We start from the raw sequence: 40428 nt of genomic DNA on the forward strand, positions 1-40428 counted from the left end.
AATAAAGTCTTCGAGTAAAAGGAAACCGAAAAACGATTTTACCCCCGATATAATACGCGCCACCGTGCGAGGGCTTATACCCACATCGTAGAGCTGAGCCAAAAACTGCTGCAAATAGTTGAGAGTGACCGATTCGAAGGAGATTCCCTCCGACTTCATAAACACGAGCAGTTTGTTCAAATCGTCGGTATAAGCTTCTATCGAATTGGGCGATAATCCTTTTTCGAGTAAAAGGTATGTTTTATATTTGGCTGTTATATCAACCATTTACTTTAGTTTTCAGTTTAACATTTTCTTTATAGCTATAATCAACACATTTATCCTTATATTTGTATCATTAAAACAGTTGCCCGCGATGAAAAAAATAATCAATTATATAACCAAGCGATTCTCAAAGGTACAAATAGCCTTTGTTGTAGCCTTAATTATTTTTGCTTTTTTCATTGGCGACAGTAATATTATCTCACGTTTACAGTACGACTCCGAAATAAGGGATTTGAATAAACAAATAGAATACTATCGGGGGAAAAAGGATGACGATTCGCGTAAACTCAACGAATTGAAATCGAACAAAGACAATGTCGAAAAATTTGCCCGTGAGAATTATCTGATGAAAAAACCTAACGAAGACATTTTTGTTATAGAAGACACCCCAAAGGATGAATAAACAAAAAACAAAAAATATAATCTATCAAATAGCGGCTATCATTATTCTGGCTTCTGCCGTTATATATCCCCATTATCAGGATATTGCAAAATTTTCGATGCTGGCGGGTGTAGCTGCATTCGGAGCAATCACTTTCACTACCCCCTATCCGGGAAAATCTATCCGGGGCAAACGGCTGTACAATATGCAGATTTTTGCCGTTATACTGATGGTAGTAGCTACATTTCTCATGTTCAAACAAATGGGCGAATGGCTCTATGCCCTGCTCGTTGCAGCTATCCTTATTCTGTACAGTTCTTTCCTCCTGCCCCGAATATTACGAAAGGAAGAAGAGGGGAAGTAATAAGGAACTGTAATACACATATTTTTTCTTGCCGTATTGACTACAAGAGCGAAACATCTTTATTTCTTATGCCTCACAGATGCCTGTATAACGTGAGTGTCTGTGTTGAGCGGATTTAAAACCTTTATGCTTTGCCCTTCGGAATACTCGCTTTGCAGAAGCAATACATCGCCTCTTTCTACGCTAAACTCTTCATTTACATTGGGTAATTTTACTTTAGTTGGTGATAAAAAGTAAAAGACTTCCGAAAAACATTCTCCGTCTATTCCCTCATTGTTTCCTATCGAAAAAACGGGTATCTCTTTTTCTGAAAAAGGATGTAATTCCATGGCATTGAGTGTGGCACGGCCTTGCGTTGTCATCAGATTGAAATCTGTAACTTTTCCATAACACCGTGTTTGCCAATCGCCCATAAACGAATCCTGTTCAAATGGTTTTAACGATGCCCGGTGATGTCCTTCGTGAATCAAGTCCATCTCGCCCTCTATTGGCATAATTATACGAGCGATGCCCGGCAGAGGCGTAAATGTAGATTCCTCAATCGCTACCTTTGCCGAACTAACTCTCCACACAAAGTTCCTTTCGCCGTAAACCGCATCGGGTGGGTATATGGCAAGCTGTGTTGTTGTACCTCCGCTCCAAACGGATGTTGTCAGTTCTTCTCTCCTGATTATTTTATATTCGAATGTTCTCATAGGTAAATTGTAATAGGAAATATCCATTGGCAAAAGTAGTTATTTAAGCACAAATTTAGAACTTGTTTTAAATTTTGACAGCCAAACTATTGTTTTTCACTCCTCAAATTCTTTCCTTTAAAATTTAAACAACCGCTTATTGTTTAACGAACAAAAAAACTTATCCGATGCTCGAAATACCCGAAACCAGAACAATAGCCCATCAAGCTGAAAGTATGCTGACGGGCAAAACCATATCGAAGGTTATTGAAGCCACAAGCCCACACCGTTTCACATGGTATAACGGCGATCCTAAAGAATATACCGGAATGCTTGTGGGGCGGCGCATAGAATCGGTTCGTGGACATGGTGCGTTCGTAACCCTGTATTGTAACGATGATATCCGGCTATCCATCAGCGATGGAGTGAATATGAAGTACTACCCTGCTTTTGAGGCACATCCTCAGAAACATCAGTTATTGATAGAATTTACTGATGGAAGTTTTCTTGCTTTTACGGTTTCGATGTATGGAAGTATTTATGCTTTTCGGGGCAAATTCGATAATCCATATTATAAAGGAAGCTTAGAAAAACTATCACCCCTCGAAGATGATTTTGACGAACAGGCGTTCAATGAACTTTTCCGGAGTGTAAACAAGGATATATCAATAAAAGCATTGCTTGCAACCGAACAACGCATTCCGGGGCTTGGCAACGGCGTTTTGCAAGATATTCTGTTCAAGGCGGGGTTAAACCCTAGACGGAAAATATCGACTATCACCGAACTACAACGAAGCGACCTGTTTCATTGTCTGAAGTTTACCCTGCAAAGCATGACAAACAAAGGCGGACGCGATACCGAAAAAGATTTTTATGGAAACAAGGGCGGATACAAATGCTTGCTGTCTAAAAACACATACAAGAATCCATGCCCTAATTGTGGAGACGCGATTGTTAAAGAGGCTTATCTGGGCGGCACGGTTTATTATTGTGCCAGTTGCCAAAAGTTGTAAAGGTAAGGCGAACGTAAAAAAACAAAAGGATGCGCCAATAAATTTCTGACGCATCCTTTTATTTAGTTTATAAGCTGAATTGTACTGTTAAGCCAAAAGCCCTTCTATTTTTTTCACAAAGTCGGCTTTTTGTGCTGCTCCTACTTGTTTGTCGGCAAGTTCTCCGTTCTTGAAGAATAGTACCGTAGGAATGTTGCGGATACCGTATTTTGAGGTGATCTCGTCATTATTATCAACATCTACTTTACCAATTATCACTTTCCCGTCATATTCGGTAGCCAATTCGTCGATGATTGGACCAATCAGGCGGCAAGGGCCGCACCATTCTGCCCAAAAGTCAATAACTACCGGTTTGCCTGATGCTATTAGTTCTTCGAATGTTGCATCTGTAATTTCTAATGCCATAACGTTTTATCTTTATAAATGTGTTTAAAATATATTTTTAGTTTCTAATTTCTGTAAGAGGTTCAAAAATAATAAAAGAAAGCGATAGTATAAAATTATGGGTTTACTTTAAAAACAATACTTTCGTTTTCTTCCAGAAAATCTATTAGTTCTTTCTTTACATTAATCTTAAAGTTCCGCGCGAAGAGTTCAATTTTCATATTGCGTTCACCATCAACAACCTCAAAATATAACAACGTATTCCCCAAATTGTTTTTGGTGAGGATAGCAAGTTCTTCAATCATCTGATTGTTAAGCTCGTGCAGAGGCAGGGTTATTACAATCTTCTCAATGAGATGGTCTTTAACATCTGGCAAAAGCTGTATGGAATTGATTTTCAACTCATACTGGTTGGCATCGAATCTACGGCTCTGTATGCGCCCTTTTACAAACACATACAACCCGGGACGGCCATATTTGCCAAAGTTTATATAATCATCACCAAACAGAGCTATTTCGCCACTTCCGGAAAAATCTTCCACTTTTATTATCATATACGGCTTACCGTTTTTCGTAAAGCCCTCGCGCATGTCTGTAACAAGTCCGCCAAAAGTCACCTCCCTGTTTTTCAGGGCATCTTTGTCTTCCAGCTCCGGCATAGTTACATTGCAGGCATATTTTAGTGCGATGGCATATTCGTCCAAAGGGTGAGCCGACAGATAGATACCTATCAGTTCGCGTTCCTTGTTGAGACGTTCCAGATCGGACCATGCCTCGGCCTTAGGTATTTCCGGGCGGGCAATCTCGAAAGAAACATCATCGCCAAACAGAGAATTGACGGCCAGCGACTTATCGTTCTGATAACGGTTGCCGTAACGGATAAGCTGGTCTATGAAAGTTTCGCCCTTGGTGTTGGTTGCAAAAAACTGTTCACGTTTTATTTCTTGAAATTCATCAAAGGCTCCTGCCAATGCCAGCGATTCTATATTCTTCTTGTTGCACGAACTGAGGTTTACACGTTCCACAAAATCGAATATATCGCCGAAACGGCCATTCTTGGCACGTTCTTCAATAATATTATTAACCGCACCTTCGCCCACGCCTTTCACGGCTGCCATTCCGAAACGGATATCGCCTTTCGAGTTGACCGAGAATTTCAGGAACGATTCATTCACATCAGGCCCAAGCACATTCATGCCCATGGCCTTGCACTCGTCCATAAATTTGGTGATTTCCGTAATATTAGACAAGTTTCGTGAAAGTACGGCTGCCATATATTCGGACGGATAATTGGCTTTCAGCCATGCCGTTTGATAAGCCACCCACGAATAGCAAGTCGCATGCGATTTATTGAATGCGTAGGAGGCAAATTTTTCCCAATCGGCCCATATTTTATTCAGCGTTTTTTCGTCATGCCCGTTATTCTTTCCTCCTGTAAGGAATTTTTCTTTCAGGGCATTCATCTTATCTATGAGCTTCTTGCCCATCGCTTTTCGCAATTCGTCCGATTGTCCCCGGGTGAAGTCGGCCAAGAGGCGCGAAAGGAGCATGACCTGTTCTTGATAGACCGTAATCCCATACGTATCGTTCAGGTATCGTTCCATGATGGGGATATCGTACTTGATTTCCTCACGTCCGTGCTTACGGGCAATAAAGGAAGGGATGTAATCCATAGGCCCCGGGCGATAAAGGGCATTCATGGCGATAAGGTCTTCGAACTTGGTGGGCTGCAATTCCTTCAGATATTTTTGCATACCTGCCGACTCGAACTGGAATGTGCCTGTTGTCTTCCCTGTGCTATATAGCTCGTAGGTTTTTTCGTCTTCGAGCGAAATTTCGTTGATATCTATATCCTTGCCCGTTGTATGCTTTATGTTTTCGATGGCTTCTTTTATAATGGAAAGGGTTTTCAAGCCCAAGAAGTCCATTTTTATGAGTCCTGTTTCTTCAATAACAGAGCCCTCGTATTGTGTCACCAATATTGATTCGCCGGTTTCTTTGTCTTCGGCCGTACTTACGGGTACAATATCCGATATATCTTGCCGCCCGATGATAATTCCACAGGCATGTACACCTGTGTTACGGACATTACCTTCGAGCATTTGAGCGTATTTCAACGTATCGCGGGCAATGGGATCGTGTCCTGTTGCCGCTGTTTTCAGTTCGGGAACATAGTCGATAGCATCCTTGAGAGTTACTTTTTTCTTATCGGGAATTTTATCGGGAACGAGCTTTGCCAAGCGGTTCGATTCGGCAAGCGGTAGTTTTTGCACGCGTGCCACATCTTTAATGGCCGATTTTGTAGCCATCGTTCCGTACGTAATGATGTGCGCAACACGGTCGTAACCGTATTTGTCGGTTACCCAGCGTAGTACTTCGCCCCGTCCGTCGTCGTCGAAGTCGATATCAATATCGGGCATCGATATACGGTCGGGATTAAGAAAACGCTCAAACAGCAAGTCATATTTTATGGGGTCTATATCGGTTATTCCCAAACAATATGCAACAGCCGATCCCGCAGCCGATCCACGGCCCGGCCCCACGGCCACGCCCATTGTACGGGCGGCGGTAATAAAGTCTTGCACAATAAGGAAGTATCCGGGATAGCCCATCGTTTTCATGGTTTCCAATTCGAAGTCGATACGCTCCTTTATTTCGTCGGTCATGTCGGGGTAACGCTTCTGGGCTCCTATCCGTGTGAGGTGCGCCAGGTAATCGGCTTCGAGCTTTACACGAATCACCTTATCGTATCCGCCTAAACGTTGATAGGCCGAATCGCCAAATTCGGCAATAAGGCTTTCGGGCGTATGCTTTTCTTTGTATCCTTCTTCTGTACCGAAAGAGGGGTCGATATCGAAGTAGGGCATAAGTGCATCCGAGTCGATAGAGTAAGTCTCAACCTTATCGGCTATTTCGAGTGTATTGGATAAAGCTTCGGGTATATCTGCGAAAAGGGTGTTCATTTCGGCAGTGGTTTTCATCCACTCCTGTTTGGTATAGCGCATGCGGTTGGGGTCGTCGAGGTCGCGCCCCGTGCTTAGGCAAATCAAACGGTCGTGCGCATCGGCATCTTCTTCGTTCACAAAATGGACGTCGTTTGTTGCAATCAGTTTTACCCCATGTTTTTGCGCAAAGCGGATAAGTGCGGTGTTTACCTTTTCCTGCAAAGGATAAACCTCGGAATTGGCATCCGCTCGGTTTGTTTTGTGGCGTTGGAGTTCCAGATAATAATCGCTGCCCCAAATTCCTTTAAACCATTCAATAGCCTCGTCTACTTCTTGCTCGCTACCGTTCGCTATCTTTTTAGGGATTTCTCCCCCCAAACAGGCCGAGCAGATAATCAAGCCTTCGTGATGTTTTTCGAGCAATTCCTTGTCGATACGGGGACGCATATAAAAACCTTCCGTCCAACTTTTTGATACCATCTTTATCAGATTTTTGTATCCCGTCAGGTTCTTTGCCAGAATAAGCAAGTGCCAACCGCTCATATCGGGTTTGCCTTCTTTCAGATGCCGCCCACGGCGAGCCACATAACACTCACAGCCCAGAATAGGCTTGAACAGATGTGATTTTTCGTCCACCAGTTTTGCTTGCAGTTCGTCTACCAAGGCATTGTTGCCTGCCTGTTCGGCTTCGTTGATTTCCCGCACCAGTTGCTTGATATTGTTATGTAGGGGAGCGTTTTTTTTATTTACATAATTGTAAAACTCCTTTATCCCGAACATCGAACCATGATCGGTCAAGGCGATAGCCTTCATTCCGTCGGCCGAGGCTTTGTCTACAAGCCGCTGAACGCTGGCTTGCCCATCGAGCAACGAATATTGAGAGTGAACGTGTAAATGTACGAATGGATGCATAAATTCTGTCCTATATTTTGGATGTATAAAGGTACAAAATAGATATGTTGTTTATTCATTAAATATCATAAATAGTTTTTAACTACGATAGATGAGAATTGTTTCCGTTTCACTATCACCACAATTTATTATCTTTGAAAACAAAAACAAACGTAGATTATGAAACGCTTCGCCTTAATTTGTTCTTTGCTCCTATTGTTTGCATATTGCCTGCAAGCGCAAGCATCCGACGTTTTGATAAAAGCCAATGCCCTCTTCGAGGGTAAAAACTACAAAGAGGCTACCCGTTTGTACGAACAAGCATATCAGGAGAAGCCCGACGAGGCCACAGCATTCAAATACGGAGTAAGCCTCTTTGAGGCACGAATAGATGTGAACAAAGCAATCGTATTACTGCAAAGCGCAGCAAAGAAAAATAAAGAGGCATACCTCTACCTTGGCGATGCTTATACCGACCTGTACCGTTTTGCGGAAGCAGGTAAAGAATACGACCAATATCTGAAATTGAGCCGGAGGGAAAAGAATGCCCCGGCATTGATTTCTGAGCGAAAAGAGAAGATGAATGATTTGCGCAAATTGGTGAATCGTGCGGAAAACATCCGGATAGTTGACAGCGTGGTGGTAAACAAACGAAATCTGCTGTCGGCCTATCACCTGAGTCATAGTGGCGGAAAACTGGATTACTTCAATAACGTATTTGATGCTAACCAATCTGTAACATCTACCGTATATTACAACGAAAAAGGAAGTAAAATATATTTTGCACAACCCGGTGAGGCACATTACAGTTTGTTTTCGATGGACAAGCTGATAGACGGCTTTGGCAATGAGAAAAAGCTGGATGCACAGAACTTTGGTATACAGGGCAATGTAAATTATGTATTTGTTATGCCCGATGGTGTAACAACCTACTTTTCGGCCGAAAGCACAGAGGGTATAGGAGGCTACGACCTGTATGTGACCCGCTACAATATGAATAACGATACGTACCTGACACCCGAACGTATGAACATGCCTTTCAACTCGCGCTACAACGACTATCTGATGGTGATTGATGAAGAAAAGGGCGTTGGCTGGTTTGCATCCGATAGGTTTCAACCCGAAGGAATGGTGTGTGTGTATACTTTTATACCAAACAAGGAGGTAGAGATTGTGGAGTCGGAAGACGACCTGTACAAAGCAAACCGTGCGCGCATCGGCTCTATCAAAGATTCGTGGGAGCGAGGAGCAGATTATAGCAAACTTATTGCACTGGCCAGGAAAGCCCCTGCCGTGAAAACCGAGGAGAAAAAGGACTTTGAGTTTATTGTCAACGACAAATACACATACTATACCCTTAAAGACTTCCGAAACCCATCGGCCCGTAGTACATATCAAAAAGTGAATAGCTTACAGAAAGAATTGGCAAAGTTGGAAGACGCTTTGACGAAACAAAGAAACATTTATGCCAATGCTTCAGCAAACGATAAGCGTAGTCTTTCGACCGAAATCCTGCGTATGGAAAAAGAACAGGAGCGTATTTACACAGAGACACAAAAGCTTGAAACGACTGCTCGTAACGAAGAAATCAAAGCTTTAAAATAAAGGGTATCAAGGAAAATAACTTAACTTTGCACAAAAAATATAATGTAATATATTAACGAAAATAATCTCAAAAAAAATGAAAAAAATCACATTAACCTTTTTTCTATTTGCATTGATTGCCGCGATGCCTTTATCGGCACAGAAAAAAGCGGTAAAAAAAACCGCAGGTACTTCTGTCAAGAGCCTTAATAATGAAATAGACTCCCTGTCGTACGCGATGGGAGCAGCTATAACTCAAGGCTTGGATGACCATCTGAAACAAATAGGAGTTTTAAATGCAACAGATAGCATCGCTAACAAGAAAAACTTGAGCCTTTTTATGGATGGGTTTAAAGAATACTTCGCCCAAGCAGCTGCTAAGGAAGCATACTATAAGGGAATTGGCGTTGCCGGACAAGTGTCGCAAACGATAGAAAACTTCGATAAACTGATCGGGGAAGAAGGCGTTAAGGTAAACAACGCGGCTTTTCTTTCAGGATTTGAAGCATCTTTAAAGAAAAAGCCCTTATTACTACCAAATGCCAATGAGCTGATACAAAATAAAGCAATGCAAGCTCAACAGAAAGAGCAAGTAAAACAAGATGCCGATTTAAAAGTAAAATATGCTAATAATATTGCCGAAGGCGAAAAGTTCCTTAACGAAAATAAAGCGAAAAGCGGTGTTGTAACTTTGCCCGACGGACTTCAATATAAAATACTGCAAGAAGGAAACGGACCTAAACCTACATCGGCCGACAAAGTGAAAGTGCATTACCACGGAACTCTGATTGATGGAACAGTTTTTGATAGCAGTGTAGATCGTGGCGAACCAATTACTTTTGGTGTTACTCAGGTTATCCCCGGGTGGACCGAAGCTTTGAAATTAATGCCACAGGGTTCAAAATGGACTGTTTATATCCCTGCCGAATTAGCATATGGTTCGCGCGATATGGGTAAGATTAAACCTTATTCAACCCTTATTTTTGATATCGAACTATTGGAAGTTATCGGTGCTGAATCCGGAAATTAACTTCAGAACAAAATAGCTTAAAAACGAGGTCGGATATTTTTTGAAATATCCGACCTCGTTAAGTATTAACAGCATACGGATGTGTCGCAAACCTTTATTGGAAAGACTCACGCAGCGGAGAGTATGATTAAATCATAATAAGGCATCGTTTATTCAGATTTTGTCCGGCAGGGCCTATAAATTTAAGCGGATTGTTTGCGCAATTTCGATATATTTATTACTCCAAAGGTCTGAATTAATTAGGTTCAAGATTAATTAAATACTTTTTGAATGCACTTAACTAATCTTGAACCTAATTATAAATCCAGTCAATCTATTTTAGAATGAGATAAAATTATTGAAATAATTCTTCAGTCTTTTTCTCTTTACCTAATTCTTGTTTTAATTTATCTATATCTATCAAATTAATAAATGCATCAATTTCTTGAGGGGAAGAAAATATCCAATAAATAGTTTCATCAATATATTTATTTGATGATGCAGTTACTTTTTTTACAATTGAAACAATATGTCTGTTCCCTTCTAAAATCATAAATGTAGGTTTTAATTCTTGATTAAATGCGAAAAACCACTTAGAGCTATACCAACAGATGGTAGATTTGGGCAGACTGAAATCCATCTCTTTAGTCATATCGGTAACATTATTTTCTTTAGCGATTTTAGACCATTCCGAAAATTTGTTTTTAATTTGCTCTAAAGTATTTTTCAGTTCTTTTAATTCTTTTTCTTCAAATTTAACCGTTGTGGTTTTAGCCTTTCCTTCTACTCCGATATAAACAGAAAGCATTCCATCTTTGTCTAGCAACCCTTCGATGTCATATTTCTTGTCAGAGAAATAGCTCATTTCGTATGTAGCAACTTTTTTTTGGGCATAAATACTAACACAGGGAACTAAAAATAAGACACACAGCCCGATGATAATTTTTCTCATAATTAAATTAATTTGTATTTTATTAAAAGTTTATTATAAAAGCATGCAAATATAACACTTCCTTTATAAAAAGTACAATGACATGAAAGTAATAATGGTAAAAGTTTAAGAATACGCAATCCTTAAACAGGTAAATATGTTAATGAATAAATTTTATTATAAACTAGGAGAGATTGTGTACAATTATCCTTAATAACTAAAAGTTATAATTGAATTTCGTCCAACGGGTTCCAAAAAGCCGTTTTCCAGTTCTGTATCTTGTTGTTGATGATAGTGTGTCCTTCGGCTTCGAGCAATTGTTGCATCTCTCCGTTGCTGCCAAAGGCTTCCCGTGCCGAAAGTATGCCTTGACTATTAACAACACGGTGTGCCGGAACTCCTGTTGCCTCAGAGTCGCACTGGCTCATTATCTTTCCTACCATTCTCGGCATGTTTGCATATCCGGTAGCTTTGGCTATTGCTCCATAGCTTGTAGCCCTACCACAAGGGACAAGCCTTGCGATGGTATATACGGCTTCGGCAAAAGCTTGTTTTTCGGCTTTATCCATTCTGCTCATGAAAATGGCTGGCTTTATCCAACAGGATGACGAGTGCCGGAAACTTTTTTAAGAATGACACGTATAGCGCCTACTTTAAGTCCAGTATCTATCCTTACAGGCAATCGGTTGGCATCGTTACTGATATAGATGGTCATGGCTTCCGATTGATTTTTGAAGGCATCGTCGCTGGTGATAAGGACAAGTTTATAGCATTTGTACTTTCGCCCATCGTTGGCTTTTATTGTTTCTGCTCCTTTGTAAACGATTTCCATATTCTGCCGGGTTTTTCCTGACAGGAAATTGATACGCGAGCGGGTTCCTTTTGCCATTTTACTGTAATCGAGCGAACGGGCGTAGAACACCACCGACAGCATATCGTAGGTACATTGGTTTGCGTTGAACGATTTTGTGAATCGCAGTTTTCCGTTTTTGTACCGTGTGGAAGTAATTGAAACAGTGTTTCCCGAATATTTGTAAGTCATTCTCTCGTCCGTGAAGTCGTCGTCCTCGTGAGCACGTTTGTAGTATGCCAGCGGGGAGAGGTCTTTGCTCATATAGCTTGTCAGGGTATCGTTGAGCGAGAATATTTTGCGTGCAAAGCCTGTTGAAGCTGTTATCAGATCCATCTTGTAGGCGTTTTGCCCGTTATAGGTTGTATTTACAGTACGGAGGGTTCCCCAACCTGCTTTGGGCGAGAGCCCCAATTTATAATAAAGGTCGTATTGGAGGGTTTCGCCTGCCAACAGGAACGTATTGTCTATCTTGCACTGCCCCATAATCTGAGAACCGGTCGCAATCAGCATTACGGTTAGCAATACGATATGGTTAATAAGCTTTTTCATAATGTAACTGTGCGTTAAGTTGATTTGTTGTAGGTCAATTGAGCTGAGGGTTATAGTTGCGGAACTCATTACCCTTTACTCTTTTGTTCGAATCGGGTGTTGCAGATTGTTTATTTTTCTTTGCATCCCGTTCCTCAAGTTCTTGTCTTTTGGTTTTCTTTTCTGTGGGTTTATTTTTTAGTATTTCGGTTGGCTTCTGTTGGTCTAACGGCAGGCTTTGGATGTTCCAAGGCTCTTCCATTCCGTGTTTCCAGTTGGCTTTTATCTCGAACGGTTTATTGTAATAATATACCATTTCGGGTTGCAGGCCTTTCTCAAAATTTCCGGTATCCCACATCCCATTGTTGTTTTCGTCTATTATGATACGGGCATAATATGTACCGGGCAAAAGATTCTTAAAGAGCGCTCCTCCATCGCGTACATTCCGTTTACGGACAGGGGCATCGCTTTTGTCTAATAGTTCGATAAATGCCGGAGCATCTTTGTCTAACCCTGTTACGTCGATATATAATTGCCCATACTGGCTTAGTGGACGGACAGTAAACTCATAACTTTCGGGTTTATTCCAAAATCCGTCGTACGACCAAATATTGGCCGAATCGGCAACCAACTTGAATTTGTTTCCCGCTTCCAGTTTGGCTATTAATAAATATTTACGTGGGTTTAACGAGTCGGCCTCAATGTTGTAATCTATCTGTGTTTCAACCGAATCGACAACCGAGTATAATCTCATATTTTTATCGTCTGCAAAACCGGGGACAGGTTTCTCGAACTCTACCGATATATTTTTATCAACATCGAATATCCCCGAAATGTTCGTTTTTATATTTAAGAAGGTGATTTCTTTATCCTTATCGTCATTCTCTTTTTTAGGTTTCCGGGTTTTATCCACAAAGTGCAGGGTGTCGGTCGTTGGGACGAGCTGGTTTAAGGAATCGGTTTTCGGGTATGTTATTTTGAACGACAGTGTGTCTATACCGGCTACCGAAGCATCGGTTATCCAATAGGTAAGCGTATCGTTTTGTGGTGTTTTTTCCAAGAGAGCCCATTCTTTGTTTTTATCGAAGTTAAGAGGTTCTATCTGAGGCATAGCGGTTGGCGCACCAAAATATATTTTCAGTATGCTAGCCGATGGGCGTTCGTATTTTTGCAGGTATTGTCGTTTTATTCCTGAAGAGAAAGAACGTAGAAGTATGTCGTCGGGCAGGAAGCGGGTGTAAGATACTTCCCGTATTTCCTCTATAAGTTTGGCTGAGTCGGTTATAGCTTTTACGTCTTGATTGTATATTGTATCTAAACGGGTGGCGGGAGCAGTAAATGGAATGATGGTTGTGCCCAGAAAGGCGATATCCTCACTTGGGTTGTCGTACTTGTAATCGCGGTTTAAATCGTTCAAAGCATAAATCCTATATTCGCCTTCTGCAATTCCTCTGATTGCAAATTCTCCTTTATCGTTGGTGCGCGATATGCGGAGGAAACGGTTTTTCGTGAAAGCCGAGTCGTTCAGATTGGAGTGCAAACCAACATAAAATCCTTTTACCGGCTCTAAGTTTTCGGCCGCCAGAACTTTGCCCGAAACAACGAGCGAGTCCAATTTATCTCCCGTTGAGAATGAAAGGGAGAAGCTTTCCAGAGGATTACCTTCGTTATAATCGACTATGGCATCCGTAAAATCTATCGTATAAGTTGTATTAGGCAGCAGGGAGTCCCTGAGTTCTACCTTTACTTTGTTGCTGATGGCCTGTATTACAGGCATCTTGCTTTGTGGGGGAGTTATTATAACCTTTTCGTTGGGGTTTTCTACTTGCACCAGTTCGTCGAACTCGATAGTTATTTTCCCATTCGCAACATTTAGCGCATTAAACTGAGGGGAGCAACTTATAACTTTGGGTGGGTCCAAATCGTAATCACCACCCGAAGGCGAGCCTATACTGGCACAAGAATAGAATGCCAGAAAAACAGATAGAAGGGAAGCGGTTTTCCCTAAAACATTAAAATACCAACTACGGGATAGGCTCATAGCTATTCAGTTCGTTACTTGAGGCAAAAGTACGATGTTTTGCTACATATGCAGAATATGGATTCAAAAAATTAGTTAATCCTTTCTGTGCATCAAAAAAAGAATACACAGAAAGGATTAGTTGTATATTATTCCCAGTGGGGGGGGTTACTCTTTCAGTATCACATCGTGAGCACCGCCTTCAACGATACTTGTGGCCGAAACCAATGTGATTTTTGAGTTTTTCTGCAAATCGGGAATCGTGATTGTTCCGCAGCTGCACATGGTTGACCGTATTTTGCTCAAGGTACTGTTCAGGTTGTCTTTCATCTTTCCGGCATAAGGCACGTAACTGTCAACACCTTCTTCAAACTTCAGCGAATCGTTGCCTCCCGTGTCGTAGCGTTGCCAGTTTTTGGCACGGTTAGAACCCTCGCCCCAATATTCTTTCACGTAATTGTTGCCTACACGCAGCACCTTTGTGGGCGACTCGTCGAAGCGGGCAAAATAACGTCCCATCATCATAAAATCGGCTCCCATAGCCAGCGATAGCACCATATGGTAATCGTGAACCAATCCGCCATCGCTACAAATAGGGATATAATAACCTGTCTGGCGGGCATACTCGTCGCGGGCTTCGGCTACGTCAATCAGAGCGGTTGCCTGTCCGCGACCTATTCCTTTTTGTTCGCGAGTGATACAGATGGAACCACCGCCAATACCAACTTTTATGAAGTCGGCTCCGGCTTCGGCAAGGTAATCGAACCCGTCTTTGTCTACGATGTTGCCTGCTCCTACCAAAACACTGTTGCCGTATTGTTCTTTAATCCATTTTATGGTGTCGTATTGCCATTCCGAGAATCCATCCGAAGAGTCGATGCAAAGCACGTCTACCCCGGCTTCTACAAGGGCGGGCACACGCTCTTTATAGTCGCGGGTGTTGATACCTGCCCCTACAAGCAGTTTTTTGTCGCTGCCAAGCATTTCGAGGGGATTTTCGCGATGGCCTTCGTGGTCTTTACGGAAAACAAAATATGCAAGGTTGCCTTCGTCGTCAACGATGGGCAGGGTGTTTAGTTTTTCTTTCCAGATAATCTGGTTGGCCTCCGAGAGGCTGATACCCAACTTGCCAACAATGAGTTTAGACTGTGGAGTCATAAAGTCCCGTATTTTTGTATCAAGAGGGTCTTTGTCGGCACGGTAATCGCGGCTGGTAACTATTCCTAACAGTTTTCCGTTCTGCTGCCCGTTATCGGTAATGCCTATCGTGGAATGGCCTGTTTTTCGTTTCAGTTCCACAACGTCGGCCAATGTGTGTTCGGGGGTCAGGTTAGAATCGCTCACCACGAATCCGGCTTTGAACTTTTTAACTTTGAGCACCATTTCCGCTTGGCTGGCAATAGGTTGCGAGCCAAAAATAAAAGACAAACCTCCGTTGCGAGCCAGTTCTATTGCCAATTCGGGCCCCGACACCGATTGCATGATAGCCGAAACGAAAGGGATATTGAGCGATATTTTAGGTTCTTCGCCGACTTTGTGTTTTACCAAAGGAGTTTTCAGATTTACATTTGCAGGTAAACACTCTCTGGTTGTTAAGCCAGGTATAAGGAGGTATTCTCCAAAAGTTCTGGAAACGTTATCTAAGTAGATTGCCATAAGCTAAAAAGTCTTTTATCGTTGAGAAATAGGAATAATTGAGCAAAATTAGTAATTTCATTCCGTATTCTGTTTGCCTGCGTTCAAATTTTAACAAGATTATAGGCTAATATTTATGTTATGGGAAATAATCCTAATTTTGAATTCGCCTAAATTGTCTTTTCATTTTATAAAATACGATAACCAACAAAGCCGAAATTGAATTTCGGCTTTGTTAGTTGATTCATTATAGTTATCTAACTAAATAGATATATGATTTTATTCGGGTCTTGATATTGGTATTTGTCGTTTAACACCTTGGCTCAACGAAATCATTGTTTCGGTTGCAACAACTCCGGGTATTTCCTGAATTTTGTTATTCAACAAATCCATAAGATGCTCGTTGTCGCGAGCATACAGCTTAACCAAAATAGTGTACGGACCTGTTGTAAAGTGCGATTCAACTATCTCCGGTATTTTATCCAACTCCGGAATCACAGTTTTATACATCGACCCTTTTTCAAGCTTAACCCCTATGTATGTGCATGTATTATACCCCAAAACCTTAGGGTTGATAATATAACCCGAGCCCACTATTACGTTCATCTCGATCATTCTCTGCACACGTTGATGAATAGCCGCCCTAGATACCCCGCACTCCAACGCCACGTCCTTAAATGGGATACGGGCATTCTGAGATATTATTTCAAGGATTTTCTTATCTAGTTTATCTATTTTATCCATAATTTTTGCTTTTTAATATTATTTTGAAACCAAAAATAATACTTTTTTTGTAACAATCTTTCTTTTTGACAAAAAAAGAAATCATTTAAATCATTTATATCTCTATAAATACTTTTTCAGGTATAGGTGTCCATTAAAAAAACAGACCGGAGTAGTTCCCCGATCTGTTTATATGCCAATCTTTTTTATTTATTGTTCTATGTTCAACAGCTCTATTTCAAAAATAAGTGTCGAAAATGGCTTAATCATCTCTCCGGCTCCACCACTGCCATAGGCAAGGTTTTGTGGAATGAAAACCATCCATTTTGACCCTACGGGCATTTGTTGCAAGATTTCCGTCCAGCCCGGGATTACCTGATTTACAGGGAATATTGCAGGTTTTCCGGATTCAAAACTACTTTCAAAAACAGTACCATCGATCAATGATCCTTTATAATTAACTTTCACGACATTCGTAGCGGTTGGTTTTTCGCCCTTGCCGGCAGTAATAACTTTATATTGTACTCCGCTGGGAAGGGTTTTAACACCGTCTTTCGTTTTATTTTCTTCCAAGAATTTTTCTCCGGCAGCTTTATTTTCTCCATACTGGGCAAGCAACGCTTCTTCTTGTTGCTGTTGAGATGCTTTTTCAGACTCTTTTGCCTTATCTTGCAAATCGTTCATTTTAGCTTGGAAAATAGCTTGAGGATTTTCCATTGCCAATTTTTTACCGTCTACAGATGCAAAGAAACCCGAAAGGAAAGCTTTTTTATTCAACTTTTGCTTATCGTCATCGGCAAATAGTTGTTTTTCTGTTCCCTCCATCATTTGGGCAATCTGTATACCGACAGACAAGCCTGCCTTATAAGAATTGTTATCTGATTTACTAAATACTTCGCTCAAACCTTTTTTGAAGTCGGCAAGGTTCTTTTTGTTGGCAGAAACTACCGAGTCGAGTCTGAATTTAAAGTCTTTTTCGAGTTCCGCTTTTTTAGTAGCGTCCTTCTCAGCTTCAATCATTGACTGATGAATCATTTTCAGCATGGCTGTATCGGCCAAAACTCCCAATTGCTGAAGATATTCGGTCAATCCTTGAGTTACGCTAACACCCATCGCGTAAGAAAGGGTATCTACGTCTGTTTTCAAAGATGCGTTTCCTGCACTTGAACCATCTGAATTACATGAAGTAAATGCCGCACCAAGCGCAACAACGGCACTTAATGCTAATACTTGAATTTTTTTCATGGATTTTTATATGTTTTAAGTTATTCTATCCCTAACAATTCTACATCAAAAATAAGAGTTGAGTTCGGTTCTATGGCTTGCCCTGCTCCCGACTCTCCGTAAGCCAGGTTAGAAGGAATAAACAATCTCCATTTAGAGCCAACAGGCATCAACTGTAAAGCCTCAACCCATCCGGGTATAACCTGATTGACGCCGAATGTGGCAGGTGTACCACGTTGAACACTACTGTCGAAAACTGTTCCGTTAATCAGCGTTCCGTGATAGTGGCATTTTACCTGGTCGGTTGCCGTTGGAATCTTTCCATCGCCTTTCACCAATATCTCATATTGGAGTCCGCTTGGCAGAGTCACTACACCGGCTTTATTTTTATTTATTTCTAAAAATTCTTTTCCGGCTTTCAGATTATTTTCGAGCTTTTCTTCCTGAAGTTTTGTAAAGAATTCGTTCATTATGTTCTTTGCTTCGTCGTACGACATATCAAGAGTTTTTTCGCCCATAACATCTTCTATCGCTTTCGAGAATGATGCTACGTCCAAATCCTTGATACCTGTGTTAAGAAAATTATTGGCGATACTCAATCCCAATGCGTAACTAATTTTATCCATAAAATAATCTAAATAATTTGGTTTTCTTTATTTTGGCTTGCACATAAGGTATGTGCAAAACGCACAAAAGTAATTCTTTTAAAAGAAACTTCTTACTTTTTTATTTATAAAAATGCCTATTTCGTTTCAATTAGCTTGTATAAACTGTAAAGGCTATTGTCTTCGTGGAAAGTTGCCACTTCTCTGTATTTTTCATTAAACTCTGGAAGTGCCAAAAAATAGTCGGAATAAATGAACTGACTGCACATCACTATATAACGGGGCTTACCTTCTTGCACATACCGAACTTGTGAATCGCATATAAGAGGAAAAGCCTCATATCTTATATTAGGATAGAAAAAATACTTTACATCGGGCACAACGTTCGCTTTGGTAAACACGCCCATCCCCCGGTCTAAGCCCAACGAAAGTAAAGTGGACTGAGAGTCTTTTTTCAGTATATCTGAAAATTTGGTTTCCACAGTTTGGGGTTCTGTCTGTCGGGTTAACACCTCAATCGATTCGCCAAAAAACTGTTTTTGAGCGCAGCCTATGCCTAAGCCAAGCAATGCAAAAAGCCCATAGTATATTTTCTGTTTTGCCTGCCCCAGATAGTGCTGCAAAAAATAAAGTAAAATCACATAGCCAAGAAACGGAAAAACAGCCAGCGATATGTAGTAATACTCCATTATGACAGGTGTCATAAAAACCACGGCCGAAAATACCAGATAAGTAAGCCCCACCCCTAAGCGGGCATAAATATTCCTCACGAAAAACGGCGTCAGGCAAAACACCAACATTCCAAGCAAGGCAACACCAAAGAAAAGAGGCGCATGGGCAATGCTCTTAGCAAAACGGGCAGCAACTCCCAATACGAAATCTATATCAAGCAAATTTACATCCTTTCCCGAATATCGCATATTAAACGTAAAGTAGCCATCCATAAAATCATTCAACGCCGAATTAATATGGAAGTAAGCAACAAACGGCAAAGCCACCACACAGAAACCGCATAAAAATACAGCGATACTTTTCAGTATATCGGCATATTGTTTTTTCTGTAACTGGCTAAAGAATATGGCAAGTAAAAGAAAGAATAGAAAAACCGCCAGATTGAACTTTATGAAGAATATAAAGGCAAATATTACACCTTGCGCCAACATGTGCCACAAGGAAGGTTTTGCCGAGTCTTTCTGTATGAAATAGCGGAAAAACAGGTATAGGCCAAGCATCTGCGCCATCAGAACGAATTCTTCGGCTGCACCTCCCCATCCACTATACCATAAGGTTAGTAATGAAAATATGACAGATGCCCCAAACGCCCATGTTTTTTTCAGAAAAAACAATGCTATCAGATAAGTCGAGGCTCCACCTATAAAAAAGAATAGGACTTCTATTATATAAACACCCCAAAAAGCAGTATTACTTATCAGATAACCAATACCATAAATCAGAAAGATGAGAGGTCCTTTATGATCGAACAAATCGCGGTATGGCAACAACCCATTCATCCATCCTTTACCTATTGTGAAATATACATTTATGTCCGACCACGCATTAAAATCGTAAAGTGGCGACATCCGCGAACACAAAAAGAGCAGCAGGGCGTTATACACAAACAGACACAAAAAAATGCCTTTTTCCGATAATATCTGTTCCCTGAACGAAATACCCTTTTGTGCCATTATGCAATAATATTATCTTGTGTATTTATATTTATTCAAAAAATCTAATAACCTTTGTGTTGTTCGCATCAATTTAGTTTTTCACATAAAACAATCACAAAGGTATAAAATAAACTGGTTCATAAACCGAGATAACCTGATCAAAATTGCAAGGCAATTACACTATTGTTTATCTTTAATTTTAAAATACACTACAAGTATAATTTATTACCTTTGTCCGGTATCAACGAAAAAGGATAAAACGTTTATGTCAACATACACAGAGGATACAAGAAAAGTTACTACCCATCGGTTGGGTGAGATGAAACAACGAGGCGAAAAAATCAGTATGCTTACCGCATACGATTATTCTATGGCTTCTATCATAGACCAAGCAGGAATGGATGCCATTCTGGTTGGCGATTCAGCCTCGAATGTCATGGTGGGCAATACCACCACGTTACCGATGACCGTAGACCAAATGATTTATCACGGCCGATCGGTAGTGAATGCCGTTAAACGGGCACTTGTAATAGTTGATATGCCTTTCGGTTCGTGTTCGGGAGATCCGTTGAAATCGCTCGAAGCTGCTATCCGCATAATGAAAGAAACAGGTGCGGATGCCTTAAAAATTGAAGGGGGAGAAGAAATAATTGAAGATATCCGCAAAATTATCGGTGCAGGTATTCCCGTGATGGGACATTTAGGGTTGATGCCACAATCTATCAATAAATATGGCACCTACAATGTGCGGGGCAAAGACGAAGGCGAAGCAAAAAAGCTGGCCAACGACGCCCGCCTTCTTCAAGAAGTTGGCTGTTTCGGTATAGTATTGGAAAAAATCCCCGCCCAACTTGCCGAAAGCATCGCAAAGGACTTGTATATCCCCATAATCGGAATAGGTGCGGGAGGCGGTGTTGACGGGCAAGTACTTGTTGTTCACGACATGTTGGGTATCAATAAAGACTTCTCGCCAAAGTTCTTGCGCCGTTACGCAGACTTGCACACAGTCATTACGGGTGCTGTACAGAAGTATATAGATGACGTTAAGACACAAGATTTTCCGAGTAAAAAAGAAAGTTATTAAACCCCAGTTTTACCCTATCTAATCCTTATGGTAAAACAGGATTTTATTCTATTTTTGCGAACAAATCAAAATCATGTTCCCAAATAAAGTTGTATGGTAAAGGTATACCGTTTATCGAAAGTAGGACTCAGAGTTGTATACAAAATACGCCACAGAGGAGGACATGGCGTTCACTCTCCTTTTGCATATTCTCTGATAACCAATGCCATAAACGAAAAAAAATGGTTCTATGCTTACGAAGACGTACCTCTTTATTTACAGGAATGCAAAGCTACAATAAAAAACAAAGGAATAAAGTATAACCGTCTGGTTTTTCGGCTCATCAATTATTTTAATGCAAAAAATATTTTGGAGATAGGCTCTGGTACCGGTCTCACCACATTGTATGCAACAGCCCCTTCAAGTCTGATTAAATGTACCTGTGTTGAATCGTCCAAGAAAAGATACACCAAGGCTCAGCAATTGTACAGCGGTTGGAACAGAGATATTAATTTGCACACATCTCAATTACCAAAAATAGATGAAAAACAAGATTGTGTGATTATAGACTTAAAGAATAATCCTCTCACTTTCGATGCCTTTGTTTTACATTTGTTTCCACTGTGTCACGAAAAATCTTTCATAATTATCAAGAATATCCGAACAAAGAAGCAGTATCAAGCGTTATGGAAGAAATTAAAGCAGACTGAAGACGTAAGGGTATCGTTCGATTTGTTCAACATTGGAATCTTATTCTTCGACAAAAAATTTTATAAACGAAATTATCGCCTTAATTTTTAATCTGATATGAAAAAAAGTTCTATTTATACAAAAACAGGGGACGCCGGTAGCACTTCGTTGGTTGGTGGGATGCGTGTGCCCAAATCTCATATACGCTTGGAGTCGTACGGTACTATCGACGAACTGAATTCGTTTGTTGGTCTTCTTATCTGCCAGATACAGGACGAAGACACGCTGAAAATATTATCTTTCATACAGCATAAGCTCTTTACCGTAGGTTCGTATCTTGCCACCGAAACCGAGACGATGGACGCACGAGCAGCCAGCATCATAAAAGACGAAGATATAGCACTCCTTGAACAGGAAATGGACAAAATAGATAGCGAACTACCAAAGCTTAAACAATTTGTCTTGCCGGGAGGCTCAGAGTCGGCAGCCAGAGCACATGTATGCCGTTCTGTATGCCGTCGTGCCGAGCGGCGAATTTATCAGGTGAAAGAAGAATATCCTGTCGATAATAATATACTGAAATTTGTAAACCGGCTTTCCGATTATTTCTTTCTGTTGGCACGAAAAGAATGTTACAAAACAGGGCGCGAAATATTCTGGGATACCATGTTGTAAAAAATAAATATTATCTTACTTTTGCGGAATTAAAAAATACATAGACGAAACTAAACAAATAACAAAAATATAAGATTATGTACTGGACACTTGAATTAGCATCGAAACTGGAAGACGCTCCATGGCCCGCAAGCAAAGAAGAGCTAATTGATTATGCCCAACGTTCGGGCGCCCCTCTTGAGGTTATAGAAAACCTTCAGGAACTGGAAGACGAAGGTGAAATATATGATACTATAGAAGATATTTGGCCTGACTATCCAAGCAAAGAAGACTTTTTCTTTAACGAAGACGAATACTAACTCTAAAAGGTACTAAAACGCTTTAAAAAGAAGCATATAAAAAAGAGATTAGGGTAACAAAAATTACCCTAATCTCTTTTTATACTATTATGAAAGATGGTTTAAGCCTCCTCCGTTTGAGTGGCTTCGTATTCTTTCAGCAGTTTGTCTTGAACATCCGAGGGGACTAATTCGTAGCTGGAGAACTTCATGGTAAACGAAGCCCTTCCCCCTGTAAGCGAACTCAGTGAAATAGAGTAGCTCGACATTTCCTTGAGTGGCACCTTAGCTTTGAGCACATCAATGTCCTTGTCGCTTTCCATACCCATAATCATGGCACGGCGGTTTTGCAGGTCGCTCATCACATCGCCCATTTTGTCGGACGGAACAAATACCGTAACGTCGTATATAGGCTCCAGAATCTTTGGAGCAGCATCTTTAAAAGCGGTGCTGAAAGCATTACGTCCGGCAAGCATGAACGAAATTTCGTTAGAGTCTACAGGGTGCATCTTACCGTCGTAAACAACAACACGAACATCACGGGCATACGACCCCGTGAGTGGTCCTTGCTCCAAACGCGACATGATTCCTTTCAATATAGCCGGCAAGAAACGGGCATCAATAGCTCCCCCCACGATACTATTCACAAAAACAAGCTTTCCGCCCCATTCCAAATCGTAAGTCTGCACATCGCGCGACTGTACTTTAAACTCTTGCCCTCCAAAACGGTATGTTTCGGCCGGAGGCATTCCTTCGTAGTAGGGTTCAACAATAAGGTGAACTTCGCCAAACTGCCCTGCTCCTCCCGATTGTTTCTTGTGGCGATAATCGGCACGGGCTGCTTTGGTAATAGTTTCGCGATAAGGAATTTTAGGTTCGGAGAATGTTATCTGAATCTTATCATTATTTTCGAGTCGCCACTTCAAGGTTTTCAGATGAAACTCACCTTGTCCCGATACGATAAGCTGTTTCAGCTCCTTCGAGTTCTCGACAACCCACGTAGGGTCTTCTCCATGCATACGCATCAGAGCCTCGTTCATCTTTTCCGTGTCTTTTTCGTTCACGGCCTTGATAGCCCGGCGGAACTTAGGATCCGGATATTTAATGAAGTCGAATTTGTTTTCCGCACCTTTACCGTTTAGGGTATTTCCTGTGCGTACATCTTTCAGTTTTACGGTAGCCCCGATATCTCCGGCAGCAAGGTCGTCTACCTTGGTACGTTGTTGTCCGGCAACAGAAAATATTTGCCCAATACGCTCTTTCGATCCCCTGTCTGCATTAACAAGGTCGTCTCCTTCTCGTATTGTTCCACTCATCACTTTGAAGTAAGAAACTTCGCCCACATGAGGCTCAACGGTTGTTTTAAAGAAAAACAGGCTGGTAGGTCCGTTGGCGTCGGGCTTTACTACCTCGCCATTTGTATTTATAGGGGGTTCCATGTCGGCAACATAAGGCACAACATTTCCGAGGAATTCGAGGGTGCGTCTCACACACATGTCGCGTCCTGCCGATACGCAGAACACAGGGTAAATATCATTATGCACCAAACCGAAGCGTATTCCCATGCGCATTTCGTCTTGGGTAAGCGTTCCTTGCTCGAAGTATTTTTCCATCAACGATTCGTCGTTTTCGGCGGCGGCCTCAACCAAACGTTTATGCAATTCTTCGGCTCTGTCTTTTTCGCTGTCGGGGATATCCAATACCTCAGGCACTCCGCCTTCGGGTTTCCAGCGATACATTTTTCCTGTCAATACATCCACCACCGAGTTGAAGCCTTCACCTACGTTTATCGGATATTGTACCAAAACGACCTTCTCGCCAACATTGCTTTTAAGCTGCGAGATAACGTTGTCGAAATCGGCTTTAGGGTGGTCAAGCTGGTTTACGATAAATATAACGGGTTTTTTGAGGTTACGTGTGTAGCGCAATTGGTTCATCGTTGCCACTTCCATCCCGTATTGGGCATTAAGAACCATTAAGGCTGTGTCGGTTACATTAAGCGAGGTAACGATGTTACCGATAAAATCGTCCGATCCGGGACAGTCAATAAAGTTAAGCTTTCGGTCTTTCCATTCAACAGAAAAAATACTGGAAAAAACAGAATAGCCATATTCTTTTTCCACCGGGAAATAGTCGCTCACAGTGTTTCCTGCTTCAACTGTTCCCCGGCGTTGTATGACACCGGCTTCATATAGCATCGATTCGGCGAGAGTGGTTTTGCCGGATCCCGAACTACCAAGAATAGCTATATTCCTGATCTGATTGGTTGGGTACATTTTCATGGCTTAATGGTTTTATAAGATTAATACTTGCGGTTAAAAAAAGATAACCTTGTTGCAGTAAAACCGATGTTTATAGACGATATAAATTTTATCGATTTTCTCAAAATTAAATAATTAGTTTTTGCTTGGATACATATTATTTTATGTTGTAAAGCAATAAACCAAATTCCGCCGATTTTCGGTTTTTAAGATAAAAATTTATTTTGCAGCATTAACGTGTAAATAAACAGTTTGTTATGTAAAGCTTACATAAATACGAATAGATGTTTTTATATATTTATGATTGATATTTATTTGTTGCCAAAATTCACACATCAGGTATTTTTTTGTAACTTTCATTAGGGTGATTTATTTTTGTCTCTTTTTATTGTTTATTATCAATTTTAAGAGAACTTTGTTCATCGCTTGGATGTTCTTCAATTCAGCCCTTATCTTGTAAAATTTAAATACTGTAAGAAATAATATAAAACAAAAAAATTATGAATAACTTTTCATTTGCGAATCCTGTAAAAATTATATTCGGGAAAGAAACAATCAAAGAAATATCGAAAGAAATACCCGCCGCGGCCAAAGTGCTGGTTATATATGGAGGAGGCAGCATTAAACGAAACGGGGTTTACAATCAGGTAACAGATGCTTTGAAAGAACATACGTTTTTCGAATTTTCGGGTATCGAAGCCAATCCACACTACGAAACCTGCATGCAAGCCGTAGCCCTGATTAAGGAAAAGAAATGCGATTTTTTGCTTGCCGTGGGTGGTGGTTCGGTAGTAGACGCAACCAAATTTATTGCTGCGGCAGCATGTTTTGACGGCCCTGACCCTTGGACTATGGTAGCAGGCAAAGGTAAGATAGAAAAAGCTATGCCTTTTGGTGTTGTTCTGACATTATCGGCAACAGGCTCCGAAATGAATTGCGGGGCAGTGATAACAAAAGCCGAAACACAAGATAAACTGGCTTTTCATTCGTCATTGGTTTATCCCAAATTTTCTGTTTTAGACCCCACAACAACCTTTACACTTCCGCCCAAACAAACCAGTAATGGCGTGATTGATACCTTTGTGCATGTAGTGGAGCAATACGTAACTTATCCGGTGAACGCAATGCTTCAGGATATGTTTGCCGAATCTATACTGAAAGTATTGGTAAAGGAAGGCCCCAAAGCCCTCAAACAACCCAAGGATTACGATGTACGTGCCAACCTGATGTGGGCTTCCACTTGGGGACTGAACGAATGGATTGCCCAGGGAGTACCTCAAGATTGGGCTACGCATATGATAGGTCATGAGTTGACAGCCCTTTACGGATTAGACCATGCCCAAACGCTGGCTATTGTCTTGCCGGGCTTATTGAAAGTAAAAAAAGAGCAAAAGGGAGATAAGATACTTCAGATGGGAGAGCAGGTGTTTGGCATAAATGACAACAAACCCCAGGCTGTGCTTATAGAAAATACGATACAGGCCGTTGAAGACTTTTTTGAAGAAATGCAGGTAAAAACATACCTATCCGACTATGGCTTGGGGCAAGAAGCCGTAGATGCCGTTGCCAACCGTATATCGGCAAGAGGCTGGATGCTGGGCGAACATCAGGATATTTCGGGCGAAGTAGTCCGCGAAATATTGAAATTGCGGTTGTAAGCATCGAACATTATACGAAAGGAAGCTCCTCAAAAGAAAAAAAAGCACTATTAAAGTGCTGCTCTTTTTGTCATTCTGAACGTCGGTGAAGAATCTTAACTCTGAAACAGAAGATGTTTCACTGACGTTCAATATGTAAACTGAAACGAAAGAATGCTTTTGAGGCAATCTTTTTTTATTTATAATCTTCGGGAGTGATGATATTGTCGAAAAGTGTTTCACCTTGACTGTTCCGATAGATGTATTCTACGGTTACGCCATGGTCTTTCATAGTCTGCATTTCTTTACTTTGCTTGATAAATGCTGCAGAATTTTTTTTCGATTCGCCGCTGAGCTCCTCCATCTTTTCTCTTTCTACACTCAAGTTTGTTAATGTTACATAATACTTGCATATCTTACCTTTGGCAATATACGCACAACTATCCAAACGGGTGTTGCTGTTCAGCACCATAGGCATTTGCGAATTCATTGCTTCTACCTCATGTTCTATTTCCTTATCCACAGCCTGAGCGTTGCTACAAGCGGAAAAAGATATACCTAAAAATAGGACAATGCCAAAAAATGTAAGTCTCTTTTTCATTTTCTAAATAATCTATTGAATTTAAGCCTTTAAATGCAAATTTAATGGATACTGAAAGATAAACAGTCTAAAAATAAAAAAAATATATAATAATTTAACATTCTGTACTTGTAATATGTTAGTTGTTGCCAATTTTTTCCAAATTATTTTGGCAAAACGATTGAAATTCTGTATTTTTGTGTCCGAAATCAGAAGGGAAAGAGGAGGCGTCGGCTTCCTCTTTCTCATTATTCTAATGTTTTTTATGATAGACAAACAACAAATAATTGATATAACTACCCAGCATTTGCAAAATACGGCAATGTTTTTGGTCGATGTACAGGTACGCCCCGGCAACATCATTGTTGTTGAGATTGACAGCGAAGACGGCATCAGCATAGAAGACTGCGTACTGCTGAACAAAAATATAGAATCGCACTTCGACCGCGAGGTGGAAGATTTTGAACTTGAAGTAGGCTCTGCCGGAATAACGTCTCCTTTCAAGATAGTGCGCCAGTATCAGAAAAATATAGGCAACGAAGTGGAGGTACTCACCAAAGACGGACGTAAACTATCAGGGGTGCTTAAAGACTGCAACGAGCAGCAATTTGTTGTTACAATAACAAGAATGGAAAAACCCGAAGGTGCTAAACGCAAAGTAGCTGTAGAAGAAGACCTGACCTTTGGGTACGATGAGGTAAAATATACAAAATATCAAATAAGATTTAAATAAATCATTATGGCTAAGAAAGAAGTTATAAGCATGATCGATACTTTTTCGGAATTTAAGGAACTGAAAAACATAGATCGATCGACCATGATCAGTGTTTTGGAAGATTCTTTCCGCAATGTTATTGCTAAGATGTTCGGCACAGACGAAAATTACGACGTTATTATCAACCCCGACAAGGGCGACTTGGAAATATGGCGTAACCGTACTGTTGTAGAAGACGATCAGCTGGAAGATCCAAATATCGAAATATCTCTTTCGGATGCAAAAAAAATAGATTCCGATTTTGAAGTTGGCGAAGATGTTACCGACGAAGTGTTTTTCGAGGACTTCGGCCGCCGCGCTATATTGAATCTGCGCCAAACGCTTTCTTCAAAAATATTGGAACTGCAAAAAGACAGTTTGTACAACAAATATAGCGAAAAGGTAGGCGAAATCGTTTCGGGCGAGGTTTACCAAATCTGGAAAAAAGAAATCCTTCTGTTAGACGACGAGAAAGAAGAGTTGCTTTTGCCTAAAACAGAACAGATTCCGAGCGACTTTTTCCGTAAAGGCGAGCATGTGAGAGCTGTTGTTGCCCGTGTTGAAAACAAGAACAACAATCCTAAGATTATTCTTTCAAGAACATCGCCCGTTTTCTTGGAACGTTTGTTCGAACTTGAAGTACCTGAAATAAACGACGGGCTGATTACCATAAAAAGCATTGCCCGTATCCCAGGCGAAAGAGCAAAAGTTGCAGTAGAATCGTACGACGACCGTATCGACCCCGTAGGTGCTTGCGTGGGGATGAAAGGCTCGCGTATACACGGCATCGTACGTGAGTTGCGCAACGAAAATATCGACATCATCAACTATACCTCTAACATGAACCTGTACATACAGCGTGCATTGAGTCCGGCCAAGATCAACAATATAAAGTTGGACGAAGAGGCAAAGCGTGCGGAAGTATTTCTCCGTCCCGAAGAAGTATCGCTTGCCATCGGTAAAGGCGGGTTGAATATAAAACTGGCCAGCATGCTTACAGGCTATGTGATAGACGTGTATAGGGATATAGACGACTTTGACGAGGAAGATATCTATTTGGATGAATTCCGTGACGAAATAGACGGTTGGGTTATCGACCAGCTGAAAAGTATTGGCTGCGTTACCGCCAAAAACGTATTGGCTACCGACCGCGATAAATTAATAAACGAAGCAGACCTCGAAGAAAGCACTGTTGACGAAATACTTGCCATATTCCGTGCAGAGTTTGAGGATGAAGAGTAACATGTTTGCTTATTTTGTGTTTTCTTAATACTTTTGTAAGAGTTAGGCGCAAATTTTTAAAAGCAAATAGTTTCTGTCATCGTTACCGAGAGGATACTGTTCATTTTTTCATGATTTAAAATTTATATATGTCTATAAGATTAATAAAAATATCCAAAGATTTGAATGTAGGAATCAGCAGCCTTGTTGAATTCCTGCAGAACAAAGGATTCGACGTTGAGTCAAACCCAAACACTAAGATTAACGATGAACAGTACGATTTGCTTATTGCCGAATTTGGAAAAGACAAAAAGCTGAAACAAGACTCTGATCGCAATAAAGAGCTGAAAAAAGACAAAAAGTCCGAAACAGTTGTTGCCTTAGAGGGCTATGAGGATAAAGAACCGGAGGCTCCTGTGGTTGAAGAAATTAAAACGGAGATACCTGATGACATCAAACCTCATGTGCAAATAGTGGACAAGATAGACCTCGACAGCCTGAACAAGCCTAAAAAAGCAGCCGCACCTGTGGAAGAAAAGGTAGAAGCCGAGGTAGAAAAACCCGTTGCCGAAACTCCCGCTCCGCAGGACAATGAACCACCTATGGAAGAAGCCGCTCCGGTAAAAGAAGAAACAACGGAAACGGTCGAAGATACTCAGCCAAGCACCGTGGAGGTTCCTACCGAAGCTGTTGCTGAGGCCGATGGGAATGAAAACGAAGTTTTCAGACTGAACAATCCTTCCATAAAATCGAACATTGTTGTTAAAGGTTCTATCGACCTAAGCGCAATCAACGATAAAACTCGTCCGGCAAAAAAGACAAAAGCCGAGAAGAAGAAAGAACGCCTCGAAAAAGAGCTTTCAGACCCCAAAAAGGTAAAAGAAAATACCGTTAAGCTTCTGAAAAAGGAAACAGGCGAAGAGGCAAAGAAGAAAACTTCGGCCGAAGACGATGATGACGTTAAAAAGAAAAAACGTAACCGTATAAAGAAAGGTAAAGTCGATATCGAAAAAGGTGTTTCGGGTGGAGCAGCAGGTCAGGGACAGCGCGACAAACAACGTCCCGGTGGACACCAGCGTAAACCGCTCATAACAAAAGCCGCCGTTACCGAAGAAGACGTACAAAAACAGATAAAGGAAACCTTAGCGCGACTTACCAGCAAAGGTAACAAGGGCAAAGGAGCAAAATATCGGAAGGATAAACGTGATGCTATTTCGCAACGTTACCAAGAGGAGCTTGAGCAACAAGAACAAGAAAGCAAGATATTGAAAATTACGGAGTTCGTAACAGCCAACGATCTTGCGAACATGATGAATGTACCTGTTGTTCAGGTTATATCCACCTGTATGAGTATAGGCATGATGGTGTCTATAAACCAACGTCTGGATGCCGAAACAATCAACATTGTTGCCGAAGAATTCGGATTCGAAACTCAATATGTGAGCGCGGAGGTTGTTGAGGCCATTGCCGAAGAAGAAGACTTGGAGGAAGATTTGGAAGCACGCGCGCCTATCGTTACAGTGATGGGGCACGTTGACCACGGTAAAACTTCCTTGCTCGACAATATACGCCAAACAAACGTTATCGCAGGCGAGGCCGGGGGTATCACCCAGCATATCGGAGCCTATAACGTGAAACTGAAATCGGGCCGTCGCATCACCTTCCTCGATACACCGGGTCACGAGGCTTTTACAGCCATGCGTGCTCGTGGAGCAAAGGTGACAGACATCGCCATCATTATTGTTGCTGCCGACGATAACGTCATGCCGCAAACAACCGAAGCCATAAACCATGCTTCAGCGGCAGGTGTGCCTATCGTTTTTGCAATCAATAAAATAGATAAACCGGGAGCGAATCCCGAAAAGATAAAAGAAACGCTTGCCAGCATGAACTATCTTGTTGAAGAATGGGGTGGAAAATACCAATCGCAAGACATTTCTGCAAAACAAGGTCTCGGTGTAGACGAGTTGCTCGAAAAAGTATTGCTCGAAGCCGATTTGCTGGAGCTGAAAGCCAATCCTAATAAACGGGCAACAGGCTCTATTATAGAATCGTCGCTCGACAAAGGACGCGGATATATTTCGACCATACTCGTACAGAACGGAACGCTCAAACAGGGCGATATAGTTTTGGCGGGAACATACTTTGGCCGTGTAAAAGCCATGTTCAACGAGCGTAACCAACGTATAGACGAAGCAGCTCCGGCAGCTCCGGCACTGATACTTGGTCTGAATGGCGCACCGCAAGCCGGAGATATGTTTCACGTACTGGAAACAGAACAAGAGGCACGCGAGATAGCCAACAAGCGCGAGCAGTTGCAACGCGAACAAGGTTTGCGTACACAGAAAATACTTACGCTCGACGATATAGGCCGCCGTATTGCTATCGGTAACTTCCAACAGTTGAACGTTATTGTTAAGGGAGACGTGGACGGTTCTGTCGAAGCCCTATCCGACTCTTTGATACGCCTATCGACCGAAGAGATACAAGTAAATGTTATCCACAAAGCTGTGGGGCAGATTTCGGAATCGGACATCACGCTGGCTGCAGCCTCGGATGCTATCGTTATCGGTTTCCAAGTACGGCCTTCAGCCGCAGCACGCCGCTCGGCAGAGAACGAAGGTGTTGAGATTCGTCTTTACTCAATCATTTACGATGCCATCGAAGAGGTTAAATCGGCAATGGAAGGAATGTTGTCGCCCGAAATCAAAGAAGAAATTACGGCTAATGTTGAAGTCCGCGAAGTATTTAAGATTACCAAAGTGGGAACAGTGGCCGGATGTATGGTTAAAGAAGGTAAGATTAAGCGGTCGAACAAGATTCGCCTCATACGCGACGGTATTGTTGTTTACTCGGGCGAGCTTGGTTCTCTGAAACGTTTCAAAGACGATGTGAAAGAAGTTGCATCGGGATACGAATGCGGGCTTAATATACACAACTACAACGACATAAAAGTTGGCGATATTGTAGAAGCATTTGAAGAAATAGAAGTTAAGAAAACATTATAAAGAACAATATTTTTTTGACAAAAGCATGTTACTATATTTGTCAATAGTGATATGCTTTTGTTGTATTCAGTTATAGATATTATATACTTTCGTTTATGGCAAAAAGAATATTTTTATTGGCGGTTACTTTTAGTTTAGCATCTGTCTTTATGGGGCTACTCCATGCGCAAACAGAAAGTCACAGTAAAGCTGCTACCCCTGCGCTTACAGCTATGTATGGTGAAGTTGCCTATGTAAACTCTATTGAACTATTGGAGGCTATTCCGGAAAAAGTAGCAGCCACAAAAGCAATAGCAGAGCTTAACCAAAAATACAAAGATGAATTAGGGGTGATGCAAAGCGATTACAACAAAAAATATTCCGACTTTATGACTTATCAGGAGTCGATGTCCGAAAGCATCAAACTACGTCGTATGCAAGAGCTTTTTGAACTTGAAAAAAATATCAACGCCTTTATGGTGGTTGCCCAAGAAGATATAGAGAGCCAAGAACAGCAACAGATAGAACCGCTTCGGCAAAAAGTGAAAGAAGCTATCGAAGCAGTAGGAATAGAAAACAATTTTGTTTGTATCTACGACCTTGCCAACCCTGCAATCGCTTTTGTTACACCCAAAGCTGTAAATGCCACAGCCTTGGTTAAAGCAAAGTTGGGTGTTAGAAGATAACTAAAAAAACAGATAGCGATGCCATTGCAAAAAGCCGGCCCGATAGGAGTGTTCGATTCCGGATACGGTGGACTCACCATCTTATCTGAAATAAAAAAACGCTTACCGGGATACGATTACATTTATCTGGGCGATAATTCGCGTGCGCCTTACGGTTCACGATCGTTCGATGTAGTGTACGAGTTCACCCGTCAGGCTGTTGAGACTCTCTTCGACGAAGGGTGCAACCTCGTTATACTTGCTTGCAATACAGCTTCGGCAAAGGCCTTGCGTACTATCCAACAAAACGATTTACCGAAGATGAATCCCGACAAAAGGGTGCTGGGCATAATCCGCCCCACGGCCGAGGTTATAGGCTCTTTGTCGCAAAGCCGCCATGTTGGGGTTTTAGGTACTTTAGGCACTATACAATCGGGGTCGTATCGGATAGAGATCGAAAAACTGCACCCCGATATGGTTGTTACAGGCGAAGCTTGCCCTATGTGGGTTCCTTTGGTCGAAAATAACGAATACCGGAACGAAGGAGCCGATTATTTTGTGAAGAAAAATCTGGATAATCTTTTCAATAAAGACGCTCTTATCGATTCCATAATTCTGGGCTGTACACACTATCCCCTTCTTTTGGACAAAATAAGAACTTACATTCCGCAGGGAGTTAATATCATATCGCAGGGAGAGTATGTGGCCGCAAGCCTCGAAAACTATCTGATAAGGCATCCCGAAATAGAACAGTTCTGCACAAAAAACGGCCAAACCCAATACTTCACCACCGAAGCCCCCGAAAGGTTTACGGGCAATGCTTCTATCTTCCTCGACGAAAATATCGAAGCCAAAAGAATAAATCTGGGTTAGAAATGATCTTAAAAGATAAAATATTATTCATTCTCTGTATTACTTATTGGATATTGATAGGGGTTGGAGTTTTTACTGTTACCGGATTTGGTTTATTCCCCATTTTTATGGGGCTGACAGTGTTGATTTCGTTGATATTTATTGTTTTTTTCACGAATAGAAACCTCAATATAATGGGGCTATGTGGATTGTATTTTTCTTCGATACTATAGTTAAATCATAATAAAGCGTCATATATTTGCACAAATAAAAAGTTCTTGAATTGAGTATCCAAACTTCCGTCTGATACTTTTGGCTTGTGCCCATTTTCCTGTTTTCGACAATGTCTTTAATTATTTTTTCAATCTTCTGATTTTCAGTTAATTATTTTTTTTTGAATTTGCTTGTTTGGGTGTCCCGCCTTAAATTTGCACATGTTTATTCGTCAAAAGCGTAACAAATCCGGCAGTATCAGCATCCAGATCATCAGTAAATCCGAAGGTCGTTATAAGGTTGTTCAGAGTATCGGTTCAGGAAAGAGCGAGCAGGAGCTTTCCGTTTTGATGCTCAAGGCTCGTTCTGCCTTAAAACAGTTAGAGGGAAATTTGGAATTGTTTACCGACGAGGAAGAGTCCAACTATGAACATATTCTTTCTTCCATTAGCAACAATCAAATACAAGTGATAGGTCCAGAGCTAATTTACGGCCGGCTATTTGATAAAATTGGTTATAACCGAATAGAAGCCAAGTTGTTCCGTCATCTGGTCATTACCCGTTTGTATAATCCCGGTAGCAAGCTGAAAACGATTGATTATCTTAGCAACTATCTGGGCGAGAATCACTAGATACAAGAAATATACCGTTTTCTGGATAAGCTAAGCGATCGGTTCAAACAAGAAGTTGAAGATATTACTTTTACCTACACCAAAGGCATTCTGGGTGGCAAGGTCGGTGTAGTATTCTACGATATGACTACTCTTTATTTTGAATCAAGCGATGAAGATGATCTTCGCAAGACAGGTTTTTCTAAATATGGAAAGCACCAGTGCCCTCAGATATTTCTGGGGTTGTTGGTTGGTTACGGAGGTAATCCCATAGGCTACGACTTATTTGAGGGTAATATCTTTGAGGGGCATACGCTCATTCCTGTATTAGAGAAATTTCAGCATCGCTTCGAATTGAATAAACCCATTGTCATTGCAGACTCCGGCCTTCTTTCTAAAAAGAACATAGACCTCTTATCGGAGAACAACTACGAATATATTTTGGGAGGTAGACCTAAAAACGAATCGAAAGAAATTCAAGCCCAAATACTAAAGTTGTCGCTTCAAAACGGACAAAGCGCTGTTATTCAAAGAACAGAATCTCAGCGTATAATTGTTTCTCTTTCTCAAAAGAGGGCATACAAAGATTTACAGAATCGTTTGCGAGGGCTCCGAAAATTGGAGAAGAAGATAGTAAGTGGAAAACTGACCAAGTCCAATATCAACAATCGTGGATACAATAAATACTTGCGAATGGAAGGTGAGGTCAAGATAGAACTCGATTATGATAAATTCAATGAAGACGCTAGGTGGGATGGTATAAAAACCTTTGTGACCAATAGTAAGCTCAAACCAGATGAGATTATAAACAATTATCGGCAACTGTGGTTTATTGAAAGGGCTTTCCGCATGAACAAGACGGATTTAAGAATACGTCCCATATATCATAGACTCAGGCACAGGATTGAAGCACATATTTGCATATCCTTTACAGCATATACTATCATGTTGGAATTGGAGCGTATATTGAAAGCTAATAAATCCACAATAACACTCAGCAAAGCTGCAGAGCTGACTAAAAGGATATATCAAATAAATGTAATGTTGCCCTCTTCTGGAAAGACTAGGCAGTACCCACTAACAATGGACGAACAGCAGAGAGAATTATACTTAATGGTACTCAAAAAAACGTAGGGTGTCCCAGAGGCGAAAACAGGGAGGGAAGTGTTAAAACTCTCTCTGTCTTTTCTTTTTTCTCCTCTTAACTCATTGGTTTGCTGATAGATTAGGATCAACGTAAAAACTTGAGGGATTTTGAATTTAGGCATAAATTTTAGATAATCTAAAAAGGAAGAATGCTTTATCCCTTACTCCTCTGAATTGAGATCTGAAAGCCTTTATTTTAGCATTGAAAGATTTACTGGCGCATTTGTAGAACGGCTGTCAAAAAAGTTAATGATATTCAGATAGTGAGTTTGTATGGTTCTGGCAATCGTACCAAAGTATATTCGAACGCAAAACTGAAAAAGGGTTTTTCTTCGGTGCTTGAGCATAAATTGATATTTGTGTACAGATAAGAAAAATAATAAATAGTCCTGTTTTCTTCATGCTTACTTTGTTGTTTTGTGTGCAGGCTTACTGTCTTTGTCCGAGAAGTCGACTGGTTTAACCTGTTTCATCAACCGTTGTATCTTGGCTTGCCGTTTCAGTATATAAGCCGAAGGTTTTGCCGAATTGAAGCGTATAGGATTGGGCAGGGTTGCTGCAATGAGAGCACATTGGCCGGATGAAAGGTCTTTTGCCGGTTTATGGAAACGACTCCTCACCACGGCTTCTGCCCCGTAAATGTTTTCTCCCATTTCTATCGAGTTCAGATAAACTTCCATAATGCGTTGTTTACCCCATATAAGTTCTATCAAGACTGTATAGTAAGCCTCCAATCCTTTGCGGACAAAAGACTTGCCCTGCCATAAGAATACATTTTTTGCCGTTTGTTGCGAAATGGTACTCGCTCCGCGTTGACGCTTCCCTTTTTCGGCCTCTTCCATCGCTATTTGTATCTGTTTGAAGTCGAAGCCCGAATGATCGAGAAACAAATTGTCTTCCGAAGCCACTACCGCAAGCGGAAGCTTAGGAGATATTTCGCTGAGAGGAACCCATTTATGCTGGCAAACTACTTTCTTGCCATCAAACAACTGTTTCAGGTTATTGCTCACCATCAGAGGGGTGTAGTAAACAGGAATAAACTTTGCAAGCACAACCTGCAATATACTGAAAATGAACAGCCCTATCACTATATTCCTAATCCATTTCAGAATCTTCATCGCTTATCCTCTCTTTTTGTCTGATATTCTTTTTTCAGTTCTCCTATTGTTTTCCGCAATACAGGGTGTTGTACATCGCGCGCAATATCGGCCAAAGGGAGAATAACAAACCCTCGCTCGTGCAGATGGGGGTGAGGCAATGTCAGTCGGGGCAGGCTGATTGTTTGGTCGCCATAAAGTAGGATGTCTATGTCTATTATCCGGTCGGAGTGTATTCCGTTTTTCGACTTTTCGGTTCGTCCAATCTGTCGCTCAATCTGTTGTGTAACCTCAAGCAGTTCCATGGGTGAAAGCTTGGTACGAACAAGGCATGCCGCGTTTACGAAATTGTTGGCCGATACAAATCCTTCGGGTTCAGTTTCGTAGAGGGCAGACAAGGCAAGCACTTCTCCGACACTCTCGCCCAGTAATCTCACCGCAGTCTCGATATTATCGGGTTTGTTACCAAGATTTGTTCCCAAACCTAAATACACATCGTGTATATTATTCATTATTAGTGTTTTATTTTCGAATTGTATGCTCCTACATATTTCTGTACAAAGATAGAAAAAACGGTAACGGACTGCTATTCTAAGGTTTATTATTTCCCAAGAAAAAGCGAGACAATCATTAATAGATGTTAATAATTATGCCCGCATTAATCTTTTTGCAATGAATAGCGTCTATTCTAATGACAGATGTATTGAAATATATTATAAACAAAGATAAAACCACACATTATGAAACGAATTATTTTAACCATAGCCCTATCCCTCGGACTGGTGTCTTATGCGGGCATAACCGAGGCGCAAAACGTAAGTATAAGTATCAATATAGGCAGTCAGCCGGCATGGGGGCCTGTGGGGTACGACTATGTAGATTACTATTACCTGCCCGATATAGACGTATATTATGGTGTGAATACGGGCTTATTCTATTATTGGCATGGACGCCGTTGGGTATCGGCCAGATATCTGCCTTATTCGTACCACCATTACGATTTGTTCAGGATGTATAAGGTAGTATTGAACACGCGCGACCCATGGATACATAACCATCGTCACAGACACGATTACCGTCGATACAAGGGCAACAGGTCGCAGGTGATAATCCGCAACAGCAGAGACAACCGTTACCATAACAGCCGCAACAACAATGTGCCATGGGTCAGAGAATCGGACAGGCGCAATAATAATCGCGTAGGAAATGGACGGAACACATATTCCATCCACGACAGACAGCAGTCTGGCAATCGCAAGGAAGGATTGCAGGCTCGTCCAAACGCAGGGACTTCCACTCGCGACAAAAATATCAGCAACAATCGCACACAGAGCGGAATAAAGAATAATAATAGCCGGACAACGAACAATTCCAGATCGGCAAATAATAAGCAATCGCCAAGTAAAGGAAATAATAAACGGGGAAATAGCACACGATGAGTGTTGCATGATGTGTGGATTATTTTGATTGAGAGAGGTGGAGATGTGCACGATAAAAGCACATCTCCATTTTTTTTGTAAGTGTACTTTTCGGTGTAGTTAACAAAAAAACTGTATATTTGGTTTGAAAATAAAATGAAGTGTTATGCATAAATCGGATATTATTGCCGCTATATCCACTCCTGCGGGTGTGGGCGGAATTGCCATTGTTCGCTTATCAGGCAAGGGATGTATTGAGTTGGCCGACTCTATTTTCCGTTCTCCTAAGAATAAACGCAGGTTGGTTGAGGCCAAAGCCGGTACAATCCATTTTGGGACAATCGAAAAAGACGGGGCTTCGCTCGATGAAGTGTTGGTTTCGGTTTTCCGGTCGCCAAATTCGTTTACAGGGGAAGATAGCGTAGAAGTTTCGTGCCATGGTTCAACATACATACAGCAGAGTATATTGCAATTGTTTCTGGATCGTGGAGCCCGATTGGCTACCGCGGGAGAATTTACTCAACGCGCTTTCCTGAACGGGAGAATGGACTTGTCGCAAGCCGAATCGGTGGCCGACCTCATTGCATCCACTTCTGCGGCTACACACCGATTGGCAATGAATCAGATGCGTGGGGGCTTCAGCGACAAATTGGTGGAACTGCGCACCGATCTATTAAACTTCACATCACTGATAGAACTTGAACTCGATTTTTCGGAAGAAGATGTAGAATTTGCAAACCGCAATAAATTGAAAGAATCGGCTCAGAATATATCGCAATTGATAAAAAAACTTGCCGATTCGTTCTCTCTGGGTAATACCATAAAGACGGGTATCCCTGTTGCCATTGTTGGCGAAACGAATGCAGGAAAATCCACTTTGCTTAATCTGTTGCTCCGTGAAGAAAAAGCCATCGTTTCGGAAATACACGGTACAACCCGTGATGTGATTGAAGATACGATAAACATACAAGGACTCACCTTCCGGTTAATAGACACCGCCGGTATCCGCGATACGGACGACGCTATCGAAACAATGGGTATCGACCGTACTTTCCAAAAGCTTGAACAGGCAAATATTGTGCTTTGGGTTGCCGATGCCGAAACGGAAGATAGCCATACTGTTTCTCTTTCCAGAAAGATATTGCCTTTGGCCGAGGGGAAAAAACTTATCCTTGCTTTTAATAAGGTAGACGCGATTTCTGCCGACCGCAAAGATAAAAAAGAACAACTGCTGAAGGATGAAATTCCTGACCGGATCTTTATTTCCGCAAAATACCATCAGGGAACAGATCAATTGCAGGATATGCTGGTTGCAGCAGCCAATATCCCAGAGTTTGGCGAACAAGACATTGTGGTTACAAACCTCCGTCACTACGAAGCTTTGCAAAATGCCTATACGGCCATCCAACGGGTTACGGAAGGTTTGGAAAACAACATTTCTGGAGATTTTCTATCGCAAGATATACGCGAATGTATGCACTATCTGGGTGAAATAACAGGCCATATATCCACAGACGAAATTCTTGGTAATATATTTAGCAAGTTTTGTATCGGCAAATGAAGACTATTTTTAAAGATGAAAATATCAGATAAAAAAGAACCAATAAAAAGATAATAATAGTAAGTGTTCATAATTATTTCACATATACTAAATCCGTCGTATCTTCGTAGCATACCAAATGTATATGCTAATGAAGATCAATATATTGACATTGACCGAATTCGAACGGAACTCCCTAAGACAAGGTTTCCGTTTGGGCGAGAGCCATTGTTTTCGCATGCGTTGTCGCGCCGTATTGCTCAAATCGGAAGGTTTAAGTTCCGTACAAGTTGGCGAACAGACCGGAATGACCGCTCCAAGCGTCAACGGTTGGGTAAAACGATCGAGTCCGAGGGTATCAAAGGTTTGCATACCCGTCCTGGGCAAGGTCGCAAGCCACGCTATACAGTGTGTAGCATGAACATTGCGCATCGGTCTCATTCTTCATGAAAAGTGTGAAAAGTGCCAGTTTTCTACTTCGAGGTTATGTGAACGCTAATGTATTTTTTTATATTGCGACGCTTCGCATTGCTATATTATTGGGCAAATATACGAATAATTTTAGACTTGGATTGATGAATGCCCCTTGAAAGTGCGAAAAACAAAACAAAATGCACTATTGGAGTGCAAAAATGATTATCTTTGTGAAAAACAAATAAATATGGATAAGTTATTTGAATATTCCAATAGGCTGATAAAAGAAACTGACACCAAGTTTTTTCGATATATGTACGATGAAATAAATTGGAAAAACAGGATGATCGGACTTATTGGTCCGAGAGGTGTTGGAAAAACTACATTGGTGCTTCAATATATCAAGCAAAATCTCAATCCTTCTGAAACGCTTTATGTAACGGCTGAAGATTTTTATTTTGTTGATAACAGATTTACCGATTTAGCAGATACTTTTGTTAAGTATGGTGGGAAGTACCTCTTCATAGACGAAATTCATTATCCTAACTTAAATAAAATCCAAACCTTTCCATATAACTCTTTGATAAACAGCTATAGCCTTTCTTGTCAATTCTGATTTTATTTCTTACT

At 41.2% G+C, this 40428-nt stretch carries 38 protein-coding genes and 1 pseudogene (1 of these 39 running past the window's edge); 21 read left to right on the top strand and 18 right to left on the bottom strand.

Translation table 11 applies throughout. The features are described 5' to 3' along the window. A protein-coding gene (xerD, locus tag M2132_RS00765) for a site-specific tyrosine recombinase XerD (protein ID WP_280670299.1) crosses the window boundary here: on the bottom strand, positions 1-267 show its beginning. Its footprint begins 633 nt before the window's first position; the window shows 267 of its 900 coding nt (coding positions 1-267); it begins with the start codon at positions 265-267; its stop codon lies off the left edge, out of view. Between the two features lie 88 nt (positions 268-355). Here xerD and M2132_RS00770 point away from each other — a divergent pair, with 88 nt between their 5' ends. Continuing rightward, positions 356-667, top strand: coding sequence for a septum formation initiator family protein (locus M2132_RS00770; protein WP_280670300.1), 312 nt, complete (start codon positions 356-358; stop codon positions 665-667). Next, positions 660-1010 (top strand): hypothetical protein, encoded by a 351-nt coding sequence (locus M2132_RS00775; RefSeq protein ID WP_280670302.1) that lies wholly within the window; start codon positions 660-662, stop codon positions 1008-1010. Before M2132_RS00770 ends, M2132_RS00775 begins: the two co-directional genes overlap by 8 nt. A 59-nt stretch (positions 1011-1069) precedes the next feature. Here the strand turns inward: M2132_RS00775 and M2132_RS00780 are convergent, their stop codons facing one another. After that, complete coding sequence (locus tag M2132_RS00780; RefSeq protein WP_280698173.1) at positions 1070-1732, bottom strand: HutD family protein; 663 nt, start codon at positions 1730-1732, stop codon at positions 1070-1072. A 140-nt stretch (positions 1733-1872) separates the two neighbouring features. On the opposite strand from M2132_RS00780, the gene M2132_RS00785 reads away from it, so the two are divergent. Next, positions 1873-2697: a DNA-formamidopyrimidine glycosylase family protein gene (locus M2132_RS00785; protein ID WP_280670306.1), complete on the top strand. Its 825-nt coding sequence runs from the start codon at positions 1873-1875 to the stop codon at positions 2695-2697. An 87-nt stretch (positions 2698-2784) separates the two neighbouring features. On the opposite strand, the gene trxA is transcribed toward M2132_RS00785, so the two are convergent. Both trxA and dnaE read right to left on the bottom strand, forming a co-directional pair. Then, positions 2785-3102, bottom strand: coding sequence for a thioredoxin (gene trxA / locus M2132_RS00790; RefSeq protein ID WP_280670308.1), 318 nt, complete (start codon positions 3100-3102; stop codon positions 2785-2787). 95 nt (positions 3103-3197) lie between these two features. Then, a complete protein-coding gene (gene dnaE / locus M2132_RS00795) occupies positions 3198-6938 on the bottom strand; it encodes a DNA polymerase III subunit alpha (protein WP_280670310.1) in 3741 nt (1246 codons plus the stop codon). A gap of 159 nt (positions 6939-7097) precedes the next feature. Between dnaE and M2132_RS00800 the strand changes: the two genes are divergently transcribed. Together M2132_RS00800 and M2132_RS00805 are read left to right on the top strand one after the other, a co-directional pair. Further along, positions 7098-8522 carry a M48 family metallopeptidase gene (locus M2132_RS00800; protein WP_280670312.1) on the top strand — a complete coding sequence of 475 codons (1425 nt, stop codon included), beginning with the start codon at positions 7098-7100 and terminating at the stop codon, positions 8520-8522. A 76-nt stretch (positions 8523-8598) separates the two neighbouring features. Next, a complete protein-coding gene (locus M2132_RS00805; RefSeq protein ID WP_280670314.1) occupies positions 8599-9531 on the top strand; it encodes an FKBP-type peptidyl-prolyl cis-trans isomerase in 933 nt (310 codons plus the stop codon). A 334-nt stretch (positions 9532-9865) separates the two neighbouring features. Here the strand turns inward: M2132_RS00805 and M2132_RS00810 are convergent, their stop codons facing one another. The 9 genes from M2132_RS00810 to M2132_RS00850 form a co-directional block, all read right to left on the bottom strand. Further along, positions 9866-10462, bottom strand: a complete 597-nt coding sequence (locus M2132_RS00810; RefSeq protein ID WP_280670316.1) for a hypothetical protein — start codon at positions 10460-10462, stop codon at positions 9866-9868. Positions 10463-10665: 203 nt separating this feature from the next. Beyond that, a complete protein-coding gene (locus tag M2132_RS00815) occupies positions 10666-11019 on the bottom strand; it encodes an MGMT family protein (RefSeq protein WP_280670318.1) in 354 nt (117 codons plus the stop codon). Positions 11020-11033: 14 nt separating this feature from the next. Next, a complete protein-coding gene (locus M2132_RS00820) occupies positions 11034-11843 on the bottom strand; it encodes a DUF3108 domain-containing protein (RefSeq protein ID WP_280670320.1) in 810 nt (269 codons plus the stop codon). Positions 11844-11877: 34 nt separating this feature from the next. After that, entirely contained in the window at positions 11878-13863 is a 1986-nt protein-coding gene (locus tag M2132_RS00825) for an Ig-like domain-containing protein (protein ID WP_280670322.1), read from the bottom strand. 147 nt (positions 13864-14010) lie between these two features. Then, positions 14011-15498, bottom strand: a complete 1488-nt coding sequence (locus tag M2132_RS00830; protein ID WP_280670324.1) for an IMP dehydrogenase — start codon at positions 15496-15498, stop codon at positions 14011-14013. A 258-nt stretch (positions 15499-15756) separates the two neighbouring features. After that, positions 15757-16221, bottom strand: coding sequence for an Lrp/AsnC family transcriptional regulator (locus M2132_RS00835; RefSeq protein ID WP_280670326.1), 465 nt, complete (start codon positions 16219-16221; stop codon positions 15757-15759). A 189-nt stretch (positions 16222-16410) separates the two neighbouring features. Continuing rightward, positions 16411-17445, bottom strand: coding sequence for an FKBP-type peptidyl-prolyl cis-trans isomerase (locus M2132_RS00840; protein WP_280670328.1), 1035 nt, complete (start codon positions 17443-17445; stop codon positions 16411-16413). A gap of 20 nt (positions 17446-17465) precedes the next feature. Further along, positions 17466-18050, bottom strand: a complete 585-nt coding sequence (locus M2132_RS00845; protein ID WP_280670330.1) for an FKBP-type peptidyl-prolyl cis-trans isomerase — start codon at positions 18048-18050, stop codon at positions 17466-17468. 116 nt (positions 18051-18166) lie between these two features. Beyond that, positions 18167-19714, bottom strand: a complete 1548-nt coding sequence (locus M2132_RS00850) for a glycosyltransferase family 39 protein (RefSeq protein WP_280670332.1) — start codon at positions 19712-19714, stop codon at positions 18167-18169. Positions 19715-19961: 247 nt separating this feature from the next. Between M2132_RS00850 and panB the strand changes: the two genes are divergently transcribed. The 4 genes from panB (at position 19962) to M2132_RS00870 (ending at position 22423) form a co-directional block, all read left to right on the top strand. Beyond that, the gene (panB, locus tag M2132_RS00855) at positions 19962-20780 is read left to right on the top strand and encodes a 3-methyl-2-oxobutanoate hydroxymethyltransferase (protein WP_280670335.1); all 819 of its coding nucleotides are present in this window, start codon (positions 19962-19964) and stop codon (positions 20778-20780) included. A 93-nt stretch (positions 20781-20873) separates the two neighbouring features. Then, positions 20874-21560 carry a class I SAM-dependent methyltransferase gene (locus tag M2132_RS00860; RefSeq protein WP_280670337.1) on the top strand — a complete coding sequence of 229 codons (687 nt, stop codon included), beginning with the start codon at positions 20874-20876 and terminating at the stop codon, positions 21558-21560. 6 nt (positions 21561-21566) lie between these two features. Next, positions 21567-22124, top strand: coding sequence for a cob(I)yrinic acid a,c-diamide adenosyltransferase (locus M2132_RS00865; protein WP_280670339.1), 558 nt, complete (start codon positions 21567-21569; stop codon positions 22122-22124). Positions 22125-22201: 77 nt separating this feature from the next. After that, entirely contained in the window at positions 22202-22423 is a 222-nt protein-coding gene (locus tag M2132_RS00870) for a DUF2795 domain-containing protein (protein ID WP_280670341.1), read from the top strand. Positions 22424-22524: 101 nt separating this feature from the next. On the opposite strand, the gene M2132_RS00875 is transcribed toward M2132_RS00870, so the two are convergent. Further along, entirely contained in the window at positions 22525-24684 is a 2160-nt protein-coding gene (locus tag M2132_RS00875) for a translation factor GTPase family protein (RefSeq protein ID WP_280670343.1), read from the bottom strand. A 479-nt stretch (positions 24685-25163) separates the two neighbouring features. On the opposite strand from M2132_RS00875, the gene M2132_RS00880 reads away from it, so the two are divergent. Beyond that, positions 25164-26321 carry an iron-containing alcohol dehydrogenase gene (locus M2132_RS00880; protein ID WP_280670345.1) on the top strand — a complete coding sequence of 386 codons (1158 nt, stop codon included), beginning with the start codon at positions 25164-25166 and terminating at the stop codon, positions 26319-26321. 175 nt (positions 26322-26496) lie between these two features. On the opposite strand, the gene M2132_RS00885 is transcribed toward M2132_RS00880, so the two are convergent. Further along, a complete protein-coding gene (locus M2132_RS00885) occupies positions 26497-26901 on the bottom strand; it encodes a hypothetical protein (RefSeq protein WP_280670347.1) in 405 nt (134 codons plus the stop codon). Positions 26902-27145: 244 nt separating this feature from the next. Here M2132_RS00885 and rimP point away from each other — a divergent pair, with 244 nt between their 5' ends. The 7 genes from rimP (at position 27146) to M2132_RS00920 (ending at position 35317) form a co-directional block, all read left to right on the top strand. Next, a complete protein-coding gene (gene rimP, locus M2132_RS00890; RefSeq protein ID WP_280670349.1) occupies positions 27146-27613 on the top strand; it encodes a ribosome assembly cofactor RimP in 468 nt (155 codons plus the stop codon). 6 nt (positions 27614-27619) lie between these two features. Next, positions 27620-28876, top strand: a complete 1257-nt coding sequence (gene nusA / locus M2132_RS00895; protein WP_280670351.1) for a transcription termination factor NusA — start codon at positions 27620-27622, stop codon at positions 28874-28876. A 128-nt stretch (positions 28877-29004) separates the two neighbouring features. Then, a complete protein-coding gene (gene infB / locus M2132_RS00900; protein ID WP_280670353.1) occupies positions 29005-31863 on the top strand; it encodes a translation initiation factor IF-2 in 2859 nt (952 codons plus the stop codon). 95 nt (positions 31864-31958) lie between these two features. Continuing rightward, positions 31959-32528, top strand: a complete 570-nt coding sequence (locus M2132_RS00905) for an OmpH family outer membrane protein (RefSeq protein ID WP_280670355.1) — start codon at positions 31959-31961, stop codon at positions 32526-32528. Between the two features lie 18 nt (positions 32529-32546). Beyond that, a complete protein-coding gene (gene murI / locus M2132_RS00910) occupies positions 32547-33380 on the top strand; it encodes a glutamate racemase (RefSeq protein WP_280670357.1) in 834 nt (277 codons plus the stop codon). Between the two features lie 413 nt (positions 33381-33793). Beyond that, positions 33794-34204, top strand: a complete 411-nt coding sequence (locus tag M2132_RS00915; protein WP_280670359.1) for a hypothetical protein — start codon at positions 33794-33796, stop codon at positions 34202-34204. A 9-nt stretch (positions 34205-34213) separates the two neighbouring features. Continuing rightward, positions 34214-35317, top strand: a complete 1104-nt coding sequence (locus tag M2132_RS00920) for an IS1634 family transposase (protein ID WP_280670386.1) — start codon at positions 34214-34216, stop codon at positions 35315-35317. 126 nt (positions 35318-35443) lie between these two features. On the opposite strand, the pseudogene M2132_RS00925 reads toward M2132_RS00920, so the two are convergent. From M2132_RS00925 to folK, 3 genes and pseudogenes are all read right to left on the bottom strand, one after another. Then, a pseudogene (locus M2132_RS00925) lies at positions 35444-35625 on the bottom strand (transposase); the annotation flags it as partial. Positions 35626-35733: 108 nt separating this feature from the next. Continuing rightward, complete coding sequence (gene mtgA / locus M2132_RS00930) at positions 35734-36447, bottom strand: monofunctional biosynthetic peptidoglycan transglycosylase (protein ID WP_280670361.1); 714 nt, start codon at positions 36445-36447, stop codon at positions 35734-35736. Next, complete coding sequence (gene folK / locus M2132_RS00935; protein WP_280670363.1) at positions 36444-36938, bottom strand: 2-amino-4-hydroxy-6-hydroxymethyldihydropteridine diphosphokinase; 495 nt, start codon at positions 36936-36938, stop codon at positions 36444-36446. Before folK ends, mtgA begins: the two co-directional genes overlap by 4 nt. A gap of 228 nt (positions 36939-37166) precedes the next feature. Here folK and M2132_RS00940 point away from each other — a divergent pair, with 228 nt between their 5' ends. The 4 genes from M2132_RS00940 to M2132_RS00955 all read left to right on the top strand — a co-directional run bounded on the left by M2132_RS00940 (position 37167) and on the right by M2132_RS00955 (position 40414). Continuing rightward, positions 37167-37865, top strand: coding sequence for a hypothetical protein (locus M2132_RS00940; protein ID WP_280670365.1), 699 nt, complete (start codon positions 37167-37169; stop codon positions 37863-37865). A gap of 145 nt (positions 37866-38010) precedes the next feature. After that, entirely contained in the window at positions 38011-39405 is a 1395-nt protein-coding gene (gene mnmE, locus M2132_RS00945; protein WP_280670367.1) for a tRNA uridine-5-carboxymethylaminomethyl(34) synthesis GTPase MnmE, read from the top strand. Between the two features lie 124 nt (positions 39406-39529). Further along, a complete protein-coding gene (locus tag M2132_RS00950; protein ID WP_280670369.1) occupies positions 39530-39805 on the top strand; it encodes a hypothetical protein in 276 nt (91 codons plus the stop codon). Positions 39806-40045: 240 nt separating this feature from the next. Then, complete coding sequence (locus tag M2132_RS00955; RefSeq protein ID WP_280670370.1) at positions 40046-40414, top strand: AAA family ATPase; 369 nt, start codon at positions 40046-40048, stop codon at positions 40412-40414. The last annotated feature ends 14 nt before the right edge of the window (positions 40415-40428 follow it).

The sequence above is a fragment of the Dysgonomonas sp. PH5-45 genome (genome assembly GCF_029893235.1).
Taxonomy (GTDB): Bacteria; Bacteroidota; Bacteroidia; order Bacteroidales; family Dysgonomonadaceae; genus UBA1309.

Coding starts and splice junctions, on each gene's coding strand:
- M2132_RS00875 (WP_280670343.1), bottom strand. CDS start 24,684: ATGAAAATGTACCCAACCAATCAGATCAGGAATATAGCTATTCTTGGT.
- M2132_RS00940 (WP_280670365.1), top strand. CDS start 37,167: ATGAAACGAATTATTTTAACCATAGCCCTATCCCTCGGACTGGTGTCT.
- M2132_RS00915 (WP_280670359.1), top strand. CDS start 33,794: ATGTTTATTCGTCAAAAGCGTAACAAATCCGGCAGTATCAGCATCCAG.
- M2132_RS00770 (WP_280670300.1), top strand. CDS start 356: ATGAAAAAAATAATCAATTATATAACCAAGCGATTCTCAAAGGTACAA.
- M2132_RS00820 (WP_280670320.1), bottom strand. CDS start 11,843: ATGAAAAAGCTTATTAACCATATCGTATTGCTAACCGTAATGCTGATT.
- M2132_RS00860 (WP_280670337.1), top strand. CDS start 20,874: ATGGTAAAGGTATACCGTTTATCGAAAGTAGGACTCAGAGTTGTATAC.
- M2132_RS00880 (WP_280670345.1), top strand. CDS start 25,164: ATGAATAACTTTTCATTTGCGAATCCTGTAAAAATTATATTCGGGAAA.
- M2132_RS00785 (WP_280670306.1), top strand. CDS start 1,873: ATGCTCGAAATACCCGAAACCAGAACAATAGCCCATCAAGCTGAAAGT.
- nusA (WP_280670351.1), top strand. CDS start 27,620: ATGGCTAAGAAAGAAGTTATAAGCATGATCGATACTTTTTCGGAATTT.
- M2132_RS00955 (WP_280670370.1), top strand. CDS start 40,046: ATGGATAAGTTATTTGAATATTCCAATAGGCTGATAAAAGAAACTGAC.
- M2132_RS00830 (WP_280670324.1), bottom strand. CDS start 15,498: ATGGCAATCTACTTAGATAACGTTTCCAGAACTTTTGGAGAATACCTC.
- M2132_RS00810 (WP_280670316.1), bottom strand. CDS start 10,462: ATGAGAAAAATTATCATCGGGCTGTGTGTCTTATTTTTAGTTCCCTGT.
- panB (WP_280670335.1), top strand. CDS start 19,962: ATGTCAACATACACAGAGGATACAAGAAAAGTTACTACCCATCGGTTG.
- M2132_RS00835 (WP_280670326.1), bottom strand. CDS start 16,221: ATGGATAAAATAGATAAACTAGATAAGAAAATCCTTGAAATAATATCT.
- M2132_RS00845 (WP_280670330.1), bottom strand. CDS start 18,050: ATGGATAAAATTAGTTACGCATTGGGATTGAGTATCGCCAATAATTTT.
- mtgA (WP_280670361.1), bottom strand. CDS start 36,447: ATGAAGATTCTGAAATGGATTAGGAATATAGTGATAGGGCTGTTCATT.
- M2132_RS00825 (WP_280670322.1), bottom strand. CDS start 13,863: ATGAGCCTATCCCGTAGTTGGTATTTTAATGTTTTAGGGAAAACCGCT.
- M2132_RS00815 (WP_280670318.1), bottom strand. CDS start 11,019: ATGAGCAGAATGGATAAAGCCGAAAAACAAGCTTTTGCCGAAGCCGTA.
- M2132_RS00805 (WP_280670314.1), top strand. CDS start 8,599: ATGAAAAAAATCACATTAACCTTTTTTCTATTTGCATTGATTGCCGCG.
- M2132_RS00885 (WP_280670347.1), bottom strand. CDS start 26,901: ATGAAAAAGAGACTTACATTTTTTGGCATTGTCCTATTTTTAGGTATA.
- M2132_RS00865 (WP_280670339.1), top strand. CDS start 21,567: ATGAAAAAAAGTTCTATTTATACAAAAACAGGGGACGCCGGTAGCACT.
- M2132_RS00780 (WP_280698173.1), bottom strand. CDS start 1,732: ATGGATATTTCCTATTACAATTTACCTATGAGAACATTCGAATATAAA.
- M2132_RS00905 (WP_280670355.1), top strand. CDS start 31,959: ATGGCAAAAAGAATATTTTTATTGGCGGTTACTTTTAGTTTAGCATCT.
- M2132_RS00850 (WP_280670332.1), bottom strand. CDS start 19,714: ATGGCACAAAAGGGTATTTCGTTCAGGGAACAGATATTATCGGAAAAA.
- folK (WP_280670363.1), bottom strand. CDS start 36,938: ATGAATAATATACACGATGTGTATTTAGGTTTGGGAACAAATCTTGGT.
- dnaE (WP_280670310.1), bottom strand. CDS start 6,938: ATGCATCCATTCGTACATTTACACGTTCACTCTCAATATTCGTTGCTC.
- mnmE (WP_280670367.1), top strand. CDS start 38,011: ATGCATAAATCGGATATTATTGCCGCTATATCCACTCCTGCGGGTGTG.
- trxA (WP_280670308.1), bottom strand. CDS start 3,102: ATGGCATTAGAAATTACAGATGCAACATTCGAAGAACTAATAGCATCA.
- infB (WP_280670353.1), top strand. CDS start 29,005: ATGTCTATAAGATTAATAAAAATATCCAAAGATTTGAATGTAGGAATC.
- M2132_RS00950 (WP_280670369.1), top strand. CDS start 39,530: ATGCTAATGAAGATCAATATATTGACATTGACCGAATTCGAACGGAAC.
- M2132_RS00775 (WP_280670302.1), top strand. CDS start 660: ATGAATAAACAAAAAACAAAAAATATAATCTATCAAATAGCGGCTATC.
- rimP (WP_280670349.1), top strand. CDS start 27,146: ATGATAGACAAACAACAAATAATTGATATAACTACCCAGCATTTGCAA.
- murI (WP_280670357.1), top strand. CDS start 32,547: ATGCCATTGCAAAAAGCCGGCCCGATAGGAGTGTTCGATTCCGGATAC.
- M2132_RS00800 (WP_280670312.1), top strand. CDS start 7,098: ATGAAACGCTTCGCCTTAATTTGTTCTTTGCTCCTATTGTTTGCATAT.
- M2132_RS00840 (WP_280670328.1), bottom strand. CDS start 17,445: ATGAAAAAAATTCAAGTATTAGCATTAAGTGCCGTTGTTGCGCTTGGT.
- M2132_RS00870 (WP_280670341.1), top strand. CDS start 22,202: ATGTACTGGACACTTGAATTAGCATCGAAACTGGAAGACGCTCCATGG.